At 57.8% G+C, this 57671-nt stretch carries 38 protein-coding genes and 5 pseudogenes (1 of these 43 running past the window's edge); 29 read left to right on the top strand and 14 right to left on the bottom strand.

The window, feature by feature from the left end; translation table 11 throughout:
• A protein-coding gene (locus BW940_RS15940) for an anthranilate synthase component II (protein WP_076610206.1) crosses the window boundary here: on the top strand, positions 1-463 show its 3' portion. 110 nt of this gene lie to the left of the window's left edge; the window shows 463 of its 573 coding nt (coding positions 111-573); its start codon lies off the left edge, out of view; its stop codon occupies positions 461-463.
• An 18-nt stretch (positions 464-481) separates the two neighbouring features.
• On the opposite strand, the pseudogene BW940_RS15935 reads toward BW940_RS15940, so the two are convergent.
• Positions 482-1446, bottom strand: a pseudogene (locus tag BW940_RS15935) (succinylglutamate desuccinylase/aspartoacylase family protein).
• An 89-nt stretch (positions 1447-1535) separates the two neighbouring features.
• Here BW940_RS15935 and BW940_RS15930 point away from each other — a divergent pair.
• From BW940_RS15930 to BW940_RS15910, 5 genes and pseudogenes are all read left to right on the top strand, one after another.
• Positions 1536-2066 (top strand): annotated as a pseudogene (locus BW940_RS15930) (creatininase family protein); the annotation flags it as partial.
• A 343-nt stretch (positions 2067-2409) separates the two neighbouring features.
• The gene (locus BW940_RS15925) at positions 2410-5007 is read left to right on the top strand and encodes a GcvT family protein (protein ID WP_076610205.1); all 2598 of its coding nucleotides are present in this window, start codon (positions 2410-2412) and stop codon (positions 5005-5007) included.
• Between the two features lie 477 nt (positions 5008-5484).
• On the top strand, positions 5485-8037 hold the full coding sequence (locus BW940_RS15920) for a GcvT family protein (RefSeq protein ID WP_076610204.1): 2553 nt from the start codon (positions 5485-5487) through the stop codon (positions 8035-8037).
• Positions 8038-8068: 31 nt separating this feature from the next.
• Positions 8069-9313, top strand: coding sequence for a threonine ammonia-lyase (ilvA, locus tag BW940_RS15915; RefSeq protein ID WP_076610203.1), 1245 nt, complete (start codon positions 8069-8071; stop codon positions 9311-9313).
• A gap of 287 nt (positions 9314-9600) precedes the next feature.
• Entirely contained in the window at positions 9601-11235 is a 1635-nt protein-coding gene (locus BW940_RS15910; RefSeq protein ID WP_076610202.1) for a BCCT family transporter, read from the top strand.
• 140 nt (positions 11236-11375) lie between these two features.
• Here the strand turns inward: BW940_RS15910 and BW940_RS15905 are convergent, their stop codons facing one another.
• Entirely contained in the window at positions 11376-11801 is a 426-nt protein-coding gene (locus tag BW940_RS15905; protein WP_076610201.1) for an EamA family transporter, read from the bottom strand.
• A 289-nt stretch (positions 11802-12090) separates the two neighbouring features.
• Complete coding sequence (gene glyA / locus BW940_RS15900; RefSeq protein ID WP_076610200.1) at positions 12091-13341, bottom strand: serine hydroxymethyltransferase; 1251 nt, start codon at positions 13339-13341, stop codon at positions 12091-12093.
• Positions 13342-13478: 137 nt separating this feature from the next.
• Here glyA and BW940_RS15895 point away from each other — a divergent pair, with 137 nt between their 5' ends.
• The 4 genes from BW940_RS15895 (at position 13479) to fdhF (ending at position 18711) form a co-directional block, all read left to right on the top strand.
• On the top strand, positions 13479-13859 hold the full coding sequence (locus tag BW940_RS15895) for a Rid family detoxifying hydrolase (protein WP_076610199.1): 381 nt from the start codon (positions 13479-13481) through the stop codon (positions 13857-13859).
• Between the two features lie 182 nt (positions 13860-14041).
• The gene (locus BW940_RS22460; RefSeq protein WP_328586629.1) at positions 14042-14476 is read left to right on the top strand and encodes a hypothetical protein; all 435 of its coding nucleotides are present in this window, start codon (positions 14042-14044) and stop codon (positions 14474-14476) included.
• 12 nt (positions 14477-14488) lie between these two features.
• Positions 14489-15583, top strand: a complete 1095-nt coding sequence (locus BW940_RS15890) for an NADH-ubiquinone oxidoreductase-F iron-sulfur binding region domain-containing protein (protein WP_328586628.1) — start codon at positions 14489-14491, stop codon at positions 15581-15583.
• Entirely contained in the window at positions 15580-18711 is a 3132-nt protein-coding gene (fdhF, locus tag BW940_RS15885) for a formate dehydrogenase subunit alpha (RefSeq protein ID WP_076610198.1), read from the top strand. Before BW940_RS15890 ends, fdhF begins: the two co-directional genes overlap by 4 nt.
• A gap of 155 nt (positions 18712-18866) precedes the next feature.
• On the opposite strand, the gene BW940_RS15880 is transcribed toward fdhF, so the two are convergent.
• Positions 18867-19844, bottom strand: coding sequence for a formyltetrahydrofolate deformylase (locus tag BW940_RS15880; RefSeq protein WP_076610197.1), 978 nt, complete (start codon positions 19842-19844; stop codon positions 18867-18869).
• A 283-nt stretch (positions 19845-20127) separates the two neighbouring features.
• A complete protein-coding gene (locus BW940_RS15875; RefSeq protein ID WP_076610196.1) occupies positions 20128-21339 on the bottom strand; it encodes an alanyl-tRNA editing protein in 1212 nt (403 codons plus the stop codon).
• A 91-nt stretch (positions 21340-21430) separates the two neighbouring features.
• On the opposite strand from BW940_RS15875, the gene folP reads away from it, so the two are divergent.
• Positions 21431-23839, top strand: a complete 2409-nt coding sequence (folP, locus tag BW940_RS15870; protein ID WP_076610276.1) for a dihydropteroate synthase — start codon at positions 21431-21433, stop codon at positions 23837-23839.
• 22 nt (positions 23840-23861) lie between these two features.
• On the opposite strand, the gene BW940_RS15865 is transcribed toward folP, so the two are convergent.
• Positions 23862-25799, bottom strand: a complete 1938-nt coding sequence (locus tag BW940_RS15865) for an archaea-specific SMC-related protein (RefSeq protein ID WP_076610195.1) — start codon at positions 25797-25799, stop codon at positions 23862-23864.
• 389 nt (positions 25800-26188) lie between these two features.
• Positions 26189-26824: a rod-determining factor RdfA gene (gene rdfA / locus BW940_RS15860; RefSeq protein WP_076610194.1), complete on the bottom strand. Its 636-nt coding sequence runs from the start codon at positions 26822-26824 to the stop codon at positions 26189-26191.
• Positions 26825-27035: 211 nt separating this feature from the next.
• Between rdfA and BW940_RS15855 the strand changes: the two genes are divergently transcribed.
• The 3 genes from BW940_RS15855 (at position 27036) to BW940_RS15845 (ending at position 30279) form a co-directional block, all read left to right on the top strand.
• Positions 27036-27707: a helix-turn-helix domain-containing protein gene (locus BW940_RS15855; protein WP_076610193.1), complete on the top strand. Its 672-nt coding sequence runs from the start codon at positions 27036-27038 to the stop codon at positions 27705-27707.
• Positions 27708-28020: 313 nt separating this feature from the next.
• On the top strand, positions 28021-28311 hold the full coding sequence (locus BW940_RS15850; protein WP_076610192.1) for a HalOD1 output domain-containing protein: 291 nt from the start codon (positions 28021-28023) through the stop codon (positions 28309-28311).
• Positions 28312-28335: 24 nt separating this feature from the next.
• On the top strand, positions 28336-30279 hold the full coding sequence (locus tag BW940_RS15845; RefSeq protein WP_076610191.1) for an aldehyde ferredoxin oxidoreductase family protein: 1944 nt from the start codon (positions 28336-28338) through the stop codon (positions 30277-30279).
• Between the two features lie 396 nt (positions 30280-30675).
• Here the strand turns inward: BW940_RS15845 and BW940_RS22115 are convergent.
• Positions 30676-30940, bottom strand: a pseudogene (locus tag BW940_RS22115) (L-lactate permease); the annotation flags it as partial.
• Between the two features lie 14 nt (positions 30941-30954).
• Positions 30955-33945, bottom strand: coding sequence for an FAD-binding and (Fe-S)-binding domain-containing protein (locus BW940_RS15830; RefSeq protein ID WP_076610189.1), 2991 nt, complete (start codon positions 33943-33945; stop codon positions 30955-30957).
• Positions 33946-34212: 267 nt separating this feature from the next.
• On the opposite strand from BW940_RS15830, the gene BW940_RS15825 reads away from it, so the two are divergent.
• The 3 genes from BW940_RS15825 (at position 34213) to aceB (ending at position 37334) form a co-directional block, all read left to right on the top strand.
• Positions 34213-34593: a VOC family protein gene (locus tag BW940_RS15825; protein ID WP_076610188.1), complete on the top strand. Its 381-nt coding sequence runs from the start codon at positions 34213-34215 to the stop codon at positions 34591-34593.
• 500 nt (positions 34594-35093) lie between these two features.
• Entirely contained in the window at positions 35094-35861 is a 768-nt protein-coding gene (locus tag BW940_RS15820; RefSeq protein WP_076610187.1) for an IclR family transcriptional regulator, read from the top strand.
• A gap of 162 nt (positions 35862-36023) precedes the next feature.
• Positions 36024-37334 (top strand): malate synthase AceB, encoded by a 1311-nt coding sequence (gene aceB / locus BW940_RS15815; protein ID WP_076610186.1) that lies wholly within the window; start codon positions 36024-36026, stop codon positions 37332-37334.
• Between the two features lie 1144 nt (positions 37335-38478).
• Here the strand turns inward: aceB and BW940_RS15810 are convergent.
• Positions 38479-39231, bottom strand: a complete 753-nt coding sequence (locus BW940_RS15810; RefSeq protein WP_076610185.1) for an IclR family transcriptional regulator — start codon at positions 39229-39231, stop codon at positions 38479-38481.
• A gap of 334 nt (positions 39232-39565) precedes the next feature.
• Between BW940_RS15810 and BW940_RS15805 the strand changes: the two genes are divergently transcribed.
• Together BW940_RS15805 and BW940_RS15800 are read left to right on the top strand one after the other, a co-directional pair.
• Positions 39566-41125 (top strand): long-chain-fatty-acid--CoA ligase, encoded by a 1560-nt coding sequence (locus BW940_RS15805; RefSeq protein ID WP_076610184.1) that lies wholly within the window; start codon positions 39566-39568, stop codon positions 41123-41125.
• A 138-nt stretch (positions 41126-41263) separates the two neighbouring features.
• On the top strand, positions 41264-42403 hold the full coding sequence (locus BW940_RS15800; protein ID WP_076610183.1) for an acyl-CoA dehydrogenase family protein: 1140 nt from the start codon (positions 41264-41266) through the stop codon (positions 42401-42403).
• A gap of 6 nt (positions 42404-42409) precedes the next feature.
• Here the strand turns inward: BW940_RS15800 and BW940_RS15795 are convergent, their stop codons facing one another.
• On the bottom strand, positions 42410-43552 hold the full coding sequence (locus BW940_RS15795; RefSeq protein ID WP_076610182.1) for a thiolase family protein: 1143 nt from the start codon (positions 43550-43552) through the stop codon (positions 42410-42412).
• Between the two features lie 177 nt (positions 43553-43729).
• Here BW940_RS15795 and BW940_RS15790 point away from each other — a divergent pair, with 177 nt between their 5' ends.
• The 3 genes and pseudogenes from BW940_RS15790 (at position 43730) to BW940_RS20865 (ending at position 46679) form a co-directional block, all read left to right on the top strand.
• Positions 43730-44620 carry a 3-hydroxyacyl-CoA dehydrogenase family protein gene (locus BW940_RS15790; protein WP_076610181.1) on the top strand — a complete coding sequence of 297 codons (891 nt, stop codon included), beginning with the start codon at positions 43730-43732 and terminating at the stop codon, positions 44618-44620.
• A pseudogene (locus BW940_RS15785) lies at positions 44613-45420 on the top strand (enoyl-CoA hydratase/isomerase family protein). The gene BW940_RS15790 and the pseudogene BW940_RS15785 overlap by 8 nt, the downstream one beginning before the upstream one ends.
• A 297-nt stretch (positions 45421-45717) precedes the next feature.
• A pseudogene (locus BW940_RS20865) lies at positions 45718-46679 on the top strand (IS630 family transposase).
• Positions 46680-46909: 230 nt separating this feature from the next.
• Here BW940_RS20865 and BW940_RS15770 read toward each other — a convergent pair.
• The gene (locus BW940_RS15770; RefSeq protein WP_076610180.1) at positions 46910-47599 is read right to left on the bottom strand and encodes a hypothetical protein; all 690 of its coding nucleotides are present in this window, start codon (positions 47597-47599) and stop codon (positions 46910-46912) included.
• Between the two features lie 225 nt (positions 47600-47824).
• Here BW940_RS15770 and phnD point away from each other — a divergent pair, with 225 nt between their 5' ends.
• From phnD to BW940_RS15745, 5 genes are all read left to right on the top strand, one after another.
• The gene (phnD, locus tag BW940_RS15765; RefSeq protein ID WP_076610275.1) at positions 47825-49000 is read left to right on the top strand and encodes a phosphate/phosphite/phosphonate ABC transporter substrate-binding protein; all 1176 of its coding nucleotides are present in this window, start codon (positions 47825-47827) and stop codon (positions 48998-49000) included.
• 32 nt (positions 49001-49032) lie between these two features.
• Complete coding sequence (gene phnC / locus BW940_RS15760) at positions 49033-49869, top strand: phosphonate ABC transporter ATP-binding protein (protein ID WP_076610179.1); 837 nt, start codon at positions 49033-49035, stop codon at positions 49867-49869.
• A 1-nt stretch (position 49870) separates the two neighbouring features.
• Positions 49871-50704 (top strand): phosphonate ABC transporter, permease protein PhnE, encoded by an 834-nt coding sequence (gene phnE, locus BW940_RS15755; RefSeq protein ID WP_076610178.1) that lies wholly within the window; start codon positions 49871-49873, stop codon positions 50702-50704.
• Positions 50704-51501: a phosphonate ABC transporter, permease protein PhnE gene (phnE, locus tag BW940_RS15750; RefSeq protein WP_076610177.1), complete on the top strand. Its 798-nt coding sequence runs from the start codon at positions 50704-50706 to the stop codon at positions 51499-51501. Before phnE (BW940_RS15755) ends, phnE (BW940_RS15750) begins: the two co-directional genes overlap by 1 nt.
• A 246-nt stretch (positions 51502-51747) precedes the next feature.
• A complete protein-coding gene (locus tag BW940_RS15745) occupies positions 51748-52446 on the top strand; it encodes an HAD family hydrolase (protein ID WP_076610176.1) in 699 nt (232 codons plus the stop codon).
• A 75-nt stretch (positions 52447-52521) separates the two neighbouring features.
• Here the strand turns inward: BW940_RS15745 and BW940_RS15740 are convergent, their stop codons facing one another.
• Both BW940_RS15740 and BW940_RS15735 read right to left on the bottom strand, forming a co-directional pair.
• Positions 52522-53175: a cytochrome c biogenesis CcdA family protein gene (locus BW940_RS15740; RefSeq protein ID WP_076610175.1), complete on the bottom strand. Its 654-nt coding sequence runs from the start codon at positions 53173-53175 to the stop codon at positions 52522-52524.
• A complete protein-coding gene (locus BW940_RS15735; protein WP_076610174.1) occupies positions 53172-53708 on the bottom strand; it encodes a TlpA family protein disulfide reductase in 537 nt (178 codons plus the stop codon). Before BW940_RS15735 ends, BW940_RS15740 begins: the two co-directional genes overlap by 4 nt.
• Before the next feature lie 271 nt (positions 53709-53979).
• On the opposite strand from BW940_RS15735, the gene BW940_RS15730 reads away from it, so the two are divergent.
• Together BW940_RS15730 and BW940_RS15725 are read left to right on the top strand one after the other, a co-directional pair.
• On the top strand, positions 53980-55350 hold the full coding sequence (locus tag BW940_RS15730) for an MFS transporter (protein WP_084776788.1): 1371 nt from the start codon (positions 53980-53982) through the stop codon (positions 55348-55350).
• 866 nt (positions 55351-56216) lie between these two features.
• Complete coding sequence (locus BW940_RS15725; protein ID WP_076610172.1) at positions 56217-57332, top strand: tyrosine-type recombinase/integrase; 1116 nt, start codon at positions 56217-56219, stop codon at positions 57330-57332.
• Positions 57333-57671 lie beyond the last annotated feature (339 nt).

The raw sequence follows: 57671 nt of genomic DNA, 5'->3' as shown, positions 1-57671 counted from the left end.
AATACGAACGCTCGATCCTGACGGCATTGTCGTGTCTCCTGGCCCGGGAACCCCCGCAGAAGCCGGCGTTTCCGTCGACGTCTTCTCCGAAACCGCGTATCCAGCACTCGGCGTCTGTCTCGGCCACCAGGCGCTCTGTACCGCCCACGGCGTTCCAGTTGGGCACGCACCCGACGTCGTCCACGGTAAACCGTCTGTGGTGAGCCACGATGGGACTGCCCTCTACGACGGCGTTCCGAACCCCGTTGAGGTCGGTCGGTACCATTCACTTTCGATTGACAGGAACGACCTGCCGTCGCAACTCTTCGAGACGGCACACACTGACGACGACAGGGGGATAGTCATGGGGGTCCGACACGCTCAACGGCCCCACGTTGGGGTCCAGTTTCATCCGGAGAGTATTCTCACTGACGCAGGCAAGCGAATCGTTCAGAACTTCTGTTCATCAATCGTCCACGGCTGAGTCGCGTGCGTTTGGCTGTCACACTTGCACTGCGATACAGGCGACTTTTTCGCCGGCCGTAACGACGGATTCTCTCGTGAGCGAGTAGACGACGCCGGCGTCGGTTGTCGTCACGGACTGGCGTTTTTTGAATGTGGTCGGACAGTACACCGTTCCCAGCTCAGCTTCCTGGGACACGTGATCACCAACCTCGATATCCGGATTTGACTCGAAGATACCGGACCGGTCCGTTCCGATACGACCTCCGTTGTGACGGAGAAGCGTCTGTGGCGGTGTCGCTGCTGGCTCTTCACGGATGATTCCCAGTTTACCGAGGACGTTCCGAAGCCCTCGTACACCTCTCCGTGCCGCGTCGTGGTCGATCTGGCGACTGTTCGAGAGTTCCGGGACGATCGCCGGAATACCGGCCCGCGCAGCAGCCGTCCGAAGTTTTCCCTGAAATGTCTCGTCCCCCTCTCCCCCGTGGTCGATCGCCGTACCCGTCAGTAGATAGTCCGTGCCGAACGTCGATGCAAGACGTCGCGATTCCTGGTCACCGCTCTGGAACCGCACGTGCTCGAGCATGTCTGCGGTACCAGTGTGCAGGTCGATCACAAGGTCTGCCGTCTCGATCAGTTGCCACAGTGTGGCGACCATTCGTTCTTGCACGGTCCCATCGTCGTCACCCGGCCAGACGCGGTTGCAGTTCGGATTGACTGCATCGATCGCCTGTGGCGTGACATACGACGCATGATCGAACGCGAGCGTGTTGACGATTGGAACGACGATCACCGTCCCGGCGAGATCCGTGGCCAGCAGACGATGATGAAGTCGGCGCAACGCAGCCGTCCCGTTGAGTTCAATTCCGTGCTGTGCGGCCTGCAGGTACGCAGTCGGCCCGATCCCGCCCTCGTATCGGTGACGGTCACGGTGATGTCCGTCCCGGACGGCAGACGACCGAGGCGGCGCTCGCGCTTCGTATGAGTAACGTCCTCGTACTCCATATTGGTTCAACCGCTCGGTAGGGCTTGTAAGTTTGGACGTATCTCGAGGAGGTGACGTTTTACGTGACCGCCGTACAGCAGTCAGTCGTATGCATCTCGAGCAAGCAACGTGGACGGAGATCGATGCGATCGACACGACTCTGGTGCTGTTTCCTGTCGGAAGCACTGAACAGCACGGTCCACACGCACCGCTGGGTACGGACACGCTCAACGCCGAGACGATCGCGGACGCGGCGGCCGAGCGATACGACGGGACGGTCGTCGTCACACCCGCGGTCCCAGTCGGTGTCGCCGAAGAACACAGCCAGTTCACTGGAATCCTGTGGACGTCGCTGTCGACGTTCAAAGCGTACGTTCGTGATATCGCCAGAAGCCTTGCCCACCACGGATTCGATCGACTCGTCCTCGTTAACGGTCATGGCGGGAATACGGTTGCCCTCTAGGAGGTTGCCGGCCAGAGCAGCAGGCATGATGACGCGTACGCCGTGTCGGTCACGTGGTTCGACGAGGTCGGCGAACACAGTTCCCGTATAGGATATGGCGGGCCACTCGAGACCGTGTTGCTTCGGCATGCGAATCCCGACACCGTCCGTGACGAACGCCTCGAGGAGGTCGCCGAGACGCTGGTCGAACTGTTGCAAACCGTCGCCGACCGCGACCACGAGATACCCGACCACCGCTGATGGGGTTCGATTCGGGCCGCTTACGGTAGGGGGCCGTGTTTCGCGCCGGACTGATGGCTTCAGACGGTCTGCGGTACCGATTGACCACCGAACACCAGCGGCGTCTCAGTCCCAATCGGCGAGCTACTTCACAATGATATCAGTGTTATTTTTATCTCCGCTGTTATCTTCGGTCTCGGCCGCCGAAACTCTACTAGTAATAGAACCGTCATGTTGTTGCGAACGATGCATGTGAGCGATAACTATATTTGTCCGCCTCAGGGATATCGGATTGTCAGTTATGAACACACACGATAGTCTGCCAGCCGAAGCAGATACGGTTATCGTCGGCGCTGGGATCGTCGGGTGCAGCACGGCGTACCACCTGACCCAACTTGGGCGCGACGACGTGGTTGTCGTCGACCAGGGTCCGCTTCCCACGACTGGCGGCTCGTCCAGCCACGCACCGGGGATTATGTTTCAGACGGCAGATGACAAGGTCCTCACGAAGTTCGCAATGTACAGTCGTAAGCTGTACTCGGAACTCGAGGACGATGACGGCGAACCACTGTACAGCAAGACTGGCGGCATCGAAGTCGCACGAACTGCCGAGCGAATGGACTACCTCCAGCGTCGCGTCGAGCGAGGGACGGCCTGGGGTATCCCGGACCCACAAATCCTCTCGCCGGAGGAGGTCGAAGAGAAACTGCCACTCGTCGACAGCGATGTTATCCAGGGTGGCTACTACTCGCCAAGCGATGGCCAGGTCTCGGGCGTAAAGGCGTGTGCTGCGTTGGCCGAGGCCGCGATGGAGCAGGGAGCACGGTTCGTTCCACACACGAGGATCGATGATGTCGCAGTCGACGGCGATGAGGTCCAGTCGGTCGTCACCAAAAACGGCGATATCGAGTGTAACGAAGTCGTGATCGCGACCAACATCTGGGCGCGTCAACTCGGTGAACAGCTCGGTGTCCATCTGCCGGTCACCCCGGTTGAACATCAGTACACGATCACCGAACCGCTCGAGGAACTCGCCGAGAGTCACACGGACGTCACCGATGATCCGGTCTACGAGAACTATCGGGATGTCTCCGGAGAAAAAGCCGATCGGCTTCTTTCGGACCCAGATCGACCGATTCTCCGCGATCAGGATCATGCGATGTACTTCCGGACCCACGGTGACGCGTACGGAATCGGCTCGTATAACCACGAGTCGATCGTTCCGGATCCACAGGAGCTTGGCGGCAACGACGAGGATGGTGAACAGGGGTCGGTCCACGAGTTCTCCGACTACCATATGGACAACCCGACCCACCCCGACCGCCCGGAGAAAGCACCGCGACAGGCCAGCGACGAACTGCTACCTGCGACGGCGGAGAAAGAACTCGAGCACAAGTTCAACGGGATGTTCTCGGAGTCCCCGAACGGGCTGCCTATAATGGGGCCCGTCGCGGAGTACGACGGGCTCTGGTCGGCGGCAGCGATCTGGGTGACCCACGCTGGCGGCGCAGGGAAAGCCCTCGCCGAATGGATGGAAAACGATGCGCCACGGCTCCCAGACGGACCGATCGACCTCTCACACTGTAACGTCAACCGCTTTCAGCCCCACGAGGGGAGCTGGGACTTCGCTCGCGATATTGGGGGTGAAGAGTACCGGATCGTCTACAACATCGTCCATCCCAAGTGGACCTGGACGGACCACCAGCGCGACATCCGCCGGAGCTCGATCTATCACACATTAAAAGAGCTCGACGCCGAACTGTGGGCGGAAGCCGGCTGGGAGGAAGCCCACTGGTTCGATTCGAACGCGGATCTTCTGGCGAAATACGGCGAGCAGATCCCTGATCGCGATGGCTGGGAGGCGAAGTACTGGTCGCCGATCGAAGGCGCTGAGGCCATGCACGTGCGCAACGCCGTCGGCCTTCACGACATGACCTCGTTCAACAAGATGGAAATCAGTGGCCAGGGCGCTGATGAGTTCATCCAGTACCTGTGTACGAACGACATGGACATCGACGTCGGTCAGGTTCGCTACACGCTCATGTGCAACGAGAACGGTGGCGTTCGCGCCGACATCACTGTCACGCGCGTTGACGACGACAGATACCTGGTGTTGACAACTGGGCGTGACGTCGGACAGAACCACCTTGCGTGGATCAGCCAGCATGCACCCGACGACGTCGTGGTCCGGGACGTCACATCGAACCTCTCGTCGTTCGTCCTCACGGGGCCAAAGGCCCGGAAGGTCTTAGAGAAGGTCACTCGAGCCGACCTCTCGAACGACGCGTTTCCATACTTCTCCGCACAGGAGATCTTCATCGAGAACGTTCCGGTTACCGCACTTCGTGTCTCCTATGCGGGTGAACTCGGCTGGGAACTGTACACGCCAAGCGAGTACGGCGAACGGCTTTGGGAACACCTCTGGGAGGCCGGACAGGAGTACGACCTCAGACCGTACGGCAACGGGGCGCTTGACTCCCTGCGCCTCGAGAAGGGCTTCCGACTGTGGGGTGAGGACCTCCATACCGAACACAACCCATACGAAGCCGGCTTGAGCTTCGCCGTCGACCTCGAGACCGACTTCATCGGCAAGGAAGCAGTCGTTGCGGCTGCTGACGGCGACCGGATCAGCCACAACGTCGCCTGCCTGACGCTCGACGACGAGGAGGCGGTCGTCTTCAAAGATCGACCCGTTCTCGACGGTGACGAGACGCTTGGCTACGTCCACAGCGCCGAGTACGGCTACGCCGTCGGCTCCTGTGTCGCCTACGCATACCTCCCACCCGAGTACGCCGAGCCGGGGACTAAACTCGAGATCCTCCACGAGGGTGAGCGATACACGGCGACGGCCCGTGACGAACCGCTGTACGATCCCGAGCGCGAACGCGTCCTGTCGTAGTCACCTCCGGCAACCGTAGCACGATCTTTTCATTACACGTCCACGTCGTTTACGTTCAGTGACTAGTCGAGCCGAGGCTATTCGTTGACTGTTGCTGTCCATTACTCTCGTCAGTGCCCCCGAAAGCGTCTACTCGTGACCGCTGTGAGGCAGCGCCAAACGAAACGCCGACGTGATCACGCCGGTTCCGGGCGCTATCTCCGCTCACTCACGATGTTCTCTACAACACAATCAAAGCTGCGAGCCTACAGGAAGACGTCACAGTCTCGCTCTCTTAACCGGTGAGAGCGAGGTAACCACGCTCGGGAAAGATCGTCGTCGACACGACTCGCAAAACCCATAACAATACATACATTTTGTGGACACGACACAGTTTCGGTATGTGCCGTCGATCGCCCGATCTGCGAGCCGTTCACGGCGTCTATATTAAATGACCGGTGCACTTATCAGACCGACCGTGCCACTGGTGTGTGTTACATGTCCACAGAGAGTCTCCCCTCTCGAGCCGAGACAGTGATTATCGGTGCCGGGGCCGTCGGGTGTAGCGTTGCCTATCATCTGACGGAACTCGGTGCCGAAGACGTCGTCGTCGTCGATCAGGGACCGATTCCAGTGACGGGCGGATCGTCGACGCACGCGCCAGGGATCATGTTCCAGACGTCGCCATCGAAGATTCAAACGAAGACAGCCCATTACACGAGTCGGCTATTGAAAGATGCGGGCGTCTATACTGAAGTCGGCGGAATCGAACTCGCCCGATCGGACGCACGAATGGACTTCCTCCAGCGTCGCGTCGAGTGGGCCACCTCGTACGGCCTTCCGGAGCCCCAACTTCTCGATCCAGCGGAAGTCGTCGACCGCCTCCCGCTGGTCAACGAAGACGAAATTTTAGGCGGCTACTACTCCCCGACCGACGGTCAAGTGGCTGGTACAGACGCGCTCCAGTGGTATATGCAGACGTCACCAGCTCGGTTTTTCGGGCACACGGAAGTCACTGATATCGAGTCAAACGGCGGTGAGGTACAGGCGGTCGTCACCGACAACGGGCGTATCGAGTGTGAGCGGTGCGTGCTCGCGACGAACAACTGGGCGTACCAGACCGGCCAGATGGCCGGGATCGACCTGCCGATCACACCGGTTGAGCACCAGTACACCGTCACCGAACCGCTCGAGGAACTCCAGGGTAACGAGCACACGATCGGTGATGCTACTGCCGGCCTCGAGGTGCCTGGTGACCGACAGATAACCGAGTTCATGGCCCAGTCCCCTGATCGGCCAGTTGGTCGCGACCAGGACAACTCGCTGTACTTCCGGACCCACGGCGACGGCTACGGACTGGGTTCGTACAATCACGAGCCGCTGGTCGTCGATCCGAACGAGATGGGGACGAACAGCGACGAGAGTCAGGCGTCGGTCCACAGCTTTACCAAAAAACACTGGACACAGGCGACACACCCGAACCGCGACAAGTCGCCACAGCAGGCGTTCGACGAACTGCTTCCTGCGACCGAAGGGAAAGCGTTCCGCGTCACCGAGAACGGTATCTTCGTCTACACTCCTGACGGGATGCCGGTTATCGGCGAGACAGCGGCAATCGATGGGCTCTGGACCGGACTCGCAATCTGGTGGACACACTCCGGCGGCTACGGGAAAATCCTCGCGGAGTGGATAGAAAATGGCGTCCCACGGCTTCCGTCCGGGCCAGTCGACACGAGCGGGATCCACGTCAACCGGTTCGAGCCACACGCCGGCAGTCCCGAGTACTTTACCGATCGTGGCGGCCTGCGATACCAGCAGGTCTACAGCATTGTCGAACCGCGGTGGCAACCGGATGACCATCGTGGCCTCCGTGTCAGTCCGTTCTACCAGCACCAGCAAGAACTCGGCGCGGAGTTCTATCAGCGCGGCGGCTGGGAGGTTCCGCAGTGGTACGAACACAACGCCGACCTTGTCTCGAGATACGAGGACCGGATCCCCGAGCAAGACGGCTGGCAGTCAGTCAACCGATCCCCGATTGAGGGAGCCGAACATCTCCACACTCGCGAGAACGTCTCTATGTTCGATATGACGACGTTCAGTTCAATTATGGTTGAGGGCGACGATGCCGGCCAGTTCCTCCAGCGAATCTGTAGCAACGACATGGACATCGACGTCGGCCAGGTGCGTTACACTACATTGCTGAACGAGGGTGGAACCGTCCTTGCCGACCTCACCGTTGCTCGACTCGACGAGACCGAGTACATGGTGACGACCGGTGGCGGTAACTCACCGGGCATTCACGGCTCCTGGATCGAGAATCACGCACCCGAAACCGTTTCCATCACGGTCGAGGAATCAGCAAAGTGTACTGTCGGCCTGTGGGGCCCGAAGTCGCGACTGCTGCTTCAGCGTGTCACTGACGCTGCTGTCTCCAACGATGACTTCCCGTATTTCAGCTGTAAGCGCCTCTACGTTGGCGATGTCCCCGTGATCGCGCTTCAAGTATCGTACGTTGGCGAACTCGGCTGGGAGCTGTGGGCACCCTCGGAGTACGGCCAGAAACTCTGGACCACGCTGTGGGAAGCCGGACAGGATCTCGACGTCAGACCGATGGGCAGCGGCGCCCTCGAGTCGATGCGCCTCGAGAAAGGGTTCCGGCTGTGGGGGACGGATATCGATACCGATGTCACTCCGCTCGCCGCTGGAGTGCCGTTTGCAGTCGATTTAGACACCGATTTCATCGGAAAAGACGCGCTGGTTGAAGCCAAAGAGTCGGGAGTCGATACCCGGGTTGCCTGTCTGACTCTCGATGAGTCGACTGACGTCATGTTGGGTGGACGGCCGGTCCACAAGGACGGCAAGGCTGTGGGATACGTGCAGGCTGGCGACTACGGCTACAGTATCGAGAAGTCGATCGCCTACACGTACCTGCCGAGTGAGTACGCCGACGCCGGAACGTCGGTTCAGATCGAGTGTGAAGGGACGACCTACGACGCAACAGTTCGTGACGAACCGCTGTTCGACCCCGGTCGAGACAAGATCATTCGGTAACGAGTGGCGCTTCGCGAACACAATTCCGGCTATGAGCGAATCACAGGAACGAGATCCGTTGATACAGTACGACGATATCGCACAGGCACGAGAACGACTCACTGACGAGACGGTCGTCAAGCGAACGCCGATCGAGCAGAGTACGTCGCTTGGCGAGATGGTCGACGCGGAGGTGTACCTGAAGATGGAACACCTCCAGTGGACTGGCTCGTTCAAGACGAGAGGGGCGTACAACAAGATCTGTCAGGCGGTCGATAACGGCGCAGACGAGTTCGTCGCCGCCAGTGCGGGCAACCACGCACAGGGTGTCGCACTCGCGGCGACGAACTGTGGTGCGGACTCGACGATCGTTATGCCGAAACACGCCCCGCAGGCGAAGATCGACGCGACGCGGAGCTACGGCGCGACGGTCGAACTGGTTGGGCAGGATTTCCAAGAAGCGATGGAGTATGCACAGTCCTACGCGGCTGAGCAGGACGTCGAATTCGTTCACGCGTACGACGATCCACACATCGTTGCCGGGCAGGGAACACTCGGTATCGAGATGCACGAGGACTGTTCCGACGTCGATACCGTCGTCGTTCCGATCGGTGGTGGAGGGCTGATCAGCGGCATTGCGACCGCGCTCGATCATCTCTCCCCGGAGACACGCGTTGTCGGAGTTCAGGCCGAGGGCGCCGCAACCGTCCACGAGAGTCTCGCCAAGGGGATTCCGGTCACGCTCGAGACCGTCGACACCATCGCGGACGGGATCGCGACTGGCGGGATCTCCGATCTGACACTGAATCTCATCGAGCGACACGTCGACGAGGTCGTCACTGTTAGCGACGCTCAGATTGCGAATGCGATATTGCTGTTGCTCGAGCGGGCAAAGCAGGTCGTCGAAGGTGCGGCCGCATCGTCGGTCGCGGCGATCCTGAGCGACGATCTAGACGTACGCGGCGAGGTAGTCATGCCGCTTCTTTGCGGGGGGAACCTCGATATGACAATGCTACAGACAGTTCTCATTCACGCACTGACGGAACGAGGGCAGATCCTCCGTCTCCGCGTGAAAATCGATGATATGCCGGGGAAAATGGATGAAATCTCGGGAATCATCGCCGACCACGGCGCCAACATTCAGACTGTCCGCCACGATCGCGCAGTCGAAGATCTCACTGTCGGTGAAGCGTATCTGGTATTCCAGATCGAGACGAGTGGTGCCGAACACGCTGCATCGATCATTCAAGCGATCGAATCTGAGGGGTACTCGGTCGAGGACGTCAATCGCAAGTAATCAGCTACATTATGTGTAGTGGAAATTGCTCCCCTGTCGGTCGACCGATGGGTTCTCTAGTCTCTCAAACGTGTTGGATAATAGAATAAGGAGTAGATTTATAATCGATAACGGAAATGGACCATGAGAGGCAGTAACTAACAATGTCTGGTGTGAAAGAGCGAACAGCGAGACAAAGAGTCGAAAACATGGACGAATGCTCGTCAAATGAACTATTTGACTGGTGGGCACACAGTACTGCCCATCAGCAGCGAGTAATACGAGTTGCGGGAGAACGGTGATCACGGATGTCCAAATCAGAACACAACGGTCCGATCGGACGATTTACTGACGAACTCGATACCCCGGTGTTCGTGATCGGCGTCGTCGTCGCTACAGCAGCAGTGCTCGCGTTCATCCTGAGACCCGAAACCGCTTCGGGATATATGAGCGGTGTGAACGACTTCCTGTGGACTGCAGCAGGATGGTGGTATCTGCTCGTGATGTTCTTGGCTGTGGTGTTCGTTGCGTTCTTGATTTTCGGCCCGTGGGGGAACATCAAGCTCGGTGCCGAGGATGAGACACCCGAGTTTTCGTTTCCCGCGTACTTCTCGATGCTGTACTCGGCGGGTATCGCGGCTGGGATCGTCTTTTGGGGGCCTGCTGAGGCTGTCTTCCACTACGATACGACTCCTCCATTGATTGGCGCGGAGTCGCAGTCGGCGGCAGCAGCCGCCGGTGCGATCCAGTACACGTTCTTCCACTGGGGGATCTCCGCGTGGACAGCCTTCGTGGTGATGGCGTTGCCGATCGCGTACTATGCGCACCGGTACGACGCACCATTACGAATTTCGACCATTATCGCTCCCTGGGTCGGATTAGATAACCTCGACAGTCCGCTTGCGAAGCTTATTGACAGTCTCGCTGTCTTTGGGACTATCGGCGGTGTCGCGACCACGGTGGGGCTGGTCGGCAGTCAATTCCTCGTCGGTGTCGAGTGGACGACCGGCGCGAGCGTCGGTGATTTCGGGACCATATTCGTGATTACCGGTCTGACCGTCGCATTCACGCTCTCGGTTGCGCTCGGCATCAAAAAGGGTATTCGTCGAATCTCGTATTTCAACATGGTCCTGTTTGCCCTGTTGACTGTCGTGACGTTCGTACTGGGTCCGACGACGTACATCATGTCCGTCGGAACAGAGGCGTTCGGCGCGTACGTCAACCAGTTCGTCACGATGAGCTTCTACACCGGATCTGCGGAGACTGCCGGTGGCGATGTCTCTGAGTGGGTCGGTGGCTGGACGGTCTTCTACTGGGCCTGGTGGTTTTCTTGGACGCCGTTCGTCGGGCTCTTCATCGCTCGTATTTCGCGCGGTCGAACGGTTAGACAGGTCGCTGCCACGGGCGTGCTTGCGTCAACTGGCGTCACAATCCCCTGGTTCGCCACCATGGGTGGATCGGCAATCTTCCTGCAGAACACCGGCCAGGCTGATATCCTGTCCGTTATCGGAGAGCTTGGCGAGGCCGGCTCCGGATACCCGCTGTTCGAGGCGTTGCCGCTCGGCATCTTCCTGACAGTCCTGTTTCTCGTGCTCGTGACGACCTTCCTCGTCACGTCGGCTGACTCCTCAACGCTGGCACTCGGAATGCTTACAACTGGTGGCTCCGAAGAGCCTTCGACGATCAACCGTGTCATCTGGGGATTCCTTATTGGCGCACTCGCATCGCTGCTGATGGTGACCGGCGGTGTCGATGCCCTCCAACAGGCTGCGATCATCACCGGCGGTCCGTTCGCTGTAATCGTCTTGCTTGCTGTTGCGGCGATGGTCGTTTCCTTCGGCGATCTTCAGCCGTTGTTCCTCCGTGACGAAGACGACGCTTCACTCCCCTCTCTCGAGATCGATTCGTCCGAACGAGATACTGTCGATTCATCTGACGACTAATCTCCCTGGATCGTGTTTTTGAGGCTACGTCCCCTGATACGGATTGCTGTCGTCACTGACCGCCGATCACCAACCCCGTCCCTGGAGGTTGGCGGTAACTCGGTACAGCAGACCTCTGAATAGCCTGACCCATGGGTTGTTCATCGGATGATCAAGGTGACACCGATAGCTGCAAACACAATTCCGGCGAGTCTCGTCATCGTCACCTCGTCTCCAAAAACGACCATTCCGATGATGGCTGCCATGACGAAATACATCGCACCGAGAGCGGAGACGACTGTCGTCGATCCCGTAGAGAGCCCGGCGTATGTCGCAATGAAGCCGATTGCAGTGAACAACCCAGCTACGGCAGCGAGCAGCCCGCCTCTTGCAGTAACGACGAGCGATGCATCCGAGACGAGGACGAATCCGATCGCAATCGGTGTTGCGACGAGATACGAAATCGCGGCAGCAGTCCGCGGATCAATCGACTCCGATGCAGCATTACCAAAGGCCATCCACAACGACCACGCGATCATTGTAACCAGGCCGAAAAGAACAGCTGAGCTCATTTTAGGCGGATCCATTGGTTGTCTGGTTATGTCCCCTATCTAATAACTCTTCGTGCCGACTGTTGGCTCGACTCACAGTGAACCACCGGAGATGTCGACTGTTTTTCCGTGCTCGAGAGCTGACCGGGACTCTTGGAGCTACTCAGCCGGTTCGGCCGCCCGTCAGCCGATCCTGCCGCTTGATCTCACGCTGGAGACACGATGCACGTCTACGATACTCCCTCTGAGTACCGATTTGGTGCGACAGCAACACAACAGAAAGAAAACGGCTCGAGTTCCACGAGGTACTCGATCCGGTGGCCGATCACTCGTAGATCGGGAACTCCTCGCAGAGATCGTCGACCGTCGACGTCACACGATCATGGACGGCATCGTCGTCGGGGGTGTCGAGTACGTCGACGATAAGATCAGCAACGATCCCCATCTCCGCTTCCTCGAAGCTACGGGTCGTCAATGCGGGCGTCCCGACCCGGATTCCGCTTGTCACCATCGGCGACCTCGTTTCGCCAGGGACGGTGTTCTTGTTGACGATGATGCCGACGTCATTCAGCGCCGCTTCGGCCTGTTTGCCAGTGAGGCCGGGATGTGAGTCACGAAGGTCAACGAGGAGCAGGTGTTTGTCCGTCCCGCCGCTGACCAGCGCGAGTCCTCGCTCGGTGAACCGCTCAGCGAGTCGCGTTGCGTTCGCGACGACCTGTTCTGCATAGCTCTCGAACTCGCTGGTCTGGGCCTCTGCGAATCCGACGGCTTTCCCGGCAACGTTGTGCATCAACGGTCCGCCCTGTGCACCGGGGAAGATCGCCGAATCGATATCGTCGGCGTGCTCTGTGTCGCACATGATGAAGCCGCCACGACCCGCACGGATCGTCTTGTGCGTGCTTCCGGTGACGAAGTCCGCGTGCTCGGCCGGCGATGCATGGACGCCAGCCGCGATGAGTCCGGTCACGTGGGCGATATCCGCGAGATGGTAGGCGTCGACGTCGTCGGCGATCTCGTTGATCCGTTCATAGTCGAACTCGCGTGGGTACGCTGACGAGCCGCTGACGACGATATCGGGATCGACCTCGAGGGCATGGCTCGCCACCGCGTCGTAATCGATGTATCCTGTTTCGGGATCGACCTCGTACTGCTCGACGTCGTAGAGCTGGCCCGAGAAGTTGACGTCGTGCCCGTGTGAGAGATGCCCCCCGTGTGAGAGCGAAAGCGAGAGGATCCTGTCACCGGGCTCGAGTACCGAAAAGTAGACGCCCATGTTTGCCTGCGTTCCGCTATGTGGCTGCACGTTGGCGTGGTCCATCCCGAAGAGGTCTTTTGCGTGCTCGATGGCGAGTTCCTCTACGGTATCGACGTGCTGGCAGCCGCCGTAGTATCGCCCGCCAGGATACCCTTCTGCGTACTTGTTCGTCAATACGCTGCCTTGTGCCTCGAGAACGGATTCTGAGACGTGGTTCTCCGATGCGATCATCCCAAGCGTTGACTCCTGGCGACCGCGTTCGTGATCGATCGCCTCGGAAATGCTCGGCGCTGTCCGGTCGAGTGGCTGTTCGAACGCCATAGTTCACCTGTAACGGTTGTGAGTAAGTATCTTATGTGGGAAGGCTCCGAACCACGACCAGTCGCCTCGCTTATGAGATGTGTCGTGGGTGGCAACTGGAGCCGAGGTTTAAGACATCCGAACTAGTACGTGTGGGCATGAAGCGTGCTATTAGTTCCGACGACGCACCGGCAGCCGTTGGCGCATATAGTCAGGCGACAACAAACGGAGATCTCCTCATTACTGCAGGGCAGCTTCCGCTCACGGCGGACGGGGAGCTTCGTGACGACGAGCCCGTCGATGAGCAAACGAAACAGTGTCTGCACAACCTCGAAGCCATCCTCGAGTCGGAAGGATTGACGATGGCCGACGTTCTCAAAACATCCGTCTTCCTTGCTGACATCGACGATTTCGATGCGTTCAACGAGGCCTACAGCGAGTTTTTCGACGAGGATCCTCCTGCTCGAAGCGCCGTCGAAGTCGGATCGGTGCCAAAAGGGGCAGCAGTCGAGATCGAGGCGATCGCGGCCACCGAGTAGCGTCCTCCTCACTGCACACCCAGTCGAACAACGACCCTGCGATGGGTGTGTCCATCGTTTCAGTTGACACTTTGCCAGTCAGTGACTGTTGCTATCCATAGCTGGCAGTTTGTTTATTACTTTCAGATAATATATCTTGGTCAGTGATAACATTTACACTATCGCTTCTCATGGGTTCCACCATGACGACTGCATGCAGCGTTGTCGGCACTACACCAGCCGTCAGGGTAGCTCCAGGACGCCAGGCCGACGGTTCGGAGGCAGTGCTCGAGGCAGCGCAGGAGATGACTGAGACGATCCAGGTTGTCGAGGTCGGTCCGACAGGGATCGACGCGCTGGCACCCCTCGTGATGGCGACTGTCGACGACTGGACGGCGTTCGTCCCACAGTCCACTCCCGACACTGTCAGAGACGTGGTCGAATCGGTACACAACGGCGAGCAGCCGACGGCAGCCTCGAGGATCGTAACCCATGCCGAGGGCAGGGCGACGCTTCCAGTGCCAGATGCGGGGCCGCTTGCGGTCGGTGATCGACGAGTACTTGCGGCCTGTGGCTGGGTCGTACCCACCAGCGAAGAGGACTACGTCGCACGTGGCGACATGCTCGTTCGCGAGTGACACGGTGACGAGGTGCTAAAACGTGCGGCGGAAACCGGGCTCCGAGGCCGCGGCCGTGGTGACGTCGCCACCGACGAACCGGTCGCCGACTGCTGGCAAACCGCTCGAGAAGCCACCGGCGAACCAGCCGTCGTCGTCAACGCAAACGAGGCCGATCCGCGAGCAATGGCCGACGGTCTGTTGCTGGCGGCCGATCCATTTGCAGTGATTGACTCTGCAGCGGCGGTCGCCAACGCTATTGGCGCACCAGCGGTCGTCGTCTACGTTACCGAAACGGACGAGCGAGCGTATCGAAACGCAACCACCGTTGCCAATCTCGTCGAATCCATCACATCTGTGTCGATCGACGTTGTCGTGGGGCCAGACGAGTACATGGCCGGGGAACCGACGATGGCTCTCGAGTCCCTAGAGGGAAGCGATCGGCTCGAGGCGCGCGTTCGACCACCGGGGCCGGAGGAACACGGGCTTTTCGGGCGCCCGACCGTGTTACACACGCCACGAACGCTGGCACAGCTTCGACGGCTCGCACTCGAAGACGGCGACGTCCCCGGCGTCGACAGCGATCCGGGCTCGAGGGTGTTCGATATCTATGGTGACGTGACAGCTGTGGCGACAACCGAACTCGAGACCGACGACACCTTGGCGACGCTTCGGGAGTGCGTCGAGATGGACGGATCGATGAACGCTGCCTGTGTCGGCGGCGTCTTCGGCGGGCTAACGGAGACGCTCGACGTGCCAGCAAACGCCGATGGACTGGCCGCGGCGGAGCTTGGAACCGACGGACCAGTCGAACTGCTGAATCGGGGCCGCTGTCCGGTTGCGTTTGCGGGCCGTCGAGCGGCCTTTGCCCGCAAAGAGAACTGCGGTCGCTGTGTGCCGTGCCGCGAAGGCTCAAAACAGCTCACCGAGTTGCTGCGGTCGGTGTACGATGGCGACAGTTTGATCGACGACATCCGGGAACTAGCCCGGGTAATGGAGCGGTCGAGTATCTGTTCGTTCGGTCGTTCGGCTGCACGGCCGGTGACGACGGCACTGAACGAGTTCGAAGCCGAGTTTCGCGCCCATGCAGACGGGCGCTGTCCCGACGGAGAATGCACCCACTCATGAGTTCCGAGAACCCGATTCCACGCGTTCCTGACGTTACAGATCCACAACCAAGTACGCCGCTGACCGAGGACTTCACGACGGGAACGGCGAACGACCCGGCCTGTTCCGGCGCCGACGGACGGGTACAGCTCACGGTCGACGGCCGATCGGTCACCGTCGATCCAGGCGAGACACTTCTCGACGCGATCGAGGCGGCCGGTGCCGACGTTTCGGCACTGTGTCACGACGATCATAGCGACGAGATTGCGCCTCGAAGTGAGTGTCGGACCTGCGTCGTCGAGACGGCGGCACACGGGCTGGTTCCGGCCTGTAGCTTCCCGGTCGAAGAGGGGATGACGGTCCACACTGACTCCGCGAACGCGACGGAGGTACGGGACGTCAATCTGGATCTGGTGTTGTCAAACCACAACCTTCGGTGTACGACCTGCGGACAGAACGGACGCTGTGAACTGCAGGACACTGCCATCCAACAGGAGATCGAAGAGCCTCGATACGGCGTCTTCGACGATCGAGATGCCTACGAACCCATCGACGACACATCGCCGTTCATCCAGATCGATCGGAACAAATGTATTCTCTGTAACCGCTGTGTCGAGGCCTGCAACGACGTGCAGGTCGAGGGCGTCCTCCGAATCGAAGGCTCCGGTGAGGAGACTCGGATCGCCTTTCAGAACGAAAGCGAGGCGATGGCCGGCTCGAGCTGTGTCTCCTGTGGCCACTGTGCGACGGTCTGTCCGACGGGCTCGATCACGGAGAACGGACTCGCTGACACCGCGACGCTGCCAATCCCTGGATTTAACCAGCAGAACTCCATCGGGGAGGCGATCGAGTACGAGCCGGGCGAATCCACCGATCCTGACGCTCCAGCCGAACCAACAGCATCGACGTCTCTCTCAGGCGTTGCTGGCGTGATGGACCGGGCCAGACGCCAGGCCGAGACGACGGTTCGAGACGTCGCCGAACGGGCATTTCTCGAGGGCGAGCACGCGGCCGAGCGCGTTGCCTCGAGCGTCCTCTCGGAGGGCCAGATGTTCGATATCGCCGAGTTCGTCTCGAAACACCGCCTCGATGCTGTCGACGTCACCGAGACGACCTGTGGCTACTGTAGCGTCGGCTGCCGGTTCGATGTCTACTCGAAAGACGACGAGGTGCTGGGTGTTCGTCCGACTGACGCCGAGCACGCACCCGCCAACGACGGGTTCTCGACGTGTGTGAAAGGGAAGTTCGGCTACGACTTCGTCAACAGCGACGATCGTCTCGAGCAGCCACTGATCCGCGAGAACGGGGTCCTTCGTGAGGCTACATGGGACGCGGCACTTGAGCGGGTTGCCACCGAGCTTTCGGAGCTCACTGATGAGTACGGCACTGATTCGATCGCCTGTTTTGCCTCCTCGAAGTGCACCAACGAGGAGAACTACCTGATGCAGAAGTTTGCTCGACAGGTTCTGGGCACGAAAAACATCGACAACTGCGCTCGGCTCTGTCACTCCTCGACGGTCGCGGCGCTCAAACAGACTGTCGGCTACGGCGCGATGACGAACCGGATCGAAGACGTCGCCAACACTGACTGCTATCTCATCACCGGATCGAACACGACTGAAAGCCACCCCGTGCTCGCAACGCGCATCAAACAGAACGTCCGCGACGGCGCGGACCTGATAGTCTTCGACCCTCGGAAGATCGGTATCGCCGAGCACGCAGATCAGTACACCCGTGTCGAGCCAGGTCACGACGTCGCCTGGATCAACGGTCTGATCCGATATGTTATCCAACACGATCTCCACGACGAGGCGTTCATCGCGGACAACACCCACGACTTCGACGAGCTGAAACGGAAAGTCGAGCCGTTCACTCCTGACGAGGTAGAGCGCCTCTGTGGCGTTGATCCGGCCGACCTCGCAAGTGCGGCCGAGACGATCGCGACCGCCGACACCTGCGTGTTCGGGTGGGCGATGGGAATGACCCAACACGCTCATGGCACCCAGAACGTGCTCGCACTGGCGAACCTGGCGCTGGTGACCGGCCACCTCGGGAAGCCAAACGCCGGTCTCTCGCCGTTCCGCGGTCACAACAACGTTCAGGGCGGCGGTGGCGATATGGGGACCCTTCCCAGCACTCTGCCGGGCTACCAGCCGCTCGACGACCCTGCGGTCCTCGATGCGTTCGAAGACGTGTGGGATGAGCGACCGCCGGCAGAAGTTGGCCTCACGGTTCCCGAAGTGTTTACCGAGGTCCACGAGGGGAACGTTCGTGGCATGTACATTATGGGGGAGAACCCTGCCCTCTCGGAGCCGGATATCGGCCACGCAAAAGACGCGCTCGAGGCACTCGAGTTCCTCGTCGTGCAGGATCTGTTCCTCACAGAGACGGCCGAACACGCCGATGTCGTCCTCCCCGCTGCGAGTTTCGCCGAGAAGTCGGGGACGTTTACGAACACCGAACGGCGCGTGCAACTCGTCGGTCAGGCCGTCTCGCCACCGGATGCTGCCCGACAGGACTGGTCGATCCTCCAGTCGCTGGCGAATCGCCTCGGATACGAGTGGAGCTACGAGTCGCCCGCCGAGATTATGGACGAAATTAGCGATCTCGTTCCGATCTATGGCGGGATCACACACGACAGAGTGGCTCGAGAGGGCGGACTCCAGTGGCCGTGTCGTGACGCCGACGATCCCGGGACGCCGTATCTCTACGAGGACGGATTCAATTTCGAGGATGGCAAGGCCCGCTTCGTCCCTGCCGATATGGGCGAGCCGGGTGAACTTCCTGGCGAGGAGTATCCACTGACACTGACGACCGGACGGGTACTCTATCACTTCCATACCGGCACACTCACGCGACGTGTGAACGGAATCATGTCACACGTTGGCGAGAGTTTCGTCGAGATTCACCCTGACACGGCCGACCAGCTCGGTGTGAGTGATGGACAGAATGTGCGGGTCGAGTCCCGTCGTGGATCGATCGTCGCCGCGGCGCGCGTAACCGACCACGCTGATAGAGGCGTCGTTTTCATGCCGATGCACTTCGCGACGGGCGCAGTCAACGAACTCACACAAGAGCGCTTCGATCCGATTAGTGGGATTCCGGAGTACAAAATTTCCAGTGTGCGAATTAGTCCTGACAACGCGTAATATCCCCAGCGTGGTGAGAGCAGGAGCCGATCACATTATGACCGCTCTTCTTGACACTGATATCAGTGTTAATAACAGTAACTCGAGCGTGTGCCGTCAGCGTTGTCTCGGCCGACTGGTTCGACGGTAAACTGAACGCGAAACGAGAGGCCGATTCAGTCGTCTGCAACGGCTGTTCTGTCTTCGTCGTCGACGACGAGTTCGCCGCGGCTGTCGATCGGACGGCTGGGATTTGCCTGGGCGAGTGCCTCGGCTGCGCCGAGTTGTGTTTCGGCTCGGTCCGAACCACGTAGCTCCGTGCGGCCCTGTCGGACATCGAGTGCGTCGTCGAGGTGGAGCTTGACAGCTTCGACGAGCGCTTCTGCTTCGAGCGGCTGGCCGCGTTCTTTGAGATCTGATTCGGTGGCGTCGTCGGGGACGTTGAACGCTCGCTGAGCGATGATCGGCCCCTGATCGAGATCGGTCGTCACGTAGTGGGCGGTGACGCCGGCGATTCGGACGCCTTCCTCCAGTGCCTGTCTGTACGCTGCGCCACCGGGAAACGCCGGCAACAGGCTCGGGTGGACGTTGATGATGCGGTCCTCGTAGCGGAAGACGACCTCCGGGGAGAGGATTCGGATGTAGCGAGCCAGTGCGATGAGATCGATCTCGTACTCGGCAAGGAGATCGAGCATCTCGTCCTCGTCAGGAACTCCGTTCTCGTTTCCGATATCGTAGAAGGGAACGTCGTACTCAGCCGCCAGCGGTCGGAGAACGTCGTGATTTCCGATGACGACACCGATATTGGCACCAAGCTCACCGGACTCATGGGCCTCGAGGAGCGCTTCCAGACAGTGGCTCTCTTTGGTGACGAGCACGGCGAGGGACTGATTCTCACAGTTGGAGGGGAACAGCACCTGCACGTCGACGCCGAACTCGTCACCGAGTTTCTGAAGTTCTGTACGGAGCGTGTCCTGCCTGATTGCCATCTCAGATGTGTCGACCCGCATGGTCATTCGGAACGTCCCATCACGGACGGCCTGATCGAGGTCGACGATGTCGATGTCGTGCTCGAACAGAACCGACGTCATATCGGCGATGATCCCAGAATCGTCGTCACCGACAACCGTGATCTCGGTTCGTTCGCGGGTCATCACTCCCACCCCCGAAGCTCGAGTGCGTTTGTCGTCCGCGATCGGCTGGCTCCCGACACGCATACCGGTTGGTCGTCCGTCTCGCCGGACGGTCTTCGATGTGTTACTGCCATCCACACCTCCGTTCCAGTTCTCCGTTAATGAAGCTTGGTTCTCCTGAAATCAAGAAGAGAGGATGTGTTTGCCACTCACAACATCTCTCTCCAACTTGATGGAATGCAAAGTGGCCGGCCGATTTTTTGCTATTTCGGGAAATTGACGTGACGTGCTGATCGAGGAATGGCTACAGTTCCGTTCGAAGGTAGTCGACGATGGCAGACGGCTCGTCCTCGAGGCCCCCAGCCTGTGCGAACGTCGGCCCGCCGCCGCCACCGCCACCGAACGTTGCCGTGATGTCGTCGATGACCTCGCTCGCGTCCGGTTCGCCCGTCGTGCCGACGACCACGAACAACCGTCCGTTTCTGCCGGTCAGCGCGACCACGTCGCCGACATCACCAGCGAGCGATCGGACGCGTTCGGACACGTCGTTGGGCCCGACCCCGTCGATATCGAGTTCGCCGACAACCCACTCGTTACCGCTCTTCGAGACGGCGTCGTCGGCCAGCGACTCGAGGCGTTCGGAGAGCAGTTGGTCGCGCAGGGAGTCGACCGCCGCTTCGAGCGAAGCGTTGGTTTCGACCATATCAGTCGCCCGTTCGGGAAGCCCTTCGACGTTCGTATCCAGTGTTTGCGCCGCGCGGGTTGCGGCTCTCGTCTCGTCGACCCGTGCCCGAATCGCAGTGGGGCCGACTGCGTACTCGACGCGAACGAGACCCGCACCCGGATTCGATACCTCGAGTACTCTGACGGGGCCGATCTCACACGTGTTCCGTACGTGGGTTCCGCCACAGGCGGCGCTGTCCCAGTCCTCGATCTCGACGATCCGAACTGCCCCGGACGCGTCGTTCCCACCAGTGCGATTGAAAACAATCTCGTCATGCTCTCGCGCCGCTGTCGCGTCCATCTCCCGCCAAGAGACGTCTCTGGACTCCCAGACGATTTCGTTGACCAGTCGCTCGAGGGTGAATGCGTTCACCTCGTCCGGACCGTGCTCGATCTCGAGATCGAGACGAACCGTCTCCGGGCCGATATCGAAGCCGCCGTAGCCGTGATCGTCGAATAGCTCTCGAACTGCCCCGTACAGAGCGTGACTGGCAGTGTGTGCTCGCATACAGTACGTCCGGAACTCGTCGTCGATTGATCCGACGACGGACTCCCCCACCTCGAACTCCGGCGTCGTCGCCAGCGTGTGAACGGTCTCGCCATTCTGGGGCTGGACGTCGACGACACCGATGCCGCCCAGTGTCCCACGATCGGCCGGTTGCCCGCCTCCCTCGGCGTAGAAATACGTCTCCTCGAGCCGGACATCGCGGCCGTCGATCGATCGCACCGCTGTTTCGAAATCCGTCACGTACGGTTCCACTGTCGCACGGTTGTCTCTCAGTTCGGACACCATTGTCACACGTGTCGACACACACCAATATAAACCGTCTGGGACTCCCGCCGGCGGCGACACATTAATAATGACGCCCGAAGGCACGTTTGGTATGGAGTATCACGATTCGGTCGACTACCTCGAGTCGTTACGGCGGTGTCGCCCGAAACTCGGCACGGAAACGACGGCCACGTTACTCTCACAGATCGACCGACCCCACGAGGATCTCGACTGTATCCAGATCGCGGGATCGAACGGTAAGGGAAGCACTGCGTGTATGCTCGAGCGAATCCTTCGCGATGCGGGACTCGACGTCGGCCTCTATACGTCGCCCGATCTGAACAGCCTGCGGGAACGAATCCAAGTCAACGGTCGGAAGATCCCGAAACGTCGGCTTCGGGCGTTTGTAGAGGAAATCGACGGCTGTATCGACAGGCTCCGAAAGGAAGACGACACGCCGACGTACTTCGAAGTTCTCACGACGCTTGCGTTCCACCACTTCGCCGCTGAAAACGTTGACGTTGCCATCCTTGAGGTTGGCATCGGTGGCCGATACGACGCGACGAGCGTCGTCGACCCGGTCGCCAGTGCGGTAACGAGCGTCACACTCGAGCACACTGATATCCTTGGCGACACCATTGAGGAAATCGCCCGCGACAAGGCCCAGGTCGCCCCGACCGACACACCGCTGGTGACCGGTTCGGACGGTGCAGCGCTCGAGGCAATTCGATCGGAGACGGACGTAATCAGCGTTGGTGGCGACGACAAAGACGTGGTCGTTAGCGAGAACGGACTGGCCTCACAGGTCGAAAGCGCCGTCTCGATTACGGCCTCAGGCTGGTCTCTCGAGACGACGCTCCCGCTTCTGGGACACCATCAGGCGATGAACGCCGGCGTCGCGGCAACGCTGGCCAGACAGGTCGCCGATGTCGCCCCGGAGACGATCGAACGGGGGCTCCGCAATGCTCACTGGCCGGGGCGATTCGAAATCATGTCGACGCAGCCACTGACGATCCTCGACGGGGCGCACAACCCGGGTGCCTGTGCGACTCTCGCTGCACTCGTCGATCGATACGCGTTCGATGATCTCCACCTCGTTTTCGGTGCGATGCAAGAGAAAGCCCACCGGCAAATGGCGACGACGCTGCCGTCAATCGATGTCCTTCATCTCTGTGAGCCGACCGTTTCACGCGCTGAAGACACCAAGACGCTCGCCACGGCGTTCGGGGACCATGCAGAAACGATCGATCACGCCGGCTCGGTCCTCGAAGCGACCGAGCGAGCGCTCTCGGCGGCCGACGAAAACGATTGCGTCCTCGTCACCGGTTCGTTGTACGTAGTCGCCGAAGCACGCGACCGGTGGACGCGACTCCAGATCCCAAAGCAGACGATTACGACAGACCGGTCACAGGCTGTGCTTACGAACGCAGACGTAGAACGGACACCGCTCGAGAACACCGCCAAAGAGACGGTTCATCGGACGATCAAGACGTATTTGCGTGATGCACAGGCCGACCAGATCAAGCAGACGTTCGAGTCGATCGGTGGAACATGTGTCCTCTCGGAGACCGAGACTGCCGGTCGACGCGTCACAGCAGTGCTTTCCGGACCGTTATCGCAGTTGCAAACGCTGATCGCCACACTGGCTGACGACGAACTCGGTCTCGCCCACGTTTCGAGTCAGCTCCGCCGTGCCATCGACGCTGACGACGAGCCGGACCGACATCCGTGGGATCAAACGCCCGCACTGATGGGTGTCCTGAACGTGACGCCGGACAGCTTCTCCGATGGCGGCGAGTACGATCGGGTCCCGACAGCAGTCCAGCATGCTCGTGACATGGTCGCTTCCGGTGCGGATATCATCGACGTTGGTGGAGAGAGTACCCGTCCTGGCGCCGACCCGGTCTCGGTCGCGGAGGAGATCGATCGTGTCGTCCCAGTCGTCGAACGGATTGCAGATCTGGATGTTCCGATTTCGATCGACACCCGAAAGGCAGCTGTCGCCGACGCAGCACTCGAGGCAGGCGCCGACATCGTCAACGACGTCTCCGGGCTCGAGGATCCCGAGATGCGGTTCGTTGTCGCCGACCACGACGCATCGCTCGTCATCATGCACAGCCTCGAGACACCGGTCGATCCCGACCGAACTGTCGTCTACGACGACGTCGTCGAAGATACGATTCAGGACCTCTCGGAAACGGTCTTGCTCGCGGAACGTGCTGGACTCGACCGCGAGCAGATTATCATCGATCCCGGACTCGGATTCGGGACGGAGCCGGCCGAGTCGTTCGAACTCGTCGCGAGACTCAAGGAGTTACAGGCGCTGGCGTGTCCGGTCATGGTCGGTCACTCCCGGAAATCGATGTTCGGACACATTGGCTGTCAGTCTGGTGAACGATTGCCCCCAACGCTTGCGGTAACGACGCTGGCAGCCGACCGGGGCGCAGATATCATTCGGGTTCACGATGTTCCCGAAAATGCCGCCGCGATACGGGCCGCTCGAGCAACGGATCGCCATTGATATCCACGCTCACATAACGACGCTATGATACAACGGTGAACGAGGACGTCGAAACCGTCGGATACGTCTCGTCGAGCTCTGCCGCCTCTTCTGGCAGGACTGCGGCGACGACGTGCGCTGCATGTCGATTGAAGTAGTCAAGCAGTCCGCGAATTCGATCCGCATCGAGCATCTCGATGGCGTCGATGACGATGACTGGCAACTCGCTTTCGACGTCGTGGACAAGATAGCCCGCAAAGGCGACCACAAGTCCGATCACCTCGCGTTCGCTCTTGCTCAGGCTCTCGATGGTATCTTCGTACGCGGTTCCACTCTCACTCGAGCGAACGACGTGGAGTTCGAAGTCAGTCTCAGTCGGGGAGCCGTCGCTTCCTGTGAGCCGTTCGATCCAGACGCGCTCGATGTTCTCGTACGCTAACCTGTCGAGGACTTGCTGCATCGATTCGTTGAACGTCGTGACGAGGTCGCGTTCGAGCGTCTCGATTCGATCTCGCTGCTCTTGGAGGTTGGTCGCGACCGAGTCACGCTCCGCTTCGAGCTCGTCGCGTTTCGCGAGTTCGGCTTCGAGTCGCTCGAGTTCCTGCTCGAGCTCGTTCAGTTCGCTTTCGAGCTGCCCGCGTTCGTACTCGAGGCTGCTCACTTCGTTGTAACAGTCGATCAACTCGTCGTCTCGACCGTCGATCGCCTCGGCGTCCGCCTGAAGCGATTGGATCTCGTCGTCGAGCGACGACTGCTGTTCCCGAAGGTCGGACAGTTGCACCTCGCGACGTTCGATTTCGGCTTCGATCGAGTGCTCCTTTTGTTCGAGCCGTTCGCGCTCGTCACGTTGGCGCTCGAGTTGACGTTTGTCCTCCTCGAGCGACTCGATGCGATCGGTGATCGTCTCTCGTTGGTGTCGTTTTTCCTGTAGAATCTCCTGGACGACACGGACCTGTTCGGCAATCTCTTCCCGTTCGACGGTGTTGCCACATGTCCAGCACGTAATCGACCGCGACGTTGGATCGAGTTCAGCAACGACCTCGTCCGCTTTCATTTCCGCTGGAATCTCCTGCTGATCGTCTAACAGCTGGTTGTTCATTTCGACGATCGGACTCAGTGCGTTGATTGTTGTCGTCACCTGCTGTTTCTGGTGGTGTAGTTGCTCGATCTCGGTTTCGATCGAGTCGACATCTGCCGACGAATCGGCCGGCCCGAGCTGTTTACGCTGCTCGAGGACGTCCTCTCGTTCGTTCTCGAGCGAGCGGACGGCATCTCGCTGCGTCTGGATTCGATTACGTACGGTCTCATGCTCCGACCGTTTCTCTTTGAGATCGTCGAACACGTCGTGTTCTTCTGTCTCCGTTTCACGCCTGTCGATCTCATCGCGTTTCTCACGGAGCTGTGTCTCGATCCCATCGATTTTGTCTTGGACAGTGTTTGCCCGCGTTCGAAGCGTCGGGAGACGGTCTTCCATTCGATCGAGCTCTGCGAGCCGATCATCGAGTTCGTCTTTCCGTGTGCTGAGCCGTTCGATTTCGGCTTCGATCTCTGCGGTGTCGACGGGTCGCATCAACAGTTCGTATAGATCCCCGTCTGTGAGGATACGCCGTCGGATCGGATTCCGTTCACCGAGTGCGACGAACAGTTCACAGAGGTCTCTCTGATCGGACGCTTGATTCGCGTCGGTGACAACAGGATCACCGTCTCTATTCGAGACGTTGAGAACGTACTCTTCGTCGGCCGTTTGAAGCGATACCGTTCCGTTGTTGGCGTCGCTTTTAATTGGCGGAACAGGACCGCCGAGAACGGCGGCCAGTCCGCGAAGGAACGACGACTTGTTGGACGCATTTTCTCCCGACAACAGCGTCACTCCTGGTGAAATCGCCATCTCGCCCGCTGAAATTCCACCGATGTTCTGGACGCTGATGTGCAACTCCTCGAACTCGTTTCTCGGCTTGGGATCTGGACTGTTTATCGACATGAGTAGCTGAGCGACTAGCGCTGGTTGTTGGTACGTTATTCACCGGTCTAGCGTCTTCAACCTTGTGTTGTACCCAATTTGGTTTGCCTGCACGATCGATACGCTCAGAGTGAGTGTCTCGGGATCGTTCGAAAATTTCCGATCTTGTGACTGAGCGAATCGGGAGCATGCTCTCGCTCTCGAGTTCGGATCGATAGCCGCTATGTGGTTGTGGCACTGTCGTAGCCACTGGCAGTCACTACACACCGTATCTCACGACAGCTCTACGAGCAGTGTGTCCATCGTTTCAGGGGGACTCTCGTCGCCAGCCGGGTGTCTCTGCCCAGCTGTGCAGTGGCTGTGGCTCGGTTTCCGTGCCGCAAATCTATGACCGTCGACGAGAATCCCTATCAGTCGTTGCTATACTCGTCGCTGGTTTGATCGGTCGAGACGTCCTCGTGAGAACACGAACACCGGCCACGCTCGACGAGTCGAGTAAAAGTGTATTCTTCACCACAGTCTTTGCACGCGACGCGGAGACTCAGTGTCACCTCCGGTTCACCGATCGCCAACCGGTCGCTGGAGCGGAGTCGTTCGATCGTTCGCTTGGTGATCGACTCGGTTCGAGACAGTAATTTGAAAACAATATTTTTTGCGCCGGTTTCGTCGATTCCCGTGTCTCGTTTCGTCTCGACGTTCAAGCAGTCGTTTAGATGTGTTCGAACAGTCTGGTAGCTTACAAAATCACTTGTGATCGTCTCTGGGTCGACATCGTTTCGCTTGAGCCGAGACTGCGCTTCGACTTTCGTTCCGGCACCGACATTATCACCAGTCAGAAGCTGATACAGGTTCTCGACTTCCCCCTCCAGAGGTTCCATCCCTGCCGCCGTCATTGCTGCCTCGAGAACCTGTTGGTTGTAGTATGTTTCAAGATCCCGGAGGCTGTCACCTGCCTCTCGGCGTTCGAGAAGCCGCTCGTCGAGACTCTCGAGATCCCATTTCTGGGAGATGCGGTCAATCTTACAGTTTCCGGTTTCGTTCGACATTGTGTCTGTAGCGAGATCGGTCCGCAATTGCTATTTTCACAGCGACGATACGCTCGCTGGTAACCCATTGTTTCGACCATACTATTATAATGCTTCCCAAGTGAGTGTGAGATATGCTCACGCATTCAAACGATACGAGTTCGGTAGCAGGTCACTCCGCTACCGAGGACGAACGATCTGGGGGAAGTGATGGCTGGTCACTGGGGGAGGTATGTCGATAACAGTAAAAGCCTACATCGAACACGACGAGCTTGCCCTAGTGCCGACGCTACGAAGTGCAGAGGAGATTCGTATCGAAGTAACGACGCAGGCAAATACTGACCCGGATTCCGACCGCTTCCCGTTTCGAATCGAATACGACGACTTCGATGAATTAGAAGGGTTTCTCGAACAGGACCCGACTGTACACCGGTACGAACTCGTTGATGCGAGCGCTGAAATGCGGATTTATTATATCGAGCATTCGGAAGAAACGATATTACTGAGTCCGATAGTCACGAGTGTCAACGGGTTTATGTCGTGTGCAGAAAGCAAGTGCCGTGGCTGGTTCGTCCAGTTGCAACTTCCCGACCGAGAAGCGCTCAACGGGGTCTGGGAGTATACAAAAAAGCACGACATGGATTTCAATATAATTGAGGTGTATGGAAACACGGGGTCAGAAATGAATCCCTCGTTTGGATTGACTGACGAACAGCTCGAGGCACTCACAACCGCGTACAGGTGTGGGTATTTCTGTGAGCCTCGAGAAATGTCTCTGGATGACGTTGCCGCTGAGGTAGGAATCTCATCGACCGCGATGAGTGGACGACTTCGACGTGGAATGCAGAACCTGATCTCTGGAACGGTAGTGGACGACGAAACCCTCGAAAAAATAAACAACTGATTGTGTTTATATCCGACCGAAAATTGTGTTAGTCGATCGGTTGGAGGTTTAAACTGCCTTACGATATGCAATTAAAATAGTTGCTCGGTTCACTACTGAGTAGTCTGCTCAATCCCTCTGCGTAGTCAGTGTGATTTGTTAACTATCGACGAGGAACGGACAGAAATCGAGAATAACAAACTAGAGCAATGTCTCCAGTTCTGATAGTCTGGTGATAGTGGGTCGACTCGCAAACTCCCCTCATATAACGGTATTTAAAAACAAGGAATATTACTCATCAAACGACATCTGAATGCGTGTCAACGGTTGGCGTATGAGTAGTGCCACAGACTCGACGGCTGATCAAACGACTCACCACTTACACCACGATTGGGCCGAGAAAGAGTTGGCGAGTAATCAAATCGTTCAAGCGATCGCAGAGTACGAGAACGAGGAGTCTCAAAACCTGCCCCCGCTGCGTGACAGTATCAACCCCAAAGCGCTCGATACGGCGTTTGAATCCGACGGCAGACCTGTAAGCAAGGCAGGGTGTATCACCTTTTCGTACTATGGATATACTGTACTCGTCCAGAGTACCGGACAGATCCTCATCAAAAAGAACTGACAAATAATATTTGCTATCACAACAATGACTGATATTGGTGGCTTTCAAGATCATGTCGCACGAGTCGACCTCGGAGATGCTGGCGTCGAATACGAGGGCATCAGTGACGACGACGCGAAAAAATACATCGGAGCCCGTGGCTTAGGTGTCAAGTACGTTTTCGAGCAGGGTCCCGACGTCGATCCACTCGGCCCCGATAACTTACTCGCGTTCATGAACGGCCCGTTGTCGGGGACCCAGGTGACGATGAGCGGTCGGATCGCCGTCTGCACGAAGTCGCCGTTGACCGGCACCGTCACCGACAGCCACCACGGCGGCTGGTCCGGTGCCCGGCTGAAGTGGGCCGGCTTCGACGGCTTGCTGTTCGAAGGGCAGGCTGACGATCCCGTGTACGCATATGTCGAAGACGGCTCGGTTGAACTTCGGGATGCTTCCCACCTCTGGGGGAAAGGTGTCCACGAGACCTGCGACATCATCGAAGAGGAACTCGACGGTGAGTACGGCAAGAATCTCTCGATCATGGCGATCGGTCCCGGCGGTGAGAACGAGGTTCGATACGCCTGTATCATCAACGAGGACGACCGTGCGTCCGGCCGCGGCGGGACCGGATGTGTAATGGGGAACAAACAGCTGAAAGCAATCGTTATCAAATCCGGGACGGAAATGCCCCAGCCAGCCGATCCGGAGACGTTCAAAGAGGGCCATCAGCAAGCGATGAAAGCGATCACTGAGTCGGATGTCACCGCACCCAATGAAGGTGGCCTCTCGATGTACGGGACGAACGTCTTGATGAACATCACCGAGGAGATGGATGGCCATCCGACGAAAAACGGCCGATACACCTCCGCAATCTCGTACAACGAAAACGAGGATGATCGACCGAAAGACCTCGATGCCGAAAACATCAGCGGGGAGAACGTCCGAGAAAACATTCTCGTCGATGAGCCAACGTGTCACTCCTGTCCAGTCGCCTGCAAGAAGGAAGTCGAAGTCGACGTGATGCACAAAGGCGAAGAGATGAACGTCCGGATGGAGAGCTTCGAATACGAATCTGCCTGGGCACTGGGGACGAACTCGGCTACCGACGACCGGGATCGAATTGCCGTGATGATCGATCGCTGTAACGACCTTGGCATCGATACGATCGAGGTCGGCAACCTCATGGCAATGGCAATGGATGCGACGGAGAACGGATATCTTGATGAGCTAGACGATGGGCTCGAGTGGGGTGATGCGGAGACGATGATTGACCTGATCGATCGTATCGCTCATCGAGACGACGAACTCGCCGATCTCCTCGCGCGAGGCCAAGCGCGGATGGCCGACGCGATCGATGCCCACGACTGCCGACTCGACGTGAAAGGCCAGTCGATCGCTGCGTACGATCCACGCTGTATGAAGGGGATGGGAATCGGGTACGCGACCTCGAACCGCGGCGGCTGTCACCTGCGTGGATACACGCCAGCGGCAGAAATTCTGGGCATTCCCGAGAAGGTCGACCCCTACGAGTACGAGGGGAAAGGTGAACTCACTGCGGAGTTTCAGGACCTTCATGCTATCTCCGACAGCTTCGACATCTGCAAATTCAACGCCTTCGCCGAAGGTATCGAGGAGTACGTTCTCCAGTTCAACGGGATGACCGGGTTGGAGTACAGTGAAGCGGAGCTACTCGAATGCGGCGAGCGTATCTACAACCTCGAGCGCTACTACAACAACGTCGTTGGTTTCGATGGCGACGACGACACTCTGCCCGAGGTATTCCTCGAGGCGGGTGAGACGCCGGGACAGGGCGCTTCGGAGGGCGAATTCTGCGAACTCGAGGAAATGAAAGACGAGTACTACGAGCACCGTGGCTGGGTTGACGGTATCGTTCCCGATGAGAAACTCTCGAAACTCGGCATTGAGATCGGCCCCGGAACCGGTGTCAGCAACTCCAGAAGTGGAACGGCAGTCCCGTCCGACGACTAGCTCCGCCATTGACGCTTTTCTAAAGAGATATTTCGTGAGCCAACCAGAACTGCCAGTCTTGATGCTGCCACAGCTGTTGTCGGTCACTATTGGTAAGAATACAGTCACCATCAATTTTGTATAAATAGTACAAGAGAACTTGACACAGAATTCTCTGTATCGACCCATCGAGAACCTGAATCTCACGTCGATAGGTCTGGACAGCTATTTTTTCTCTCGAAATTAAGCGGTTATATCGACTATATTGGATGATATTGAATCGAAAAAATAGTTTTAACATTCACACAAGAGTTGGTCGTGTCCCTAGCTCATGGGATCGATCGTTAGTAGACGTCTTGTTTAGTTCGTACACTATTATGACGAAAGTGGAGCGTGATTAAAACATCTCGATATGTTTATTCCAATGATAATCGGCGTTCCGACCGCACCGTACGTGACGGCAATAATGTGACCGATCAGCACTGCGACCACGGCGGCAAGTGCCGGGAATTCGAGCGCCAGTAGAGCGGCGCGACAACCGCTGTGGGTAATTCCAAACCCTGCTGCACCTCGATGAACGTCACAAGGAAGAAGCCGACCAGGACGATCTGTACCCGGTAGTTGTCGCTGATCGTTTCGGCCCTTCGTTGATCCGATCGAACGCGCCGGCTCGAATCAGCGTCTCCGGCACGTCGACTAGGGAGATGTGAGCAGTTCGTTCACCTTCTCGATCGGGTGGGGTGGCTTCTCCTCCCGTGTGTCTCCGTCGCGGATCTGACTCCGGCAGGATGCGCCCGGTGCAACCGGTGAGCCACCGCTGTCCTCAAGTTTCTCGTCGAGTTGCTCGCCGAGTGTCTTCGAGAGGGCGTAGTGTTCGGTTTCGTAGCCGAACGAGCCGGCCATGCCACAGCAACTGGAGTCGATCGGATCGACTGCATAGCCGGCGCGCCGTAACACGCCGACAGCGTGGTGGTCCTTCCCAGTCGCCTTTTGATGACAGTGGCCGTGATACGAGAGGGTCTCGTCCGTCTCATCGAACGGGAGCCGCTCGATGAGTCGATACGTGTCCAGGTATTCACTGATGCCGTACGTGTGTGTCGCGACCGTTTCCGCATCTGCCGTGGTCACCAGATCGAGGTACTCGTCTTGGAACACCACCGCGTCGGACGGCTCGATGGCGACGATTTCGTACCCGGCTTCGATATACTCGGTGAACACGTCGATGTTCGTCCGGGCACGCTCCTCGGCCGCATCGAGCATCCCCACCGAGTACGCCGCCCGACCGCTCGGGGCGAGGTCATCGGGGATTTCGACGTGGACACCAGCGGACTCGAGCACACGGATCGCGGCTTTCCCGGCTCGAGGATGGCAGTAGTTCGTGTACGTGTCGGGGAACAACACCACCTTCCGGTCGGCTGCCGCTGGACTCACTCGCGACCCACGCGTTGCATACCACTGCTGGAGGGACTCTCGCTTGAACGAGGGGAGGGTTCGCTCGGGAGCGATCCCGGCGATGTTCTCCATTATGAGGCGGCTTCCCGGCAGCTTCTGCCCGACGTTCGAGAGCGGTGCCAGCGCGCTTCCGAGCCTCGAGAGCGTATCGATGTTGCCGAACAGTCGCTCTCGGAGCCCGATCCCGTCGCGCTCGTAGTACTGGTACTTGGTTTCGGCTTTGAGCTTCGCCAGGTCGACGCCGGTCGGGCAGTCGCTCTTACAGCCCTTGCAGCCGACACAGAGATCAAGGACTTCCTCCTGGAAGCGTTTAGAGTACATCTCCTCTTCGGGGATCTCGCCGGAGATCGCCGCCCGAAGCATGTTCGCCCGGCCGCGGGTCGTCGCGATCTCGTCGTTCATCCCGCGATAGGTTGGACACATCACGTCGTCGGTCTGCCGACAGGTCCCACAGCCGTTGCACAGCTCTACCAACTGCGAGAATCCGCCTTCCGCGGAGAAATCCAGTTTCGTCTGGGGCTCGATCGAGGTGTACCCATCCCCGTACCGCAGGTGCTCGCGCATGTCCGTCGGATCCTCATCGGTGTAGACGACCTTTCCGGGATTCATTCGCCAGTCGGGGTCGAAGACCGTCTTGACCTTCTTGAACGCGTCCCAGAGCTCGTCGCCGTACATCTTCGGATTGAACGCCGTTCGCGCGAGTCCGTCGCCGTGTTCCCCGGAGAACGAGCCGTTGTGCTCAAGGACGAGGTCGGTCACGTCCTCGGTGATCGACTGCATCGCCTGGATCCCTTCGTCCGCTTTCAGGTTGAGAATGGGGCGGATGTGGAGCGTCCCACTGCCCGCGTGAGCGAAGTAGGCAGCGGACGTGTCGTGGGCCTCGAGGACGTCCATGAACTGCTGGACGTACTCGGCGAGTTCTTCCGGCGGGACCGTCGCGTCCTCGATAAACGGATACGGCTTCGGATCGCCGTCCAGGCTCATCAACAGCGGAATCGCCGCTTTGCGAAGCTTCCAGAGCTTTGCCTGCGCCTCCTCGGTGTAGGCCTCGAGGGCCTCAAAGGCGTCGCCCTCGTCGACGAAGTGGGCGTTCGTCCGGCCGATTGGCTCCTCGAGGTCGTCGAAGCATTCCGAGTCGAACTCAAGCATCAGCGCCGCCTCTGTCCCGTTGGGGATCGGCTCCTCATACCGGGCGAACTGTTCCGATCCCCGTGCGAGCCTGAACACCTCGCTGTCCATCAGCTCGACCGCGCTGGGATCGAACTCGAGGGCTTCGGGAACCGCCTCGAGCGCCTCGATCAGATCCTCGAAACAGTAGAGGACGAGCGCCGTCTCCTCGGGAAGCGACACGAGACTGATCTCGGCCTCGACGATCACGCCGAGGGTGGACTCGGCACCGACGAACAGCTTCGAGAGGTTGATGACCGTCTGCCTGTTCTCGTTTTCGTAGATCACTCTGTCGAGGTTGTATCCAGAAACGTTTCGCTTGAGATCCGAGTACCGCGCCTCGATCTCGTCGGCGTTCTCCTCGACGAGCGTGCGAACGGTCCGATAGATAGCCGCTTCGCGGTCGTCTTTCGACACGACGTCGTCCCACTCCTCGGAGTCGAGGACGATCTCGCGTGTGTGAATAAGTGAGCCGTCGGCGAGAACGACGTTCAGCTCCTCGGTGTAGGCGTCGGTGATTCCGTACCGGACCGAGTGTGCACCGGTCGAATTGTTGCCGATTCCACCGCCGATCGTCGCGCGGTTCGACGAGGCGGGGTCCGGGGCGAACTTGAGCCCGTACTGTGCAGCGTGTTCGTCGAAGTGGTCCTGGACGACTCCCGGCTGGACCCGTGCCCGCCGTCGGTCGACGTCGACCTCGAGAATATCGTCCATATAGGTCGAAAGATCGAGCACGACACAGCCTGGGCCGACTGTCTGTCCGCCAAGCGACGAACCGGCCCCGCGTGCGATGACCGGTACGTCGTGTTTGGCTGCGACACGAACGGCATTTCGCACATCTTCAGTATCGCGAGGGAGTACGGCCCCCGCAGGTCGTGCTTGATAGATACTGCCGTCGGTCGCGTACAACACCTGGGCGTATTCGTCGAAGCGAACGTCGCCCTTGATGACTGCTCGTAGATCGTTCGCGAGGTCGGCGTACTCACTCACGTCGCTATCGTCATACTCGAGTGTCTCCCGAAACGCTTCGTAGCTGTGTGGATCGTCTCGTGTGTTTTCAACCGCCATTGAGTTCTTCTTTCCACATCAATTATTATAAATACTGTCGTTATTTCCATATCTGACAGTTGATGTACAAACTGATAACGTATGATTCAGGAGTTCGAACACCATGTCCGTTGGCGCTGTATGCAACTTCAATCAACGGCGCAACCACGTTATTTGACACAGCAGTCCACAATCCCTACTGATCAGTCAATAATCCCGACCTCAAGGGTCGGGGTATCCGCCTCGACCGCCGATGAATTTAAGAAGATGGTCGTACCCAGACTGGGTATGGAACTCATCCATATCAATATCAATGTCGCTGACGCCGACGAAACGATCGAATTTTACGAACAGTTCGGCTTCGAAGAGAGCTGGGGGTTCGAAACGCCGGATGGCGAAACGAACCATCGGTACATTGCGGACAACAACGGGATCGAACTCCAGCTTTCCGACACGACTGACGATGCGGAATTCGATCAGGGAACGGCGTGGGATCACCTTGCGATCGGAGTCGACGACGTCGACGCCGTTTTCGAAGATATCGATCACTACGGTATCGAGAAGGAGCCGGGCGATCAGCCTGAAGCTGGCGCTCGAACAGCGTTCGTCTACGATCCCGACGGACGGAAAGTCGAACTCGTCGAGTCCCTGGACGAGAGTCCCAACTGAAACGGATTTCACACCGATGCTGGAGTGTCGCGTTCTCCAATGTCCACCGACGGCCAGTGACCATCTGTTCTCTATTTCAGAACTGTGGTCGGGTAACGGCAGGTGATAAAAATGTATTACAGAAGTATGTCTGTAAAACATTAAATAATATCTGCGCGTACAGGGTCGGTATAAGGGCGATAGCCACTGGTTGTTCTCTATTCCAGAACGGGCGGATATCGAAAGCGGCGGACTGCATAACTGGTCAACACGGCTCACATTGACATACAGATATGAATACGACTGCTACCTGAAAAGCGGGTGACGTTGTTTCGATCAGTCTTTGATTCCGCTGCCACGGACAGTCGGTTCGAGACCGATTTGACACCGAATACGAACCCGTTCGCCGTGCTCGTCCGATGTTTTGCCGGTGAAACCACCATAGTGGCTCGAGTCGGTACGTATCTGAGATTTTCTATATCAGAACAATACTTATGCCGTTCGACGAATTTACGTCTCGTATGGAAGAACAGGCGAAACACCCTGTCCGAACGACCGAGAAATCGTTACAACTCATTGCGGAACTTAACCGACTCGGGGAGGCGCGGTTGACAACGCTGTCGAACGAACTCGAGATGGGGAAAAGTGCAGTTCACAATCATCTCAGTACACTCGAAAAACACGGATACGTCATCAAAGACGCCGACACCAAAACCTACCGTCTCAGTCTCAAATTCCTCGATCTCGGTGGCCAGATCCGGGGTGAAAAAGACGTCTACAAAGTTGCTGAACCGAAGATCAAGGAGATTGCCGAGAAGTCGGGGGAGTTGGTCCACCTCGTCGTCGAAGAAGATGGAAAGGGTGTCTATCTATGTCGTTCGAAAGGCGAGCACGCGGTCGATCTGGATACGTACGTCGGCTGTCGCCACCATATGCACAGTACGGCGTTCGGGAAAGCGATTCTCTCTCATCTCCCGACGGAACGGGTTGGCGAAATCATCGATCAGCACGGCCTTCCCCAGGTGACACCCCGGACGATAACGTCTCGCGAGACACTCCTCGAGGAACTCGAGCAGACCCAGGAACGCGGCTTCGCGGTCGACGACGAGGAACGACTGGAGGGACTCCGCTGTATCGCCGCGCCGATCAGATTCGACTCGGACATCATCGGCGCGATCAGCGTTTCGGGCCCGACGGCGCGAATCGATGACGACTGGGAGTCAAACGAGTTCGTCAGCCAGCTGCGTCGAGCAGTGAACGTTATCGAGTTGAATAAATACAACGTCTAGTCCCGTCTATCATAGGGCGTGACGGTCGAAGCGGTCGACAGTGAGAACTCATCAATCGGGGACGTTACCAGCAAGTCCCACTGAAACGGTCTGCTGTAACGATTTACCGACGGGGTCACCGAACAACTTTAATATTAGAACGTAATACTGTTGGTTGCATTCATGAGTACGCACACCGACTATCTTCACGACCGGGAGTTCGTGCGGACGTTCTTTACCACTCCAACGGCAGTCGAAGGAGAAGACGATTCTGCCAAGATGCTTCGCGGCGCCGCCCAACTTCGCGGAATGGAAGCTCCGGACGTCTGGGTCCCGGACAACGAAGATGCAACGGCTCCCTCGATGCGCGATGAGGGAATCGAGAACATCATCGACGTGATTTCGGAGCACGGTGCCGACTACCCGGGCGAGATCCACCCCCGTATGGTCTGGCACAGGGACAGCCCCGCCACCAGATATCAGGGCTTCCAGCACATCATGGAACTCGCCGACCCCGAAAACGGAGCCATCGAGCACATCGACGGCGTCGTGATCCCGGAAGTCGGCGACATCGATGACTGGAAGAAAGCCGACGAGTTCATTACCATCGTGGAAACCGAGCACGGACTGGAAGAAGGCAGTCTGGCCATGTCGGTTATCGTCGAAAGCGGCGAGGCCGAACTGGCACTTGGCGACCTCCGCGAGGAGATGGGCAAGCCCGCAAACAACCTCGAGCGGCTGTTCCTCCTCGTGGATGGCGAGGTCGACTACACCAAGGATATGCGAGCGATCACGCCCACTGGCGAACTCCCGCCGTGGCCGGAGCTACGACACAATACCTCCCGCGGTGCGAGTGCGGCCGGCCTGATCGCCGTCGACGGGCCGTACGACGATATCCGTGACGTCGAGGGCTACCACGAGCGTATGACCGACAATCAGGCGAAAGGCATGCTCGGCATCTGGTCGCTGACCCCCGGGCAGGTCGTGGAAGCGAACAAGTCGCCGTTGCCCCCGAAGACCGGCAGCTGGCTTCTCGAGGCCAACGGCCGTGAGGTCGAACTCAACGAGGAAGACGGTCGCTACGTGTACGAAGGCGATAGGGTCGAACTCGAAGAGACAGATGACGACCAGTATCGACTCCACATCGGCAGCAACGAGCGCGACCTCGACGGAGACGAACTGTCCGAAGCGTTGCTGGACCTGACGTCGTATATCCCGAGTCTGAACGACATCGTTGACTCGATGGAAGAGTTCGAAGCAGCCAAGGAAGCTGGAAGGGGCGCAATCGCTATGGAACGATCGGCAACGCTGGTTATCGATGGGATCGAAGTCGAGATCAGCAACGACCGAATGTGGGACGAGGCGACCTATCAGGCAGCCCAGACACCCATTACGCTGTTTCAGGACGTGTACGAGAACCGTCCGGATCAACACGAGGATCTCGAGGAACTGTACGGCGAGGACATTGTGGAACGCGCAATAGTTGTCGGATAAGCGAACATTCATATCCGTCTGGAGCGGTGGAAAGGCAGTCACGAGACGACGAAAGCGGGACGGATACGCCCTCGAAGTCACGACCGAGAGTGGTTCCGAAACCGGCTTTTTCGCTTGCTCGTCGGGTTCGAACCGAACACGATTTCCAAACAGATCGATTCGAATTTTGTCTCTCGAGGGCGGATTCAACGGCGTTTCGATTTCCGCGGGGTTCGCGTCGAAATCAGAGGTCGTACCGATAGAGTGTTGTTTTCAGTCAGGCGGTACCATAGACGAAAAAACACGGTCCAGTTTAGCACCTCTACTACTGTCTATCTGCTGAGTGACTGGTACGATTATTGTCTGTTATAGTAGTGGGTAAACTGTTCAAACTATTCTCTGACGCTCATCCGACTACCCACCTCAGGAGTTGTTGAAGCATCCAATCCGTAGCTAAAGGCTATGAAAGCATTTTTCGATCAAAGTTTAGTCGATATAATCGAGCGAACTGCACGATCCTCATCGAGAGGCTGAACTCGGATATCCGTAGCTGTCAACAAGAAATATCGTGTCGAAGCGGTCGTACTTCTCCATTGATCGATGCAAGAACGTGGTGGCTGGATCGGTACCTTGCCGTCCGAGGACTGCGGTCTCACGTATTGGTTTGAGCCCATGTCTATTGTGTTATATTCCCAAGGTCAGTTGCCAGCTATTATAACAGTAATCTGATTAATAGGGGCCCCACCAGGGCTTTGCCGGCCGCCGGAATCTTCGATTCCTGATGTGCTACACGGGAAACTCTACGCTTATGATCGGTCTCCTCGATTCAATGAGAACCCTGGATAGACGATGTGACTTACCTGATCGTGATCTCTGCCGCTTTGTTCAGTACTGTACCGTTGGTGGGTTCACCACCCTTGATCATTTCCGATTATGATCCGAGGTCCCGTACTGGTGAATGACGACATTTCACATTGTGAATTCTCAGCATGTGATTCGGCACTGTCCTATACAATAGTATGGGTGTAAAACTATCGAATACGGTGCAAACCGGTTACGCTTCCTCGAGGAGAACGACCACTGTTAGCGACCAGCTCTGTTTCATATAGCAAAAGACGTCGCACAAGTCCTCTGAGTAGTGCAGATTCTCAAGTGTCTCTTTTCACTATCCGTATGCGATGGTGACTTTGACTTCTCCGGCCTTGTCCCACAGCCGATCAACCAGCTCGTTTCGCATATACTTGTCTTTGAACCGACTCGTGGGTCCGAATACGCCGAGTGCACCGAGTAGTTCATTCTCGGGCGTGTAAACTGGGACGGAGACTCCACAGAGGCCGTCCATGTACTCCTCGTTGTTAACAGCGTATCCCTGCTCGCGAATGTGGTTGAGTTCTTCATATAGCGAATCGGGATCTGTAGTCGTGTTGGATGTGTATTCAGTGAGGCCCTTCTCCGCGATGTACTGATCGACCTTGTCGTCGTCCCACGCTGCGAGAATGACTTTGCCTGACGCCAATGAGTGAAGCGGTCGGCGTTTACCAATCATCGTCTCCGACAGACTGCCGTAGCGATGGAGATAGACTCCATCGAGGTCTTCCTCAACAAAAAATAGCGCCCGCTCGTCGGTTTCCTGCCCGAGCTCGAACACTTTGCGTTTTGCAATCGTGTATCCCGCCTCGCGGTTTCGAGTTTTTTCACCGATCTCAAGCAACCGTAGACCGATGTAGAAGCCATCGTCCCGTTCGATCACGTACCCCATCTCGGAGAGCGTCTTTAGGTGTCGATAGATGGTGCTCTTAGTCAGGTCTGTTCGCTGTGTAATCTCGGTGATCGTGAGTCCTTCCTCTTCCTTGAGGACTTCGAGAATTGCGAACGTCTTCCGGGTCGTTGCAACCCCTATATTTTGGTCTGTGTTCATAGTGGAGTATCGAACAGATCCTTCATTAACGTTTTGGATAATGAAAACCTCATGTTACTATGCGGGACACAGAGTGAGTAAAAGAGCTGGGAACAGAATTGTTTCACTATGCGGTATTTCATGTTAGGGCCTTAGTTACAACATCGATGAGTTCAAGATGGAGTCTCTGGCAACAGACTGATTTCAGTTCTGTTTCGACGACTCGAGCCCCATGCGGAGGCCGCTATCCGACGGCATTGTGGAGACAGTGGTGAAAATCATCTTCGAACATCTGTCAAAAGAACATATCGTATACCAACCCTTTTGTGCTGGTCAGCCGACCAATGGACAAGGTATGACGAATCTTGTGTCAGCTGTCGCCGAGACTGTGGAATCGAATCCGGATTCGGCTGCGATCGCCTATGATGGGAACGAACAGACCTACGCGGAATTCTGGGAGCGAACTGGCCAGTTTGCACAAACGCTTGCAGACTGCGGAATCGGCGAGGGAGACCGCGTCGGGATCTACCTACCGAACCTGCCACAGTTCGTGACCGCCTTCTATGGAACCCTGCGTGCTGGCGGGATCATCGTCCCCATGAATCCCCAGTACAAGGCTCGGGAGATCAGACACATGCTGGGTGACAGCGGAGCGAAAGCGGTCGTCTCGTTGGCCAACCTCGTCCCGAACGTCCTCGAGGTCCAAGACGACACGGATGTCGAACAGATCGTCAGCGTGGGTTCCGATATTGACGGTGCGACCGAGTTCGATGACTTCCTTGCCGCTGGTACCAAAGACATCGTCGAGCGGGCAGACGACGACATCGCCGTCCAGCCCTACACGTCCGGAACGACCGGCACGCCGAAAGGCGTCCTGCTAACTCATCATAACCTCGCCTTTACCACGCGAGCCAACGCGAGCGTGCCACCGGGTGGGTTCCAGTCCTCGGACCGACTCATCGGCACCCTGCCACTGTTTCATATCTACGGCATGTCCGTGGTGATGAACGGTGCCATGTACAGCGGCGGCACCTATTACCCCGTTCGCGAGTGGGACTCATCGGCTGTAATGGACCAGCTCCGCGACGACGAGATCACGATTATGTTCGCCGTCCCCGCCATGTTCAACGACATAATCAACCACCCTGACGCCGCCGAATATATGTTCGAGGCGTTGCGCTTTGCCAACTCCGGGGGCTCGAGTCTGCCCTTTGAGGTCCTCGAACGGTTCGAGGGTCTCTGGGACGTCCAGCTCAACGAGGGTTATGGGCTGACCGAAACGAGTCCAGTCACACACGCGAACACGAAAGATGCTCGTCGAAAGGGGAGTATTGGCCAACCGCTCGAGGGCGTCGACGCGAAGATTGTCGACGATAATTTCGAGGAAGTCCCTCGAGTCGAGCGAGGGCCAGTCGTCGAAGCGGAAGCGGAGCTGCAGGATATTACAGGAGAACTCGTCATCTGTGGTCCCAACGTGATGAAAGGCTACTACGGTCTACCTGACGCTAATGAGGAGGCGTTCACCGAATCAGATGGCAAACGCTGGTTCCACACCGGCGACATCGGTTACTGGGATGAGGATACTTTCTTTTATATCGTCGACCGCGAAAAGCATATGATCATCACCGGCGGGTACAACGTCTATCCACACGAAGTCGAAGAACTGCTCTTCGAACATGAAGACGTTATGGACGCTGCTGTCGTTGGTGTTCCAGACGAGCGCCGCGGTGAGACTGTCAAGGCGTTTATTGTTCCTACGCCTGACGCCGACGCGACGCCCGAGGACATCAAGCAGTACTGTCTCACTAACCTCGCAGAATACAAGCACCCTCGTCAGGTTGAGTTCGTCCAAGAACTACCGCGGACGACCACTGGGAAGGTCCAGAAGTTCGAACTCCGCGATGAAGCGGAGTAGTCATTCTTTCGGATTAGACCAGTCCCAGATGTAGATGCTGTGAGGGCGGATTTTTTACCGACACCGGAACGCAAACCGATAGTTTGCAACTGTTGAGCGCACCGAAGCTATTTTGATACCGGGTCACAATCAGTACATATGGCATTCATGCTGTCTGAGGAGCATCAAGCAATTCGCGAAGCCGTGCGTGAATTCGGCGAAAACGAGATGTCTCCGGTTGCAGAAGAGCACGATCGAGCGCACAAATATCCCGAAGCGATCCGGAAGAAGGCTGCCGAATACGACTTCGTCGCGCCGGCTATCCCGCTCGAGTACGGTGGGGCCGGGATGGACAAGATCTCGAGCACCATCGTCACCGAAGAACTCTGGCGAGCGGATCCCGGTATCGGGTCCGCCGTCGGCAGTGCCGGCTTCGGGACGAACATGATCATCGAGTTCGGTGACGAGTGGATGAAAGAAGAGTGGCTCCCAAAAATCGCCAACGGGGAGACTGCCTCGTGCTCCATGATCTCTGAACCCGCACACGGGTCGAATGTCGCCGGCATCGAGACGGTGGCCGAGGAGGACGGCGACGGCTACGTCCTCAACGGCAACAAGATGTGGATCACCAACGGGACCGTCGCCGACGTCGGCGTCCTGATGGCCAATACCAGTCCCGACGCGGGTCACAAGGGCATCACCGCCTTCCTCGTCGAGATGGATCGTGACGGCGTCTCGACCGAGAAGATTGACAACAAACTCGGTATCCGTGCGTCCGACCTTGCCGAAGTCATCATCGACGACGTCCGCGTTCCGAAGGAGAACGTCATCGGTGAAATCGACCACGGGTTCTACCAGCTCATGGAGTTCTTCGCCTCCGGCCGTACCAGCGTTGCGTCCCAGGCCGTTGGCGCTGCTCAGGGTGCACTTGACGCTGCTATCGAGTACGCCAACGAGCGCGAGCAGTTCGACCAGAAAATCAAGGAGTTCCAAGCGATCGAGCACAAACTTGCCGAGATGGCGACCAAGGTCGAGGCTGCCCGCTCGCTCACCTACCGTGCAGCATCCCAGGTCGAAAAGAACAATCAGGATGTCGCCGCACAGTACTCGAGTATGGCGAAACTGTTCGCCTCCGAGATTTCGGTCGAAGTCGCCGACGAAGGTGTCCAGGTCCACGGTGGTGCGGGCTACGTCACGGACTACCCTGCCGAGCGCTACTACCGAGACGCTCGTATCACGAAAATATACGAAGGCACCAGCGAGATTCAGAAGAACATTATCGCTGATCAGATTCTCTAGCGCAGGTTACTGTTCAGGCACTCGGAACTCGACGGCTGCACCTTGGCCGTAGCCGACACACATCGTCGAGAGTCCGAGTCCACCACCCTGCCGTCTGAGTTCGTGAATCAATGTGACTGGCAGGCGAGCTCCTGACGCACCAAGGGGGTGTCCGATGGCGATCGCGCCGCCGTTGACGTTGAACACGTCGTCATCGAAACCGAGTTCGTCCTGACAGTACAGCGTCTGGCTGGCGAACGCTTCGTTGAGTTCGACCAGATCGTACTCCTCGGCGCTCCGACCGTTCTGTTCCCAGATCCCTCTCACGGCGGGCACTGGTCCAACTCCCATGATCGTTGGATCGACACCTGCGACGTTGTGATCGTTGATTTCAGCCATGATCTCGAGGCCCTCACCCTCGGCGAATTCCTTGCTCGTGATCAGAACACCAGAAGCCCCATCAGATATTTGTGAGGCGTTAGCGGCAGTGACGGTGCCGTTCTCCGCAAACGCTGGCAGAAGGCCCGCAATTTTTTCTTTTGTGGTGCCGGGACGAAGGCCCTCGTCTTCCGCAACGAGACCGGCTTCGGTCTCGATAGGGACGAGCTCGTCGTCGAACGTTCCGTCTTCCGCTGCTTCGACCGCGCGCTGTTGACTTCGAGCAGCGTATGCGTCCTGACGCTCGCGAGAGATGTCGTACTTGCGGGCAACCTTCTCAGCGGTCTGGCCCATGGCGAGGCCGGCTGTGTCGTACTGTTCGCGGATGCCAGCGTAGGAGTCGATCCCGTTCCGACGTTCGTTTCGAGACATGTTCTCGACGCCCCCAGCGACGATGACCTCACGCTGCCCTGCGCGTATCGCGTCGCTGGCACTCATAATCGCCTCCGCAGAGGATGCACAGAGTCGGTCGATCGTTGTTCCCGGGACCTGTTCACCCAGATCAGAGAGCAACGCGATGACGCGGGCGATGTTGTTGCTCTGTTCGTTCACTTGCTTTGCACAACCCCAACGGATATCATCGACGTCGTCACCTGTGAGCCCCGTCTCCGCGAGCATCTCGTTTACCAGCGGTACTGAGAGTTCTTCACTCCCTGTCTCAGCGAAGCTACCGCCGTGTTTACCCTGTGGAGTCCTGACTGCCGAAACGATGACTGGCTGTCGATCGCTCATTGAGTGTTTTTCTCTCACTCGAGGATATAGTCGTTCCGCCTCTATGTGGTAGTGAAGGCGAATACCATCGCTTCCACAGCATTCACCAGCTCTCAATGGGTGTGTTCGATCGACGGACGGGGAGACACCACTGACCGAAGGGGAACGCTTTTGATCGCGACTTGAGTTCGGGTATACATGCACATTGCAGTGCTTGGAGCCGGCAGTATGGGTCACGGGATTGCACAGGTGTCCGCAATGGCTGGCCACGACGTCGTGTTGCGAGACATCGAAGCCGAGTTCGTCGAGGATGGCCTCGAGGGGATCCGCGACAATCTTCAAGGCGGTGTCGATCGGGACAAACTCACCGAAGAAGCGATGGATGCGACGCTCGAGCGCATAGAAGGGACGACGGACCTCGAGGCGGCTGTCGAGGATGCTGACCTCGTCGTGGAGGCCGTCCCGGAGGATATGGATCTCAAGAAGGACGTCTTTGTAGATGTAGAGGAGGCTACTGATACCGACACGCTCATCGCCTCGAATACGTCGTCGCTGTCTGTGACCGAAATGGCGAGCGTCCTTGCACATCCTGAGCGCGTTATTGGACTCCATTTCTTCAATCCACCCCACATTATGGACCTCGTCGAGATCATCGTCGCTGAACAGACTGACGAGCGCACTGAACAAATTGCTGTCGACTACGTTCAGGGCATCGATAAGGAGGACGTCGTCGTCCGCGACACGGCCGGCTTTGCGACCTCGCGTCTCGGCCTCGTGACTGGACTCGAAGCGATCCGAATGGTGGAGTCGGGAGTTGCAAGCCCAGCAGACATTGATAAAGCGATGAAACTCGGGTATGGGTATCCGATGGGGCCAATCGAACTCGGAGATCACGTCGGACTCGATGTCCGCCTCCACATTGCAGAACACCTTCGGAAAGAACTCGGCGAACGATTTACCCCACCGCAGTCGCTGCGACGAAAGGTCCGGGCTGGTAATCTCGGGAAGAAGACCGGTGAGGGGTACTACATTTGGGAGGACGGCGAACGTGTCGACACGAGTGGCAACTGGGGTGGTCCTGATGAGTGAACTCGAAGACCAGTACGATACGCTCTCTGTCGAGAGTGGCGAGCACGCTGATCGGGTCGCGACAGTGGCAATTGAACGTCCGGATGCTCGAAACGCACTCAATAGTCAGGTTCGAACGGAACTGAAAGATGCCGTGAAAGCGGCGGAGACGGATGACGACGTTCGGGTACTCGTCCTCACTGGTGGTGAGGGGGACCGGTGCATTCGTCGCAGGAGCTGACGTCACTGAATTCAAGGATCGAGACCTCGTCGAACAGCGGACGGCCAGCGAGCGGCCGCGGATCTACGAAACCGTCGCCAATGTAACAATCCCTGTCATCGCCCGGATCAACGGTCATGCGCTCGGTGGCGGCTGCGAACTTGCACAAGCCTGTGATATCCGAATCGCTGAAGCCGGAGTGAAACTCGGACAGCCGGAAATCAACCTCGGGTTGATCCCCGGTGGTGGTGGCACGCAGCGACTCACTCGTCTCGTCGGTGAAGGGCAGGCTATGCGACTGATTCTTTCCGGAGAACTGATTAGTGCTGAGGAAGCCAAGCAGCTCGGACTGGTTGACGAGGTATACGACACGGATGGCATTGACGACGCCGTCTATAGTCTTGCAAACTCGATGGCCGAAAAGAGTCCGATTGCAATTGAACTTGCCAAGAAAGCGATCAAGGCGAGTTCTCGGATGGGGATTGAGGACGGGCTCGAGTACGAGTCTGAACTGTTTGTCCAACTGTTTGCAACTGCGGACAAAAACGAGGGCATTGCGGCCTTCCTTGAGGGTCGAGAGCCAGAGTTCACCGGAGAATAGTTTTCATACAGTAAATATTTATATGTATTCATATATCTTTCTAGTTAACTGATTGATAATAAATGGTCCTGGTCGGACGACCACACTATGCAACGGTACAACCAATACTCAACAGCAACCCGGAAATCACTGGATATCCCCACAACTGCGCGCACTCCAAGCGTCCAAGACGTATCTCACGATATGTAATAACTAGTCTCGTGTCAAGTTGTTCTACGAACAACACGACAATCTCGCCGCCAAACTCGCCTATACTGGCCGACAGACGTCCATCTCGAGCGAACCTCTGTCGAGGAATTGCAAGAAGCTCTCGACGACGTGGACGGAAAGAAGCCGATACCGGCTTTTAGCGGCGATAGCGTACAAAAACGGCGTCACACAGACTGAACTAGCCGACTGGGACGACATTCAGCGTCGAACCATCTATAGCTGGCTCAAACGACTCGATACTGACGAACCGCTTGCGTAGGCCATAACTAATACTCGCTGATATAGAAGAAAACGAAAAATCTCAGAAAAACAGTAAAAATAATTCGAAGAAACTGTCCACGAATCATCTGCGAAAGTCGGGTTCGACGCGCCGGCATGGACGCCGATGCTCGTCCAGCGGTATCTTGCCCAGACGTACACTGTCGAATACTCACGCTCGAGCTGTCGGCGGTTGCTCAAAGAAGCGGGCTTGAGCTATCAAAACCACGTCCTACAACCGCCGAATCAGCTGTTGAGGAGCAAGAAACGTTCCGCGAGGAACTCAAACAAAGCGGCGGGAGAGGGATGCCACAGTAGTCTGTCTCGATCAAATCAAGAAATCAGTCCAGATTGAGCCGTGTACCGCGTGGTTTCCGCTCGACACGCGGTCATCCGTCGAATTATCTGGATAACGAGGCTGGACGTGTCTCTTGGGCGTAACCACAGAGGACGGTGATCGCTCTCTATTTCGATTCGAAGCGCACGTTACCGCCAATCACGCAAAAACATCGATTATCTATTATGTACTGCATTCAAAGATGATTTGATCATTGTATTAGATGGAGCGCCGTCCGTTCAGGCGTCGGCAGTCACAGCTCTGGCGGTCCATGACGACCTCGCTTTCGTCGCCTTCGTCACGTTCCCGGCGTATTCGCTGGCATCAAATCCGGTCAAAAAGTGCTGGCGACAGTTGCAAACGGCTCTCAGCAATCGATTTTCAGCCCACTTGGCGAGGGACCGATACAGCGTTTGATCAATTCTCTGTACCAAAAGTGAGTGGGTACTTCTGATATCCATTATCGATTTAGATGCCTCACGAATCGGTGTCGCAGTGGCACCGATAGTTCGTACGGGAGTGCAAATGAGCGATTGAATCGCATTTCGAGCGGCTACTGCGTCCACATCAAAATCACTCGTTGCTCGAGGTAACGCTCGAGAGCACAGCGTTGCTCTACGGGCGGCGGTGAATACGACAGTTCCTGCCAGTGGAGTGGCGAATCCGGTTGAACACGATCAGTATTCAGGGGCGTAGCGAGTTTACGAACGAGCTGATTCGGTCAGTAAACGGACGCATGGCTCGGCTTCGATCGCTCTCCCAGACGATCTCGCCGCTGTCATCTAGTGCCAGAAACGGCTCGGTAGTCGATCGAACACCGAGGTAAAGATACTCCTCACACTCGTCGTCGTGGACGCCGAGCATGTGAACGCCTCGTTCCTGAAACGAGTGCTCGCGATGTGTTCGGGAGCGAAGGTAAAACAGGTGAGCCGTCGGCTCCGGTGGTCGGGTCACGACAGCACACCAGTCTCCGTCGGATTGGATCGCTGGTTTTCCGAGCGTCGTCTCGAACCGATGTGAGAGTGCCACGGTATCGTCACCGAGTACGTTGAGTTCGCCGCCGACGGTATTCGAATCACTGCCGGAGACGACGACAGCAGTGCCATCGTTCGCGATTGCGCCATCGACCGGCTGTGACGCTGGGCGTGTCTCAATCAACTCCTCGCTTTGGAATCGGAACGTGCGCGATTCTTCGCCGTCAGCACGCCGACCGAACGCGAGCGTCCAGTCGTTGTCGGGTGACGTAACTGTCCGACAGTGAAACGTGGATTCGTCATATGAGAGGTATTGATTGGTCGGGTCGTCGGGAACGTTCTTCGGGGAGAACCCTGGTGGATCGGACGGTCCCTGCCTGAGTAGTCGCCGATGGATCATACAGTGAATTACGTCTCATTGATTTAAATTTCGTGGTTTTCAGCCGCTAACGGCTACGAATCAGAACACTACGACGCTGTGAGCTATATATACGTACAGCTCTGCACTCGAGCTACTGTGAGTGGTGTTCACTTGGATTCGAAGTAGGTCTCGTTCCCAGAAATAAATCGTTCAAGATACTACTATTATAAGCGTTATTACGTAATGCTGCTCGAGGAATGCTCGATGACGGATAATCCATCCGAGTCAACCCGGAATCACTCACGACGAACATTCATTCTCGCTGGCGGTGCCATTGGAACGGCTGCACTGGCGGGCTGTCTCGGCGACGGCGATGGTCCGGGGGGAGCAGGATTAGGCGGTGGAAGTGGCGGTAGCGGCGAAGTAACCGATCCGATGGTGTCGGACGACTTCGATCCGCAGAACCCTGATTGGGAGAACAATAACTATCTCGGGAGCAAGATGGCCGAGCACAACTATATTCGCGGCTCGGAGTTCGACCTCGAGGAGATGGGGAATCGTGGTCGGACCGAGGCAATTTACGGCCAAGAGCCGGCCGAGAATCCGGATAACTCATCGGACTGGATCGATCCCGACCCGATCGTGTTCGCGGACTTGCCTCGCGAGGACAGTCAACAAGCGTACGCAGATCAACTCGAGCCGATGATCGAGAAGCTCGAGGCAGAGACGGGACGGACTGTCGAGTTCCAGACGATCGACAGCTATGCAGCGGTCGTTGAGGGGATGCGGTCCGAACGGATCCACATCGCGAACTACTCGACCGGGAACACACCCTTTGGCGTAAACATGGCCAGCATGGTTCCGCTGGCGATGGGTGTCGCAGGTGACGGGCAGTTCGGCTACCGACTCCTGGCGATTACCCGCGCCGACATGAACGACATTCAGAGCGTCGAGGACTTCAATGATTTCAATGCGGCTCACACCGAAGCGTCCTCGAATTCCGGAAACCAGGCACCGTCGGCGTTGTTCGATGAACACTTCGGTCTCACTGTCGGCGAGAACTACAATCCCGAGATGTCCGGCGGTCACGAACAGTCTGCTCGCGGGATCGCCTACGGGGACTACGACTGCGGACCGATCTGTAGTACCTGTTGGGAGGAAACCGTCGAAGCGGTCGACGATATCGACTTCGACGATTTCAAAGTCGTCTGGGCGGCTGCTCCGTTCCCGCCGGGTCCGATCGGCTATCGAGCGAACCTCCATCCGGAGATTATCGACGGTGCACGCGAGACCTGGCTCAACACCGACTGGAGCGGGACGGTGTACGGTGAGCAGGCCGGCTATCCACAGTATGTTGAAGTCGACTACGTAAACCACTGGCACGACGTCATGGTCAATCAGAAATTCAACGGCGTCGAGTACGACGCGGACAACCTGTAACGATTGACCAGTACCGAATTCACGTTTCACTTATGCTCGAGACAATCGATCTTCGAAAGGTGTATCCAACGGGGGACGAGGCGCTCACAGGCGTTTCCACGACTGTCGATGGGAACGAGATCGTCGCGATGATCGGCCCCAGCGGGGCCGGGAAATCGACGTTCATTCGGTGTATTAATCGACTCACCGAACCGACTGACGGCGAGATCCGGTTGGACGGATCGGAGCTTACCGCGCTCGGCGAATCCGAAATGAAAGCAGCCAGACGGAACATCGGGATGGTGTTTCAGGAGTATAATTTGGTCGAACGACTCACGGTTATGGAGAACGTCCTCTCCGGTCGACTCGGCTACGTCTCGAACTGGGCCGCGCTCCGCCGCAAGTTCCCGCCCGAGGACGTCGAACGTGCGTACGACGTGCTCGAGACGGTCGGGCTCGACGGTATGGAGAACAAACGGGCGGACGAACTCTCTGGCGGGCAGCGCCAGCGTGTCGGCATCGCTCGAGCCGTCGTACAGGAGCCAAAAATCCTGTTGGCTGACGAGCCGACAAGTAGTCTGGATCCCGAGTCGTCACATGCGGTTATGGAACTGCTCGCCGATATCGCCGCGGAGGAAGACATTCCGATCATTATCAACATTCACGAAGTGCCACTCGCCGTCGAATACGCGGACCGGATCCTCGGATTACACGACGGCGAACTGGTGTTCGATGGGCCGACGGACGGCCTCGATGAGAACGCGAAAGACGTCATCTACCGCGGTGCCGATGCCAGCGAGACGACAAACGAAGCTGTCGCCAAGACGCGGACGGATAACAACGCCATCAGTGAGCAGGCCGCAGACAAACCGACGGCGGCGGGGGATTAACGTGGCGACAGAGGATGGTGCCGCCGAGATACCCTACGACGGGTCACGGTGGCAGCGACCAACTGCCTTCCGAAACCGTAAGGTGAAGTGGGCAGCGTATATCGGAGCCGCGTTGTTCGTGCTGTGGTCGATCGTCTCACTTCTTTCGGGAGTAACGATTTCACGAGTCGTATACGGGCTCGGAAACGGCTTCCTGCTCGTCGAGAGTATGTTTCCGCCGGAGACGTCGACTGTGAACCTCGAGCGAGTGGGCGTCTATATGGCAGAAACGATTGCGATGGCGTTTGTTGCGACGTTTACGGGCGTACTGATCTCACTTCCGATCGCGGTCGGTGCGGCCGAGAATCTCGCACCGTGGCCGCTGTACTATCTTAACCGCGGAATTATTAGCATCACTCGCGCGATTGATGAACTCATCATCGCGATTATCGCAGTAAAGGCAGTTGGCGTCGGTCCACTTGCTGGGATCATCGCCATTAGCTATCTGACGATCGGATTCTTCTCGAAGCTGTTCGCAGAAGACATCGAGGATATCGATATGGGCGCAAAGGAGGCGGTTGAAGCGACTGGTGCATCCCGCTTCCAGACGTTCGTGTACGCGGTTATCCCGCAGGTCGCGCCGCGGTTCGTTGGCTTGACCGTCTACCGCTGGGATATCAATATTCGAGCGTCGACGATCATCGGCATCGTCGGTGCCGGAGGTATCGGGACGCTACTAATGCGCTCGTTCAATCGGTACGAGTACGACTTCGCTGGGACGATCCTCATTGCGATTATTGTCGTCGTGCTGGCTGGCGAGTTGTTCAGCGCGTACGTACGACGGAGGGTACAATAATGGCAGTCGAAACTGGACGGAGTTGGCAGCGACACGGTACGCAGCGTCGGATCAAACGTCTGCTGGCCGCTTTGGTTGCGACAGCGACGGTCGTCGGCTCGTGGCTCTGGCTCGAGCTCGATTTACAGTACATCACGAGCTCACCACCGGAGTTGTTGGACTTGGCCGTTCGAATGTATCCGCCGGCGTGGGCCTACGCACCCGACATCGTGATGCCGCTGATCGAGACGATCCACATCGCAGTCGTCGGGACGATTCTCGCCGTCATGATGTCCGTTCCAGTCGCGTTTCTCGCGGCAAGAAACACGACACCGAATGACCTAACGTACGCTCTTGGCAAACTGATTGTGACGACCTCACGATCAGTGCACACCATCATCTGGGCGATGCTATTCACGGTTATGTTCGGTCCCGGGGCGTTCGCCGGAATGGTCGCAATTGCCGTCCGTTCTATCGGCTTCGTCGGGAAACTCCTCGGCGAGGAAATCGAAGAGATCTCGTTCGATCAAGTCGAGGCGATCAAAGCAACGGGTGGGTCGACGTTCCAGGTCCTGCTCTATGGCGTTATCCCACAGATCAAGCCCGCACTGGTCGGGATCAGCATCTATCGATGGGACATCAACGTTCGCGGCGCAACCATTCTGGGCGTCGTCGGGGCCGGTGGAATCGGTGTAGAGCTGTTCGACGCCGTCGATGCCTTCCAGTGGTCTAACGTAGCGATGATACTCATCGCGATTCTGGGAATCGTCCTGCTCAGCGAAATCGTCTCAGCGCGTGCTCGAGCGATGACCAGATAATCGACCGTGAGAGCGTCTCGAATCGGGGATCGGAGCTGATCGAAGGGACCGATAGTCCGAGCCCAAAGGCAGTTATGCTCGGGTAGCCAATCATCGCTCGATCCAATCGCGATGAAAAACAAGCCAGCGGTGCACCTTCCGACGCCACCGAAACGGGCGAGCGCGAGTCGTCGAACTGACCGAATCCGCTCGCTACTCGCGGAGACCCGATGACTGCAGCGGCTCGACCGAAACCACACGAATACAATGACAACACCACCACAGTTCGACCGCGGAACAGACCGACAGACAGACCACGCCATCCTGTTCGACATGGACGGTGTCATCTTAGAAGGACGGGGTTCCGATCCGATCGTCCACTCACACGCACTCGAGGACGTGATCGACGACCTCGACCTCGACCTCGATCAGGAGCACCTGGACACACTCGAGCGATACGAGTATACAGCTGCGTTCGAAGCGGCCTGTGAAACGATCGGTATCGATCCGGTCTCGTTTTACAAGCGTCGTGAGGAGTACAGTGCGACGCATATCATCGATCGGATTCGGGCCGGAAAACGGGAGTTGTACCCAGACGTCGATGCGATCGAGTCGCTCCAGGAGCGATGTCTCACCGGGCTCGTAAGCAACAACTACGATCCGGCAGTTTCGTTCGTCGTCAACCACTTCGAACTCGATACGTTCTCGTTCGTCCGCGGGCGCGATCTCGGCGTTGAAGGCTTTCGCCGTCGAAAGCCCGAGCCCTATTACCTGCAGGAAGCACTCGAGACGCTCGACGTCTCCGACGGGTGGTACGTCGGCGACAGAGAGACGGATCTCGTCGCCGCGGAGCGAGCCGGTCTCAGGCCGGTGTTCGTCCGTCGCGCCCACAACGCGACCGTCGAGCCCGACCTCGAGGCGTATACCGAGGTTCAGTCGCTGTCCGAACTGACGGACCTCGTCTAGGCCGCTCGTCACGGCTGACGTGGCCAGAGATAACCGTTTTTCCGACGCTAGATCCAAAACGAGAGTGTCGCCGCCCTATCCGAAGGCGACGTACAACTGTCCTGCACCCGCGGCGACGATCGCAACACCGGCGAGACGGACGAACGTGTTGACGTGGGCCGCAACCTGTCCCGTTGCGAGGCGGTGTCCCATCGCGGTAGCGGTCGTCACACCGAGCATGAGGATCCCGAACGCGGACGCGTAACTGCCGAGGACGAGTGCGGTCTCGGCCGGTGAAAAGGACAGCGAGCGAACGACGAGCGCGAAGAACACGGGAAAGACACACGCAGTTCCGGCGATCGCGTATGCGCCGCCAAAGAGTGCGAACCCGAGGACGCTCGACCGACGGTGTGGAAGCGCCGTATGGATAGAGATCGAGCCGCGGACGAGCACGAATAGTCCGGTCCCGACGAGTAACACGCCGATACCCGCCTCGAGCATCGGAACGATTGGTTCGATCGACTGGCCAAGCGAGAGAACGAGGCCGATCCCGACGGCAAAGACGGCAAGCACGCCCACAGTGGCTGCTGTTCCACGAGCGACGATGCCTGACAGTGGTGGCCGGTCATCCTCCGTCGCGGCGACGTAGTAGCCGACGTATCCCGGGAGCAACGCGTACGCACACGGTGAGAAAAACGTCGCAACCCCTGCCCCAAGCGCGAACAACACGATCGAGAGGAGTTCAGTCATCGAGGGACGACCCCTGCAGTCTCGAGGGCAGCGTCCAGTTCGGAGACGGTGTGGAGCCCGGACTCCGACCAGGTAATCGCGTTCGATTCGTCGAGGACGAACGTGTGCGGAACGTACGTCGCGCCGATCGGTTCCGCGACCGCCAACGAGGGGTCGAGCGCGACTGTCCAGTTTCCGCCGTGCCAGTTCCACCAGGCTGCGATGTCGTCCCGTGATTTCGTCGTGCCGACCTGCTCGGTCGTCACCGACACGAACTGTACCGTCTCGGGAACGGTTGCCTGAAATTCGGCGAGCGTGTCCAGATACTGCTTGCAGTCGTTACACCACGTGGCGAAGAAATCGAGGACCGTAACGGCCCCTCGCGCGGGAATTGCCGTCTCGCCCGCCTCGCTCCCACGGGCATCGATCGTCTCGAGCATCGTCTCTGGGACGGTCTCATCCCGAAAAAAGCGGTCCAGTCGCCTCAGCGCGACTGCAGACCCGCCGAGGACGCCGAGAGAACCGATCCCGACGAGCGCATCTCGACGGCGCATCACCGACTCCCCCTCAGACGAGACGGTTGGCAGACGATACTGTTCGGTCGAGGATCGTTCGTGACACAAATCGGCTCATTTTGGCCCATTGCTATCTTGTATAGAAATAGAAATACTGTACACATATTTCTTTCCGATGTTCGTGTAAATAACGCTATCTACCGATACGTATCGACATAATGTTTCGGGGAGCAACCCGTTCGACTGCGTATGTACAGACCGTACGAGGTCGTTTCGAAACTGTTTTTTCATCCTCACCGAAATACGCGCTGTGAATCAGGACCGTTTACAGTTTTGGACCCTCTATTTCGCTCGATTCGCCGAGGGGTTCGGGTTTGTCACGTTAATAACACTACTCCCCTACTATATCAATACCCTCGAACCAACCAACACGACGATTCTCGGACTGACGATCAGCGCTGGATTAATCGTCGGACTGTATACGACGGGCTTTACGTTCGCACAAACGCTCGCCGTCGTCCCAATCGCGTGGGCCGGCGACCGGTTCGACAAGCGAACGGTGTTGCTCGTCGTGCTCGGGCTCGGCGTCGGCGTCTACGCGCTCTTTCCGCTTGTCGACTCGAGCGCGTCGTTTATTGCGATTCGTGCGCTTCAGGGGCTCGTTATCACTGGAACCGGACTGATGACGTTGTCGCTCGTCGGGCAGTTCGCCAGCGGCGACACACGAGCGAACTATATTGGAAAGGCGAACGCAGCCAGCTTTGCCGCGTCGATCGTTGGCAGCCTCAGTGCGGGAACGCTCTACGAGGCGTTCGGGTTCGGTTCGATCTTTACGATCATCGTCTCTATCGTCCTCATCGCCTGGCTCGGGACGGTCTTGTATCTCGAGCCCGACGAGACGCGCGTCTACGGGTTTCCGTTCACCGATCTCGCGCTCAACCGTCGAATCCTTACGCTCTCGAGTTTTCGGTTTCAGTACGCGTTTTCGGTCACCCTCGTTCGGACGTGGATCCCGATCTTCGCCGGCGTCGCCGCAGCCGAAGGCGGCCTGGCGTACGGTGGGCTCGCGGTTGCACTTACCGTCGTTGCCGAGAAGTTCACCAACATGTGCTGTCAGCCGTTTACCGGCCGGCTCTCCGATAGCTACGGCCGAGCGATGTTCGTCTTCGCCGGTGGCGGCGCATACGGGCTCATCGCATTGCTCGTTCCGCTTTCGCCGGCGATCGGAACGGCCCTCTCGCTGCCATCCGAGCTCGTCATCGCGATTCCGGCGGTCCTTACAGGTGTCTCGCTACCGACGGCGCTTCCGCTCGGGTCGCTTCCGCTCGGAACGGTCCCCGAACAGGTCACGCTGTTCGGCGAGGTGTCACCGGCGTTTCTGCCCCTCATCGTGCTTTCGGGACTGCTCGGCATCGCAGATAGCTTCCGTGAACCGGCGAGTATGGCGCTGTTTGCGGACGAAGGAACCGACGACGGGGGTGTCGCCTCGAGCTTTGGCATTCGAGAACTCATCTGGCGTCCGGGAAGCGTCATCGCACCGCTGCTCGGTGGCTGGCTCATGTATGAAGTAAGTATGGCATCGGTGTTCTACGTCGGGGGTGCGTTCGCACTGACCGGTGTCGGATCATTCCTCGTGATTCTGGTCCAGTTCCACGGAACCGCTGCACTCACGAAGTGGTAATCCGGGGTGTCGACAGCCATGCGAGACAACTGCCTCGAGGTCAAACGCTGAGACAGCTCACGGAGACGGAGGCCACTGACCGTCACTGTACCTCGTTTCGGTTGTCACTATACTGTACCAAGAATCGATCAGAAGCCCGATTTGAACGCCGTCGGTCTCGCCGCGTCCGCGATCAGTATCGATTGTCATCATTCTACATTCTGTTACAGACATATGTGTGTAAATCATTTCATAGCGCTATAGAGCACTTGTGTTCGGTGCTAATCGTCTCTCATAGCTACTGACCGTCAGTGGCTACGATAACTCGTTTTCGAGGTCGTTACTCGACAACTTCGACTGCCTCGAGGATACTCACTGGAACCGAATGGGGGGTCGAGGTCCTATCAGCGTTCGCCAGCGCTTTACCGACGAAACGTCCAGTCTCGACCAACCGCTGTCGTCGTCTGACTGCACGCCAACCACGAGATATCACTCGAGCAGTTGTTCCGATTCATCTTCGCGGTGGACAGTGATCGATACTGTCGCCAGTTTAGAGATTGCCTCTTGTCGACCGATCGTCCCTTGTGATGGCTCGAGGAGCCATGTTAGTTCTCATACTCTCCGACTGTGGGCGGTCTATCGAGCCGTATGAGACTGCTAGATCAACTGAAAGCATGTATTTCAGCCCCGCTCCCCATCTTCCAGTCTCAGCTTCCAGATTTCCGATTTGGTATATCATTATAAGATTTATAAACAGCCATATCACACACTCGAGCCCTCGAAACCATCGAAATCAGTCGAATTGGTGCGTTCTCCTTTCACTGTGCGTTAGTCCAGTAATGCACAGTGAATTTATGTACCCCGATACTGTACAGACATCCGAACAAATGGATCACAGCGATTCGGCGGGTACACCCGGAGAACACTCCCTCGAGACCACCATCGAGGACTTCCTCGAGTCGGGCAACAAATCGGGCAACTACCGCGACGCCCTCGAGCGCGTGCTCACCCAGTGGCGACACCGACTCGAGCAACGAAGCATCGAAACGGTCGACGAGATCGACAAGCGAACGATGGCGACCTACGCACAGTATCTCTCTCGGCGCGTCGACGCAGGAACGAGTCGGAACGTCGACGGTGGGATTGCTGCGGCCACTGCCTGGACCTACTACGACTACGTTTCGGCGTTCCTGTCGTACTGCGTTCGATGGGATTATCTCGAGGAAAACCCCGCCCAGAAGGGCATCGCGCTGGACGAACTCCCGCCGCGGCCGACAAAGAAGAGCGGCGACCAGCAGTTCTGGTCGGCCGCCGATCGAACGGCGCTGTGTCGCTACGTCGACGACCGGGCCCACCAGGCCGTCGACGAACGGGGAACGGACGCATTCGAGGAACTTCGCGATCGGGCACTCGTCTACGTACTCGCGTACTCCGGCGTTCGAGGCGGAGAGATTCTCGCAGATCCACGCGACGATCGCCGGAGTGGGCTCCGCTGGCAGGATGTCGACCTCGAGAACAACCAGCTCAAGATCCTCGGAAAGAACCAGCAGTTCGAGGAGGCGCAGCTTCCCGTACAGTGTCACGGCCCGCTCGAACGCCTCGAGAAAGCACTCGACCCGCCAACTCCAGCGTGGCCGGTTTTTGTGACGAGTCATGCACCTTCGCTGTACGGAGCGTTGCCGGATGAAGGAGATCCGTCTGCAGGTGACCCACTCGAGTTGTGTCGTGACTACGGCGTCACGCCGCCGTCGCTCTCGACAAATGGGGGGCGGTCGGTTCTGAAACGACTCTGTGAAGACGCGAAACTGGACGTCGACGGAGATTACCTGAAACCACACGGAGCACGTCGTGGTGTCGGTGAAGCGGTCTATCGTGAACGCGGCCCGGCAGCTGCTCAACGAACCCTTCGGCATGCCGATCCACGAACCACCTCGCAGATGTACGCCCACATCGAAGCGAGTGAGTTAGCAGAAGACGTCGGAGATGTTTTCGAAAACGAGTGAGACGGGCTGCTGTCACGGTGTCCCGGCCCAAGACGTCGCGAATGGGTCAGCATTGACTGACAGGAGTCCGTATGAACGAGATGAGTAAATCCCGCGAGACACACCAGATCACCGTCGGAGATGGCGTCCGTATTGTCGTACGTTCGTCATAGCTGAATCGGAGTGCGCGTGGTATAATTCAATCACATGACAAAGGTTTCCACATTGGTCTTTAGTTAGGCCCCAGTCCTCGGTTGTGTAGCGGTAGCGAGCCTCTCTTGGAGTATCGGTCGTTGTTGGTGTATCTTCTGAGCGTCGTCGATCAACCGTTCCAGCAACGGTGGCGGAGAGTAGCCGAGG

This window comes from Natronorubrum thiooxidans (assembly GCF_900156475.1).
GTDB lineage: Archaea > Halobacteriota > Halobacteria > Halobacteriales > Natrialbaceae > Natronorubrum > Natronorubrum thiooxidans.
Note: the sequence above shows the minus strand (reverse complement) of the source record. Positions and strands in the feature narration are given on the sequence as shown.

What these genes read in the sequence shown, in the direction of transcription:
- BW940_RS15925 (WP_076610205.1), top strand. Translation starts at nt 2,410, where the DNA reads ATGAACACACACGATAGTCTGCCAGCCGAAGCAGATACGGTTATCGTC.
- BW940_RS15920 (WP_076610204.1), top strand. Translation starts at nt 5,485, where the DNA reads ATGTCCACAGAGAGTCTCCCCTCTCGAGCCGAGACAGTGATTATCGGT.
- ilvA (WP_076610203.1), top strand. Translation starts at nt 8,069, where the DNA reads ATGAGCGAATCACAGGAACGAGATCCGTTGATACAGTACGACGATATC.
- BW940_RS15910 (WP_076610202.1), top strand. Translation starts at nt 9,601, where the DNA reads ATGTCCAAATCAGAACACAACGGTCCGATCGGACGATTTACTGACGAA.
- BW940_RS15905 (WP_076610201.1), bottom strand. Translation starts at nt 11,801, where the DNA reads ATGGATCCGCCTAAAATGAGCTCAGCTGTTCTTTTCGGCCTGGTTACA.
- glyA (WP_076610200.1), bottom strand. Translation starts at nt 13,341, where the DNA reads ATGGCGTTCGAACAGCCACTCGACCGGACAGCGCCGAGCATTTCCGAG.
- BW940_RS15895 (WP_076610199.1), top strand. Translation starts at nt 13,479, where the DNA reads ATGAAGCGTGCTATTAGTTCCGACGACGCACCGGCAGCCGTTGGCGCA.
- BW940_RS22460 (WP_328586629.1), top strand. Translation starts at nt 14,042, where the DNA reads ATGACGACTGCATGCAGCGTTGTCGGCACTACACCAGCCGTCAGGGTA.
- fdhF (WP_076610198.1), top strand. Translation starts at nt 15,580, where the DNA reads ATGAGTTCCGAGAACCCGATTCCACGCGTTCCTGACGTTACAGATCCA.
- BW940_RS15880 (WP_076610197.1), bottom strand. Translation starts at nt 19,844, where the DNA reads ATGACCCGCGAACGAACCGAGATCACGGTTGTCGGTGACGACGATTCT.
- BW940_RS15875 (WP_076610196.1), bottom strand. Translation starts at nt 21,339, where the DNA reads ATGGTGTCCGAACTGAGAGACAACCGTGCGACAGTGGAACCGTACGTG.
- folP (WP_076610276.1), top strand. Translation starts at nt 21,431, where the DNA reads ATGGAGTATCACGATTCGGTCGACTACCTCGAGTCGTTACGGCGGTGT.
- BW940_RS15865 (WP_076610195.1), bottom strand. Translation starts at nt 25,799, where the DNA reads ATGTCGATAAACAGTCCAGATCCCAAGCCGAGAAACGAGTTCGAGGAG.
- rdfA (WP_076610194.1), bottom strand. Translation starts at nt 26,824, where the DNA reads ATGTCGAACGAAACCGGAAACTGTAAGATTGACCGCATCTCCCAGAAA.
- BW940_RS15855 (WP_076610193.1), top strand. Translation starts at nt 27,036, where the DNA reads ATGTCGATAACAGTAAAAGCCTACATCGAACACGACGAGCTTGCCCTA.
- BW940_RS15850 (WP_076610192.1), top strand. Translation starts at nt 28,021, where the DNA reads ATGAGTAGTGCCACAGACTCGACGGCTGATCAAACGACTCACCACTTA.
- BW940_RS15845 (WP_076610191.1), top strand. Translation starts at nt 28,336, where the DNA reads ATGACTGATATTGGTGGCTTTCAAGATCATGTCGCACGAGTCGACCTC.
- BW940_RS15830 (WP_076610189.1), bottom strand. Translation starts at nt 33,945, where the DNA reads ATGGCGGTTGAAAACACACGAGACGATCCACACAGCTACGAAGCGTTT.
- BW940_RS15825 (WP_076610188.1), top strand. Translation starts at nt 34,213, where the DNA reads ATGGAACTCATCCATATCAATATCAATGTCGCTGACGCCGACGAAACG.
- BW940_RS15820 (WP_076610187.1), top strand. Translation starts at nt 35,094, where the DNA reads ATGGAAGAACAGGCGAAACACCCTGTCCGAACGACCGAGAAATCGTTA.
- aceB (WP_076610186.1), top strand. Translation starts at nt 36,024, where the DNA reads ATGAGTACGCACACCGACTATCTTCACGACCGGGAGTTCGTGCGGACG.
- BW940_RS15810 (WP_076610185.1), bottom strand. Translation starts at nt 39,231, where the DNA reads ATGAACACAGACCAAAATATAGGGGTTGCAACGACCCGGAAGACGTTC.
- BW940_RS15805 (WP_076610184.1), top strand. Translation starts at nt 39,566, where the DNA reads ATGACGAATCTTGTGTCAGCTGTCGCCGAGACTGTGGAATCGAATCCG.
- BW940_RS15800 (WP_076610183.1), top strand. Translation starts at nt 41,264, where the DNA reads ATGGCATTCATGCTGTCTGAGGAGCATCAAGCAATTCGCGAAGCCGTG.
- BW940_RS15795 (WP_076610182.1), bottom strand. Translation starts at nt 43,552, where the DNA reads ATGAGCGATCGACAGCCAGTCATCGTTTCGGCAGTCAGGACTCCACAG.
- BW940_RS15790 (WP_076610181.1), top strand. Translation starts at nt 43,730, where the DNA reads ATGCACATTGCAGTGCTTGGAGCCGGCAGTATGGGTCACGGGATTGCA.
- BW940_RS15770 (WP_076610180.1), bottom strand. Translation starts at nt 47,599, where the DNA reads ATGATCCATCGGCGACTACTCAGGCAGGGACCGTCCGATCCACCAGGG.
- phnD (WP_076610275.1), top strand. Translation starts at nt 47,825, where the DNA reads ATGACGGATAATCCATCCGAGTCAACCCGGAATCACTCACGACGAACA.
- phnC (WP_076610179.1), top strand. Translation starts at nt 49,033, where the DNA reads ATGCTCGAGACAATCGATCTTCGAAAGGTGTATCCAACGGGGGACGAG.
- phnE (WP_076610177.1), top strand. Translation starts at nt 50,704, where the DNA reads ATGGCAGTCGAAACTGGACGGAGTTGGCAGCGACACGGTACGCAGCGT.
- BW940_RS15745 (WP_076610176.1), top strand. Translation starts at nt 51,748, where the DNA reads ATGACAACACCACCACAGTTCGACCGCGGAACAGACCGACAGACAGAC.
- BW940_RS15740 (WP_076610175.1), bottom strand. Translation starts at nt 53,175, where the DNA reads ATGACTGAACTCCTCTCGATCGTGTTGTTCGCGCTTGGGGCAGGGGTT.
- BW940_RS15735 (WP_076610174.1), bottom strand. Translation starts at nt 53,708, where the DNA reads ATGCGCCGTCGAGATGCGCTCGTCGGGATCGGTTCTCTCGGCGTCCTC.
- BW940_RS15725 (WP_076610172.1), top strand. Translation starts at nt 56,217, where the DNA reads ATGGATCACAGCGATTCGGCGGGTACACCCGGAGAACACTCCCTCGAG.